The 57,671-nt window shown below is 72.8% G+C and carries 44 protein-coding genes (1 of these 44 running past the window's edge); 20 read left to right on the forward strand and 24 right to left on the reverse strand.

Going from position 1 to position 57,671, the window contains the following annotated elements; genetic code table 11:
* Positions 1-231: 231 nt before the first annotated feature.
* Entirely contained in the window at positions 232-918 is a 687-nt protein-coding gene (locus AB0C36_RS12785) for an iron-dependent transcriptional repressor DtxR (RefSeq protein ID WP_358352983.1), read from the reverse strand.
* Between the two features lie 456 nt (positions 919-1,374).
* On the opposite strand from AB0C36_RS12785, the gene AB0C36_RS12790 reads away from it, so the two are divergent.
* Positions 1,375-2,121 (forward strand): sugar isomerase domain-containing protein, encoded by a 747-nt coding sequence (locus AB0C36_RS12790; protein WP_358352985.1) that lies wholly within the window; start codon positions 1,375-1,377, stop codon positions 2,119-2,121.
* A 77-nt stretch (positions 2,122-2,198) separates the two neighbouring features.
* Here AB0C36_RS12790 and AB0C36_RS12795 read toward each other — a convergent pair whose 3' ends face one another.
* The gene (locus tag AB0C36_RS12795) at positions 2,199-2,939 is read right to left on the reverse strand and encodes a hypothetical protein (RefSeq protein WP_358352986.1); all 741 of its coding nucleotides are present in this window, start codon (positions 2,937-2,939) and stop codon (positions 2,199-2,201) included.
* Between AB0C36_RS12795 and AB0C36_RS12800 the strand changes: the two genes are divergently transcribed.
* Together AB0C36_RS12800 and AB0C36_RS12805 are read left to right on the forward strand one after the other, a co-directional pair.
* The gene (locus AB0C36_RS12800) at positions 2,932-3,888 is read left to right on the forward strand and encodes a hotdog family protein (protein WP_358352988.1); all 957 of its coding nucleotides are present in this window, start codon (positions 2,932-2,934) and stop codon (positions 3,886-3,888) included. The genes AB0C36_RS12795 and AB0C36_RS12800 overlap by 8 nt on opposite strands.
* A gap of 185 nt (positions 3,889-4,073) precedes the next feature.
* Complete coding sequence (locus AB0C36_RS12805; RefSeq protein ID WP_358352990.1) at positions 4,074-5,147, forward strand: lytic polysaccharide monooxygenase auxiliary activity family 9 protein; 1,074 nt, start codon at positions 4,074-4,076, stop codon at positions 5,145-5,147.
* A 205-nt stretch (positions 5,148-5,352) separates the two neighbouring features.
* On the opposite strand, the gene AB0C36_RS12810 is transcribed toward AB0C36_RS12805, so the two are convergent.
* On the reverse strand, positions 5,353-6,735 hold the full coding sequence (locus AB0C36_RS12810; protein WP_358352992.1) for an MFS transporter: 1,383 nt from the start codon (positions 6,733-6,735) through the stop codon (positions 5,353-5,355).
* 113 nt (positions 6,736-6,848) lie between these two features.
* Positions 6,849-7,379, reverse strand: coding sequence for a pyridoxamine 5'-phosphate oxidase family protein (locus tag AB0C36_RS12815; RefSeq protein ID WP_358352994.1), 531 nt, complete (start codon positions 7,377-7,379; stop codon positions 6,849-6,851).
* Between the two features lie 667 nt (positions 7,380-8,046).
* Here AB0C36_RS12815 and AB0C36_RS12820 point away from each other — a divergent pair.
* Positions 8,047-8,811 carry an SDR family NAD(P)-dependent oxidoreductase gene (locus AB0C36_RS12820; RefSeq protein WP_358352996.1) on the forward strand — a complete coding sequence of 255 codons (765 nt, stop codon included), beginning with the start codon at positions 8,047-8,049 and terminating at the stop codon, positions 8,809-8,811.
* Between the two features lie 9 nt (positions 8,812-8,820).
* On the opposite strand, the gene pdxH is transcribed toward AB0C36_RS12820, so the two are convergent.
* Positions 8,821-9,450, reverse strand: a complete 630-nt coding sequence (gene pdxH, locus AB0C36_RS12825) for a pyridoxamine 5'-phosphate oxidase (protein WP_358353093.1) — start codon at positions 9,448-9,450, stop codon at positions 8,821-8,823.
* 417 nt (positions 9,451-9,867) lie between these two features.
* On the opposite strand from pdxH, the gene AB0C36_RS12830 reads away from it, so the two are divergent.
* Positions 9,868-10,980 (forward strand): citrate synthase 2, encoded by a 1,113-nt coding sequence (locus AB0C36_RS12830; protein WP_358352998.1) that lies wholly within the window; start codon positions 9,868-9,870, stop codon positions 10,978-10,980.
* 214 nt (positions 10,981-11,194) lie between these two features.
* Here AB0C36_RS12830 and AB0C36_RS12835 read toward each other — a convergent pair whose 3' ends face one another.
* The 4 genes from AB0C36_RS12835 to AB0C36_RS12850 all read right to left on the reverse strand — a co-directional run bounded on the left by AB0C36_RS12835 (position 11,195) and on the right by AB0C36_RS12850 (position 17,606).
* Positions 11,195-12,331 carry a CU044_5270 family protein gene (locus AB0C36_RS12835; protein WP_358352999.1) on the reverse strand — a complete coding sequence of 379 codons (1,137 nt, stop codon included), beginning with the start codon at positions 12,329-12,331 and terminating at the stop codon, positions 11,195-11,197.
* Positions 12,328-13,131, reverse strand: coding sequence for an RNA polymerase sigma factor (locus AB0C36_RS12840; protein WP_358353001.1), 804 nt, complete (start codon positions 13,129-13,131; stop codon positions 12,328-12,330). Before AB0C36_RS12840 ends, AB0C36_RS12835 begins: the two co-directional genes overlap by 4 nt.
* A 985-nt stretch (positions 13,132-14,116) precedes the next feature.
* On the reverse strand, positions 14,117-15,778 hold the full coding sequence (locus AB0C36_RS12845) for a flavin monoamine oxidase family protein (protein ID WP_358353003.1): 1,662 nt from the start codon (positions 15,776-15,778) through the stop codon (positions 14,117-14,119).
* A 220-nt stretch (positions 15,779-15,998) separates the two neighbouring features.
* Positions 15,999-17,606, reverse strand: coding sequence for an APC family permease (locus tag AB0C36_RS12850; RefSeq protein ID WP_435839031.1), 1,608 nt, complete (start codon positions 17,604-17,606; stop codon positions 15,999-16,001).
* A 243-nt stretch (positions 17,607-17,849) separates the two neighbouring features.
* Here AB0C36_RS12850 and AB0C36_RS12855 point away from each other — a divergent pair, with 243 nt between their 5' ends.
* The 4 genes from AB0C36_RS12855 to AB0C36_RS12870 all read left to right on the forward strand — a co-directional run bounded on the left by AB0C36_RS12855 (position 17,850) and on the right by AB0C36_RS12870 (position 23,380).
* Positions 17,850-19,760 (forward strand): PucR family transcriptional regulator, encoded by a 1,911-nt coding sequence (locus AB0C36_RS12855; RefSeq protein WP_358353004.1) that lies wholly within the window; start codon positions 17,850-17,852, stop codon positions 19,758-19,760.
* 227 nt (positions 19,761-19,987) lie between these two features.
* A complete protein-coding gene (locus tag AB0C36_RS12860) occupies positions 19,988-20,449 on the forward strand; it encodes a hypothetical protein (RefSeq protein WP_358353006.1) in 462 nt (153 codons plus the stop codon).
* 215 nt (positions 20,450-20,664) lie between these two features.
* A complete protein-coding gene (locus tag AB0C36_RS12865) occupies positions 20,665-21,603 on the forward strand; it encodes a putative protein N(5)-glutamine methyltransferase (RefSeq protein ID WP_358353007.1) in 939 nt (312 codons plus the stop codon).
* 526 nt (positions 21,604-22,129) lie between these two features.
* Positions 22,130-23,380 (forward strand): hypothetical protein, encoded by a 1,251-nt coding sequence (locus AB0C36_RS12870; RefSeq protein ID WP_358353010.1) that lies wholly within the window; start codon positions 22,130-22,132, stop codon positions 23,378-23,380.
* Positions 23,381-23,471: 91 nt separating this feature from the next.
* Here the strand turns inward: AB0C36_RS12870 and AB0C36_RS12875 are convergent, their stop codons facing one another.
* Positions 23,472-26,399, reverse strand: coding sequence for an FAD-binding and (Fe-S)-binding domain-containing protein (locus AB0C36_RS12875; protein WP_358353012.1), 2,928 nt, complete (start codon positions 26,397-26,399; stop codon positions 23,472-23,474).
* Between the two features lie 716 nt (positions 26,400-27,115).
* Here AB0C36_RS12875 and serC point away from each other — a divergent pair.
* Together serC and AB0C36_RS12885 are read left to right on the forward strand one after the other, a co-directional pair.
* The gene (serC, locus tag AB0C36_RS12880; protein WP_358353014.1) at positions 27,116-28,237 is read left to right on the forward strand and encodes a phosphoserine transaminase; all 1,122 of its coding nucleotides are present in this window, start codon (positions 27,116-27,118) and stop codon (positions 28,235-28,237) included.
* 210 nt (positions 28,238-28,447) lie between these two features.
* On the forward strand, positions 28,448-29,998 hold the full coding sequence (locus AB0C36_RS12885; RefSeq protein WP_358353016.1) for an MFS transporter: 1,551 nt from the start codon (positions 28,448-28,450) through the stop codon (positions 29,996-29,998).
* On the opposite strand, the gene AB0C36_RS12890 is transcribed toward AB0C36_RS12885, so the two are convergent.
* The 8 genes from AB0C36_RS12890 to AB0C36_RS12925 all read right to left on the reverse strand — a co-directional run bounded on the left by AB0C36_RS12890 (position 29,964) and on the right by AB0C36_RS12925 (position 38,619).
* Positions 29,964-31,028 carry a TolB-like translocation protein gene (locus AB0C36_RS12890; RefSeq protein WP_358353018.1) on the reverse strand — a complete coding sequence of 355 codons (1,065 nt, stop codon included), beginning with the start codon at positions 31,026-31,028 and terminating at the stop codon, positions 29,964-29,966. The two genes, AB0C36_RS12885 and AB0C36_RS12890, sit on opposite strands and share 35 nt — an antisense overlap.
* A gap of 237 nt (positions 31,029-31,265) precedes the next feature.
* The gene (locus AB0C36_RS12895) at positions 31,266-32,312 is read right to left on the reverse strand and encodes a hypothetical protein (protein WP_358353019.1); all 1,047 of its coding nucleotides are present in this window, start codon (positions 32,310-32,312) and stop codon (positions 31,266-31,268) included.
* Between the two features lie 74 nt (positions 32,313-32,386).
* A complete protein-coding gene (locus AB0C36_RS12900) occupies positions 32,387-32,893 on the reverse strand; it encodes a SigE family RNA polymerase sigma factor (protein ID WP_358353097.1) in 507 nt (168 codons plus the stop codon).
* Between the two features lie 784 nt (positions 32,894-33,677).
* A complete protein-coding gene (locus tag AB0C36_RS12905; protein ID WP_358353020.1) occupies positions 33,678-34,400 on the reverse strand; it encodes a maleylpyruvate isomerase family mycothiol-dependent enzyme in 723 nt (240 codons plus the stop codon).
* A 134-nt stretch (positions 34,401-34,534) separates the two neighbouring features.
* Positions 34,535-35,809, reverse strand: a complete 1,275-nt coding sequence (locus AB0C36_RS12910; protein ID WP_358353099.1) for an MFS transporter — start codon at positions 35,807-35,809, stop codon at positions 34,535-34,537.
* A 128-nt stretch (positions 35,810-35,937) separates the two neighbouring features.
* Positions 35,938-36,369 (reverse strand): MarR family transcriptional regulator, encoded by a 432-nt coding sequence (locus tag AB0C36_RS12915; RefSeq protein WP_358353021.1) that lies wholly within the window; start codon positions 36,367-36,369, stop codon positions 35,938-35,940.
* Positions 36,370-36,487: 118 nt separating this feature from the next.
* Positions 36,488-37,018, reverse strand: coding sequence for a hypothetical protein (locus tag AB0C36_RS12920; protein WP_358353023.1), 531 nt, complete (start codon positions 37,016-37,018; stop codon positions 36,488-36,490).
* Between the two features lie 134 nt (positions 37,019-37,152).
* Complete coding sequence (locus tag AB0C36_RS12925; protein ID WP_358353025.1) at positions 37,153-38,619, reverse strand: NCS2 family permease; 1,467 nt, start codon at positions 38,617-38,619, stop codon at positions 37,153-37,155.
* Between the two features lie 239 nt (positions 38,620-38,858).
* Between AB0C36_RS12925 and AB0C36_RS12930 the strand changes: the two genes are divergently transcribed.
* Positions 38,859-39,371, forward strand: a complete 513-nt coding sequence (locus AB0C36_RS12930; RefSeq protein ID WP_358353027.1) for a hypothetical protein — start codon at positions 38,859-38,861, stop codon at positions 39,369-39,371.
* Between the two features lie 192 nt (positions 39,372-39,563).
* Complete coding sequence (locus AB0C36_RS12935) at positions 39,564-41,996, forward strand: cation-translocating P-type ATPase (protein ID WP_358353029.1); 2,433 nt, start codon at positions 39,564-39,566, stop codon at positions 41,994-41,996.
* Between the two features lie 81 nt (positions 41,997-42,077).
* Here AB0C36_RS12935 and AB0C36_RS12940 read toward each other — a convergent pair whose 3' ends face one another.
* Positions 42,078-45,362, reverse strand: coding sequence for a sacsin N-terminal ATP-binding-like domain-containing protein (locus tag AB0C36_RS12940; protein WP_358353031.1), 3,285 nt, complete (start codon positions 45,360-45,362; stop codon positions 42,078-42,080).
* A gap of 234 nt (positions 45,363-45,596) precedes the next feature.
* On the reverse strand, positions 45,597-46,412 hold the full coding sequence (locus AB0C36_RS12945) for a DUF3027 domain-containing protein (protein WP_358353100.1): 816 nt from the start codon (positions 46,410-46,412) through the stop codon (positions 45,597-45,599).
* A gap of 168 nt (positions 46,413-46,580) precedes the next feature.
* On the opposite strand from AB0C36_RS12945, the gene AB0C36_RS12950 reads away from it, so the two are divergent.
* From AB0C36_RS12950 to AB0C36_RS12965, 4 genes are read left to right on the forward strand one after another with little or no spacing between them, the layout of a single operon-like run.
* Positions 46,581-48,167, forward strand: a complete 1,587-nt coding sequence (locus tag AB0C36_RS12950) for an MFS transporter (protein WP_435839034.1) — start codon at positions 46,581-46,583, stop codon at positions 48,165-48,167.
* A 10-nt stretch (positions 48,168-48,177) separates the two neighbouring features.
* Positions 48,178-48,615, forward strand: coding sequence for a hypothetical protein (locus tag AB0C36_RS12955; protein ID WP_358353033.1), 438 nt, complete (start codon positions 48,178-48,180; stop codon positions 48,613-48,615).
* A gap of 10 nt (positions 48,616-48,625) precedes the next feature.
* Positions 48,626-49,324, forward strand: coding sequence for a futalosine hydrolase (locus AB0C36_RS12960; RefSeq protein ID WP_358353035.1), 699 nt, complete (start codon positions 48,626-48,628; stop codon positions 49,322-49,324).
* Positions 49,321-50,172 (forward strand): 1,4-dihydroxy-6-naphtoate synthase, encoded by an 852-nt coding sequence (locus AB0C36_RS12965; RefSeq protein WP_358353037.1) that lies wholly within the window; start codon positions 49,321-49,323, stop codon positions 50,170-50,172. The genes AB0C36_RS12960 and AB0C36_RS12965 overlap by 4 nt, the downstream gene beginning before the upstream one ends.
* 78 nt (positions 50,173-50,250) lie before the next feature.
* Here AB0C36_RS12965 and AB0C36_RS12970 read toward each other — a convergent pair whose 3' ends face one another.
* Positions 50,251-50,634 (reverse strand): cold-shock protein, encoded by a 384-nt coding sequence (locus tag AB0C36_RS12970; protein WP_281475853.1) that lies wholly within the window; start codon positions 50,632-50,634, stop codon positions 50,251-50,253.
* A 185-nt stretch (positions 50,635-50,819) separates the two neighbouring features.
* On the opposite strand from AB0C36_RS12970, the gene AB0C36_RS12975 reads away from it, so the two are divergent.
* Complete coding sequence (locus AB0C36_RS12975; protein ID WP_358353040.1) at positions 50,820-51,074, forward strand: hypothetical protein; 255 nt, start codon at positions 50,820-50,822, stop codon at positions 51,072-51,074.
* A gap of 176 nt (positions 51,075-51,250) precedes the next feature.
* Positions 51,251-52,204: a ferredoxin family protein gene (locus AB0C36_RS12980; RefSeq protein WP_358353042.1), complete on the forward strand. Its 954-nt coding sequence runs from the start codon at positions 51,251-51,253 to the stop codon at positions 52,202-52,204.
* A 36-nt stretch (positions 52,205-52,240) separates the two neighbouring features.
* Here the strand turns inward: AB0C36_RS12980 and AB0C36_RS12985 are convergent, their stop codons facing one another.
* A complete protein-coding gene (locus AB0C36_RS12985; protein WP_358353044.1) occupies positions 52,241-53,122 on the reverse strand; it encodes a hypothetical protein in 882 nt (293 codons plus the stop codon).
* A gap of 330 nt (positions 53,123-53,452) precedes the next feature.
* On the opposite strand from AB0C36_RS12985, the gene AB0C36_RS12990 reads away from it, so the two are divergent.
* Positions 53,453-55,912 (forward strand): helicase C-terminal domain-containing protein, encoded by a 2,460-nt coding sequence (locus tag AB0C36_RS12990; RefSeq protein ID WP_358353103.1) that lies wholly within the window; start codon positions 53,453-53,455, stop codon positions 55,910-55,912.
* A 158-nt stretch (positions 55,913-56,070) separates the two neighbouring features.
* On the opposite strand, the gene AB0C36_RS12995 is transcribed toward AB0C36_RS12990, so the two are convergent.
* The gene (locus tag AB0C36_RS12995) at positions 56,071-56,988 is read right to left on the reverse strand and encodes a hypothetical protein (protein ID WP_358353046.1); all 918 of its coding nucleotides are present in this window, start codon (positions 56,986-56,988) and stop codon (positions 56,071-56,073) included.
* Positions 56,985-57,671 carry the 3' portion of an ABC transporter ATP-binding protein gene (locus tag AB0C36_RS13000; protein ID WP_358353048.1) on the reverse strand. It continues 264 nt past the right edge of the window, so 687 of the gene's 951 nt are visible here — the last part of the coding sequence; the start codon falls outside the window, past its right edge; the stop codon is at positions 56,985-56,987. The genes AB0C36_RS12995 and AB0C36_RS13000 overlap by 4 nt, the downstream gene beginning before the upstream one ends.

Consider the following 57,671-nt stretch of genomic DNA (forward strand, 5'->3'; position numbering starts at 1 on the left):
GCGGCACACAGGTGTGCCGCCGCCCCGCCCGTTCCGTGACCCGGCGCACGGGGCGCCGGGTCACCGCACTTCTCGTTGTGTGCGCCGCGCCGTTCACGGCAGGGTTCGCCGTGGCGTCAGTCGCACCAGGCGCACTGCGCCTGGTGCGACTGCTACGCGTGCTTCGTCACCGCGAACGCCCGCCGCCCAAGGGCGGCACCGGCTGGTCCTCCCTACATTCGCGGCGACCGACTAGCGCACTGCGACGAAGACGTGCGCGGCGATCTCCGGGGACAGTTCGGCGGCCTCGCCACCGCTGCCCGCCATGACCCCGCCCGCCGACTCGTGCACGCTCACCACCGCGCCCGGGCGTACGCCCGCGCGCCGCAGCGTGTACATGAGTTGGGCATCGGTCTGCAGCGGCTCGCCGATGCGGCGCACCACCACGTTCTTGCCCTCGGGTCCCGCGACGTCCAGCAGGGTGCCCAGGCCTTCCATGAAGTCGTCCGCGTGCAGGTCGCGGTCGAGTTCCTCGAGGCCGGGGATGGGATTGCCGTACGGCGACTCCTTCGGGTGGCGAAGCAGTTCGAGCAGACGGCGCTCGACCTGTTCGCTCATCACGTGCTCCCAGCGGCACGCCTCTGCGTGGACCTGCTCCCAGGGCAGCCCGATGACGTCCACGAGCAGGCACTCGGCGAGCCGGTGCTTGCGCATGACACGCGTGGCCAGGGACCGGCCCTCGTCGGTCAACTCCAGATGACGGTCGCCCTCGACCGTGAGCAGCCCGTCGCGCTCCATGCGCGCGACGGTCTGGCTGACGGTCGGTCCGCTCTGCCCGAGCCGTTCGGCGATGCGGGCGCGCAGCGGGACCACGCCCTCCTCTTCCAGCTCGAAAATGGTCCGGAGGTACATCTCCGTGGTGTCGATGAGTGCACTCACGACCGCCAGCTCCGTTTCTTCGTGGTCCTGCCTCCAATTCTGTCCCACCGACGGGGCGGCCGGGACCGCCCACGCCAACGGGTTCGACGCGTCGGGCGTAACGCTGCCGGATTCACTCCCGGCGCGTACGCCGCCCGCTCCGGCGCGCCGTACAGACACAACGTCCCGACATTGTGTCGTCATCCCAGGTGTTTGTGCGCCGTTCCCCGACGGACAGACCGTCGGCCTCGACGGTAAGCGCGTCGGGAGCGCCGCGTCTGTTGGACGTATCTCCAAGCACGGGCCGGGCACGGGCCGGGCACGGTCCTCGCCGGACCCCGACCGGCCCGCCGGTGACGGCCGGCGGACGCGGGTTGACAGGCGGCCCCCCGACCACGCACCGTGCGTGGTCTGTACCAAACGACCCCGCCCGGCGCAGTGTTCCCGCACGGTGCCGACGACCCCGAAGGACTGCCCATGGGCGAGCTGGGAGCGCGCTACCTCGACGCCGCGATCGCGCTGCTCGAAAGACTGCGTGACAAGGAGCTTCCGGCCGTCGACGACGCCGCCGAGCGCATCGCGCTGTCGCTGGCCGCCGGCGGGCGCCTCTTCGTCTTCGGCGGCGGGCACTCCGCGCTCAACGCGTACGACGTGGTCTACCGCGCGGGCGGCCTCATCCTCGCCAACCCGCTCATCGCCCCCGGCAACGACCTGGGGGTGCGGCCGATCACCACCAGCAGCGCGGTGGAGAAGCTCCCCGAACTGGCCACCCCCGTCCTCGACGGCGCCGGCGTCCGCACCGGCGACGTCCTCGTCGTGATCTCCCTGTCGGGCCGCAACGGCCTGCCGGTGGAGATGGCCCGTCAGGGACGCGACCGCGGCGCCCTGGTCGTGGGCGTCACCTCGGTGGCCGCCAGCAACGCCGAGGCGCCCCGGCACCCTTCGGGCACGCGCCTCCTCGACAACTGCGACGTCGTGCTGGACGCGGGTGTGCCCGCCGGCGACGCGGCGCTCGACGTGGCGGGCGTCCCGCAGCGCGTCGGGCCCACCTCGGGGGTCGTCTGCTCGGCCGTCATGCAGACCCTGATGGTCACCGTCATCGGCCGCCTGGTCGCCCTCGGCGTCGAGCCGCCCGTCTTCATGTCCGCCAACATCGAAGGCGGCGCCGCCTGGAACGACCGCCTCCTCACGGAAAACGCCGACCGCATCTTCTACCTGCGGTAGGCCCGCCCGCACCGGCCCCGCGTCGGCGCGTTCGCACCTGACTGCACACACGCGGGGCGGACGACCGCCCCGCGTCGTCAGTCGCCGGTGTGCCGGGTCAGGCGCCACCTGAGGACCAGGACCGTGCCGACCACGGCGACCGCGCCCGCCCAGACGAGGGAGACCGTGGTCGGCGTCAGGTGCGAGGAAAAGCCGAGCGCCGCGACGGCGACCACCACGAGGACCACGATGGCGCCGTTCACCGACTCGCGGACGCGGTCGCCGTCGGGCCACAGACCGGTGGCTCCGACGCCGCATATCCGGCGTACCCCGGTGGCCAGCCACAGCGGCGCGAACAACAGCAGCATCAACAGGAAGGCGACGCCTTCGACGTCGGTCTTCCCCGGCGAGTTCGCGAGCTCCCAGGTGCGGTCGCCATGCCGCACCCGGGTGACCTCGCCGCGCCACAGTTCGAGCCGGACCCACGCGGACCTCTGGAGGCCCTGGTACGCGCTCTTGTCGATGCGCAGCCAGTCCGCGGGTACGTCGGAGCCGGCGAAGCGCGCGTGGTAGTGCCTCGACCGGCGGCCGCTGGGCTCGCTGCGCAGGTCGACGACCTGGGCGTATGCGTTTTGGCGGCAATCCGCGACGACGGTCCCCGCGCAGGGTTTCGCGTCGCGGTAGGCCCGGCCCTCCCGCAGTTCGCCCGGCAGCGCGACGCCGCCGGCGACGACCCCCGCCGAACCGAGCAGCCCGGCGATCACGAGGAACACCGCGACCGCCCACTGCTTGAACCCGGTCGGCTTTGTGCCGACCGGTCTGCCTCCCACCGTGGCCATGCCCCGCCTGCCCGCCTTCCCGTCCGGCGAGCGCACCATGATCCACGGCACCGTCCCGCGTCCGGTGCGGGGGTGCGCGTCGGGGCGGGGCGGGCTGGGTACGGTGGTCGGCATGGCCGGTGTCGACGGTGGGTCCAGCAACCCTGACGTGCTCAATGACGTGAGCAGTGGTGCGAGCGGTGGCGCGAGCAGTGGCGTGAGCGACAGCGTGCTCAGCGTGGCCGCGCGGTTCAACGGGCCGCCGGGGTCGGGGAACGGGGGGTACGTCGCGGGGCTCCTCTCGCAGCGGCTGTCCGGACGCGCTCCGGGCGTCGGCTGCGCCACCGTGACGCTGCGGCAACCGCCGCCGCTGGAGCGCTCGTTGAGGTTGGCCGGCGAGTCGGCCGGGGGCCTGGGGCTGTACGACGGCGACGCCTTGGTGGCCGAGGTCGCGGCGGCCGAAGAGGCACTGGTCGAGGCCTTCGAACCGGTCGAACCGGTGTCGTTCGAGCTGGCCGCGGAGTCGTCCGCGGCGTTCTTCCCGGGCCGCGGCGCGGAGCACCCGTACCCCACGTGCTTTGTGTGCGGCACGGAGCGGGCCGAGGGCGACGGGCTGCGGCTGTTCCCGGGGCTGCTGCCGCAGCGGCCCGGCACCACCGCGTGCGCGTGGGTGCCCGACGTGTCCCTGGCGGACGGCGAAGACACTTACGTACGGCCGGAGTTCGTGTGGGCCGCGCTCGACTGCCCCGGCGGCTGGACCGCGCTCGCCACCCGTGAGCCGGTGCTCCTGCTGGGGCGGATGACCGCGCGGATCGACGCACTGCCGTACGCCGGGGACCGATGTGTGGTCATGGGGCGCCTGCTCGGCCAGGAGGGCCGCAAGCTGCGGACCGCGACCACGCTGTACGACGGGGACGGCCGCGTCGCCGCGCACGCCGAAGCGGTCTGGATCGCGCCCCGCACCGGCTGAGTCGAGAGTTCGGGCGGGCGCGGGGGCGGCTGTGCCGGACCGCCCGCCTTAACCGCCGCCGATCCCTCCCCTAAGAGCCGCATAAGGATCGTCGTACGGCCTCTGATCAGGCATTTTCCCACTCTCCACGGCGCTAGCGTCCCTCGCGACGCAAGGTTTCCGGACAGTCGAGGATGTGCCGTCTGATGAAGATCCGCCGCTCCGCCGCCGTCGCCGCTCTCACCGCCTTCCCGCTCACACTCGGGGTGCTGGGCTCGGGCAACGCGTACGCGCACGGCACGTCGCAGAACCCGCCGAGCCGCATCCAGCTGTGCTCGACGCAGGGCGGCGAGAACCCGGAGAACTTCCGGCTCCCGGCATGCCGGGCCGCGAAGGCGGCGGTCGGCAACAACCCGGCGCCGTTCTACGACCCCAACGCGGTCAACATCGCGGCGGCGTCCGGGCGGCACCGCGAGCTCATCCCGGACGGCAAGCTGTGCAGCGCGGGCAACCCGCAGTACGCCGGGCTCGACCTGCCGCGCACGGACTGGCCGACGTCGAACCTGCCTTCGGGCGGCGCGTACACGTTCCTGTTCAAGGCCACCGCGCAGCACCGGGGCAAGTTCGAGTACTACATCACCAAGGAGGGCTTCGACGTCACGAAGCCGCTCAAGTGGTCGGACCTGGAAGCCACGCCGTTCGCCACGGCGGTCGACCCGGCGGTGGAGAACGGTGCCTACGTCATCAAGGGCAAGCTCCCCAAGCGGTCCGGCCGCCACCTCATCTACGTCGTGTGGCAGCGCTCGGACAGCCCGGAGGCCTTCTACTCCTGCTCGGACGTCGCCTTCGACGGCAGCGGCAGCGCCGCACCCCCGGCCGCGACTCCCTCGACCGGCAAGCCGAACGGCGGCGGCACCGCGGGCAACGCGGGTACCGCGACCAAGCCGGCGACCAAGCCCGCGACGGCGGGCACGGGAGGCGGCGAGGACCACAGCGGGCACGGCGCCCCGGCCGCCGGTTCCGCGGCAACCCCGACCGGACCGGCGAACTCCCCCGCCACGCCCGCAGGTTCCGCCGCCACCGCCACGTCCGCCGAAGCCGACCCGTCCGCCTCGGGCGACGGCGCGGTGGTGCCGGTGGCCGGGGAGGGCCCGGGCGAGTTGGCGCAGACCGGAGGCGGGTCGGAGGGCTCCGTACCGCTGCTGGCCGGCACCGCGGCGGCCGTGCTCGCCGTGGGCGCCGGTTCGCTCCTGTACGCCCGCCGCCGCGCCACGCGCTGACGGACTCGGTGGCACCTCGGTGCCTCCGTGCCGCGCTGCGTCGGCGCGCCGCGGCACGGAGGCGCCGTGCAGTCGGCCCTCGGGCCCACCGTGGAGAGGTGACGGCTCCTCGGCGGGTCCGCGGGTACATCGGGCGCGGCCGTCCCTCCCAGGCGGCCGCGCCCCCATGCGCTCCCGATCGATCCCCGCGTCCGGTGGAGCCAGGTCAGGGCACCGGGTTCCGCGCGTCGTAGCGCCAGAAGCCGCGCCACCGTGCGGTGAGCGCCAACACGACCACCACGCATGCCAGTCCGCCGCTCACCACGGAGATCCGCTCGGTGCCGGCCGCGGCAACGCTGCCCGACTCGAAGTCGCCGAGGCGCGGTCCGCCCGCCACCACGACGATGAAGACCCCCGCGAGCCGCCCGCGCAGTTCGTCCGGGGTGGCCACCTGGAGGATCGTGTTGCGGAAGACGCCGCTGATGGTGTCCGCACAGCCCGCGACGGCGAGGAAGAACACGCCCAGCCAGAGCCAGTTCGTCGCGCCGAACGCCGTGATCGCCAGGCCCCACGCGACGATCGACAGGATCACCGCGCGCCCCTGGTAGCGCACGCGGCCCAACCATCCCGAGAACAACGCTCCCGCGAACGCGCCGATCGCCGGCGCGGCGGTGAGCAGGCCGACGGTACGCGAACCGCCGCCGTACCAGGACGCCGCGATCGCCGGAAACAGCGCGCGCGGCATGCCGAAGACCATCGCGGCGATGTCGGCGAGGAAGGTCATGCGTACGTTGGGCCGCGTCCGCAGGAAGCGGAACCCCTCGGCCACCGAAGCCCGTTGCCGCTTGCCGCCCGTCGCGGCGCCCCGCTTCGCCGCGCCCCGCTTCGCCGCGCCCTGCGTCGCCGCATCGTCCGTCGCGGCGCCGTCGGCCGAAATACCTTCGGCAGCAGTGCCGTTCGCCCGCTCCGGCGGCATCGCGGGCAGGCGCCACATCGCGTACAGCGCGGCGCCGAAGGCGAGGGCGTCGACGACGTACACGGTCTCGGTGTCCCACAGCCCGATCACCAGCCCGCCCAGCAGCGGCCCCACCGTCATGCCGAGGGTCATGCTCAGCATCGACAACGCGTTGGCGGCGGGCAGGTGTTCGGGTGGGAGGAGTCGCGGGATCATGGCCGTACGCGTGGGGCTGTTGACCGCGAAGAACGCCGACTGTGCGGCCACCACCCCGTACAGCAGCCACACTTGGCGCAGGTCGAGGACGGCCTGCGCGGCGAGCAGCAGGCTCATCGCGGCGAGGCCGGTGGACGCGATGAGCCCGAGCTTGCGCCGGTCCATGCTGTCCGCGATGGCGCCGCCGAGCAGGCCGAAGACGATCAGCGGCGCCAGCGAGAAGAGGCCCACCAGGCCGACGGAGAAGTTCGACCCGGTGAGGTTGTAGACCTGCACGGCGACCGCGAGCGAGGTCATCTGCTGGCCGAGCATGCTCACGGTGCCGCCGAACCACAGCCGTCGGTAGTCGTGGGATATGCGCAGCGGCGTGGTGTCGGCGAAGACGGCCCGCGTGAACCGGCGGATCCGTCCCGCGGCCGGGGCGGGAGATGTGGGCACTCCGGAATCCAAGCGCCCAAACGCCCTCATGTGCCCTCGGGCACCCCGTGAGATCCCCCACGCCGCCCGCGCGGCCGCCCGCCGAGCGGGCCGTCCCCCACCGCCGGCCGCCGTCAGGCCGAGGGGCCTCCCACGAGCTTGTCGAAGTCGGGGGCGTACACGGTCATCCAGTGCGGTTGCAGCCGGTAGAACACCACGTCTTCGTCCCAGTTGAAGCCGTCCGCCCCGTAGAACTCCTTGAAGTACGCGAGCAGTTCCGGCCAGTCCGCGGCCGGCTCGCCGCCGTGCGGGTTGAGGACCTCGGCCGTGCCGTGCGTGAACACCCCCAACTCCTCACCGCGCATATGCGCGGCGCTGATCGCGGGCCGCGCGCCGAGATGCCGCGCCTTGGCCGCGTCGCGCGCCGTACCGAAATGCCATTTGCCGTGCAGGAAGTGCCCGTCCGCACCGCTGATCCGCGGCTCGCCCTTCGCCGTCACGGTGGACACGGTGAGGACGCACATTCCGCGGAGAACCCGGCTCACCTGCTCCGCGGTGAGTGTCCGCTCGTCATTGATGATCGAACGCAGGTGCGATCCGGAACGGGAGAGCGAGGCGTCCAGGAGAGCCTGCAACTCCTGGAGGTCTTGGGGCGTTTCGCGCATGAAGGTCCTTTGTCTGTACGTGGACTCGGCCCCCGGCGCCATCGACGCCGGACCGACGACCTCATGCTCCGCGCAAAACCTGACACCTGGTGTCGGACTTTCCCGACGCACCTCCAAGACCACCCGAACGCCCCCACCGAACCGCCGCCCCGCCCCGGCGCAGCTGACGCCCCGAAGTCGCAAGCCCTCAAACGCCCGCTCGGCCTGCTCCTGTTCCCGTTCCGCGCATGAGATGTGCCACCCGAAAATTGCCTTGCGGCCCGCCCGAGGGCGATCTACCTTCTGCGGTACACGGGAAAGGAGGTGGTTCGATCTTGAGTACGTATCGGACGCGTGAGGTGGCTGCCCGCTAGCCGCCACTCCGGTCTCCCGACCGAAGTCTGGCCCGTCTCGACTGCAGCGTGACGGGGTGAACCAGGCGGTCGGCGAAAACCAGGCAGACACCCGACCCGCAGGCTCGCCGAGGACGTCCCCTCGGCACCTCCCACCAAGGGAGAAGGCCTGCGGGTCGCTGCGTTTCCCGGGCAAGGGCGCGGACGCGGGACCGAGGTCGGCACCTTGGCGCCACGCCAATCCGGCATCTTCGGCGTTGGAGCGGCTGCGGTGCCGCAGCTTGACGTGCGGGTCGCGCTTGCGTCGGTTGGGGGCGTGCTGTTTGCTCCAGCGCATGAACGCCAAGGATCAGCGCGTCGCGGTCGTCACGGGTGCGAGCAGTGGCATCGGTGCCGCGAGCGCCCGCGGGTTGGCCGCCGTGGGGTATGCCGTCGTCCTGACCGCGCGCCGCGCCGAGCGGATCGAGGCCATCGCGAAGGAGCTGCGGGACGCGGGGCATGCGGCTTCGGCGCACCGGCTCGATGTCACCGACCGTGCGGCGGTGAACGCGTTCGCGGGGTCGCTGGCGCGGTGCGATGTGCTGGTGGCCAACGCGGGAGCGGCGTACGGCGCCGATCCGGTGGAGTCCGGGGATCCGGCGGACTGGCTCGCGATGTACCAGGTCAACGTGCTCGGCACGCTGCACACCACGCAGGCGCTGCTGCCCGCGCTGATCGCGTCGGGGGCGGGGACCGTCGTGGTCATGTCGTCGACGGCAGCCCATCAGGCGTACGAGGGCGGCGGCGGGTACGTCGCGGCCAAGCACGGCACCCATGCGATCGCGGCCACGCTGCGCCTGGAGCTGAACGGGCGTCCGGTCCGCGTCATCGAGCTGGCGCCCGGCATGGTCCGGACCGACGAGTTCGCGGTCAACCGCATGCGCGGCGACAGCGACCGGGCTGCGGCGGTGTACGCGGGGGTCGACGAGCCGCTGACCGCCGAGGACGTCGCCGACGCGGTGGTCTGGGCGGTCACCCGGCCCGCGCACGTCAACGTGGACCTGATGGTGCTCCGGCCGCTCGCGCAGGCCGCGCAGCACAAGGTGCACCGGAAGCACTGACTCAGGAGCTCAGGGGCTCAGGCGCTCGATCACCCAGGTGTCGGCCTCGCGGCGGTAGCGCAGGCGGTCGTGGAGGCGGTTCTCGCGGCCCTGCCAGAACTCGACGGCGTCCGGCACCACGCGGATGCCGCCCCAGAACGGCGGCACCGGAACGTCCGAGCCCTCCGGGTGGCGGGCCTCCAGCTCCGCGTACCGTTTCTCCAGGTCCTCGCGCGACGCGACGACGCTGGACTGCGCGCTCGCCCAGGCCCCGATGCGCGAGCCGTACGGCCGGGACCGGAAGTACGCCGCGGTCCGCTCCGCCGGCACCCGCTCCGCCGACCCCGTCACGATGACCTGCCGGTCCATCGCGTGCCACGGGAAGAGCAGGCTCACGTACGGGTTCGCGGTCAGTTCGCGGCCCTTGCGGGAGTCGTAGTTGGTGTAGAAGACGAAGCCGTCCTCGCCGTACTCCTTGAGCAGCACCGTCCGGGTGCTCGGTCGCCCGTCCGGCGACGCGGTCGCCACCACCATCGCGTTGGGCTCCGGCAGGTCGGCTGCCACGACCTCGGCGAGCCAGCGGGCGAACAGCGGCATGGGCGCGGGGGTCAGCGAGGCTTCGTCGATGCCTTCGTTGCGGTATTGGCGGCGCATCGCCATGAGGTCGTCGAGGTCCACGGTTCCTTGGTAGCACCCCATGCCCGGGCACACCGAAACCACGGGGGTACAGGTCCGAACGAGTGACACCCATTCGTGCGAATCGGCACGTTGACGAGCGGTTGTGTGCCGGAGTTCACGTGGTCGTCGGCTGCCTTGTCTAGGTCATCTCGACATCAAGAGATATTGTTGCCTGTCGACAACCGTCGCCCACAACTTCACAGGCGAAGCCACAACACGCGCGCTTCGCCCAACCACCGATTCGCAGCCCTACGGGGATGTCCGCCAGCCCGCGCAGTAACGATCTTGCGCCGGGGTTCCGGGCCTTTCCGGGGGAAGACAGGTTGTGGTAACGCGGGGTATGAAAGACCCGGCCACAAGTCACCACAAGTCAGTCGAGATCGCATGAGGAGCCGCCTGATGTCCGACTTCGTACCCGGGCTCGAAGGAGTCATAGCGTTCGAAACGGAGATCGCCGAACCCGACAAGGAGGGCGGCGCGCTCCGCTACCGCGGCGTGGACATCGAAGATCTCGTCGGGCGCGTCTCCTTCGGCAACGTCTGGGGGCTCCTCGTCGACGGCGCCTTCAACCCCGGCCTCCCGCCCGCGGAGTCGTTCCCGATTCCCATCCACTCCGGCGACATCCGCGTGGACGTGCAGAGCGCGCTGGCCATGCTCGCCCCGGTGTGGGGATTGAAACCGCTGCACGACATCGACGACATGCAGGCCCGCGACGACCTGGCCCGTGCCGCCGTCATGGCGCTGTCGTACGTCGCCCAGTCGGCCCGCGGCCTGGACAAGCCGATGGTCCCGCAACGCGAGGTCGACAAGGCCGACACGATCGTCGAGCGGTTCATGATCCGCTGGCGCGGTGAGCCGGACCCGAAGCACGTCAAGGCCGTCGACGCCTACTGGACGTCGGCCGCCGAGCACGGCATGAACGCCTCCACGTTCACCGCCCGCGTCATCGCCGGAACCGGTGCCGACGTCGCGGCGTGCCTGTCGGGCGCGGTCGGCGCCATGTCGGGCCCGCTGCACGGCGGCGCGCCCTCGCGCGTGCTGGGCATGATCGAGGAGATCGAGCGCAGCGGCGACGCGACCCAGTACGTCAAGGGCGTGCTGGACCGCGGCGAACGCCTGATGGGCTTCGGCCACCGCGTGTACCGCGCGGAGGACCCGCGTGCGCGCGTGCTGCGGCGTACCGCCAAGGAGCTCGGCGCGCCGCGCTACGAGGTCGCCGCGGCGCTGGAGCAGGCCGCGCTGGACGAGCTGCACGCCCGTCGTCCGGACCGCGTCCTGGCCACCAACGTGGAGTTCTGGGCCGCGGTGGTCCTGGACTTCGCCGAGGTGCCGGCCAACATGTTCACCTCGATGTTCACCTGCGCCCGCACCGCCGGGTGGAGCGCGCACATCCTGGAGCACAAGCGCACGTCGCGCCTGGTGCGCCCGTCGGCCCGCTACATCGGCCCGGGTTCGCGCCCGATCACCGATGTCGCCGGGTACGACGACACGGTGCCGAACGTCAAGCAGTAGCAGGACCCCGTACGACCGCAGGACCCGCACGACCGCAGGACCCGCAGCACCTGCCTGGTACGGATTCTCGACCCGTATCCGCGCATCGCACGGCCCGCCTCCCCACAAGGGAGGCGGGCCGTCGTCGTTGGTGCCGTTGCCGCGCCGTGTCGCGCTGTGCCGTGTCGCGTTGCGTTGCGTCGCGCTGTTTCGTGTCGCGTTGGGTTGCGTCGCGTCAGGCCGCGGGCCCTCCCGACGGCACCGCACGCGTCGGGTCACCGGGCGCGAGCGGCGGGGTGTCGCCCGCACGGTCGACGATGCCGCGGTGCACGATCGCGGTGCTGTCCAGCACCTGTCCCTTCTTCACCGCGATCTCGTCGTTGTCGCGGGCCGCGACGTCGCGCCAGCCGAGCAGTTCCGCGGTGTCCGGGTCGAAGATCCACTCCTCTCGGGAGCCCTGCGCCGCGACCATGGCCACCGCGACACCCGGCCGCCCGAGGGCGTCGGTGGCGTTCGGGACGACGGTGACGCCGGGCAGCTCGGCCGCCGCGCGGAACAGCGCCGCGGAGAACTCGGGCGGCATGACGCCGGCCCGCAGGATGTCGCCGATGAGCGTGAACACCCTTTGGTCGGGCGGGTTGTCGTTGGGTTGGGCGAGTTCGCGCAGTTGCCCCAGCAAAGTGCCGGGGTCGGTCGACAGGGATTCCAAAAAGCGGTACCCGGGGTGGCCGGAGATCTTCTCCCCGGGTGCGGGCGCGGTTACCGAATCGCGGAACTCGCTGCCGTTCCCGGAGCGCATCAGCATCTCGCCGGTGCCGGTCACCGGACGCCACACCTCGTTCTTCGAGGGAGGCATCAGGGTCGTGCGGTACTTCCCGTCGACCATCTCGATCTTCGCGCTCGCGCCCCACGTCTCGATGTACTCGTACTGGTCGTCGCGCACCGGGACTTCGGCCTTCGCCCCGGCCACCAGCGCGGCCCGGGCCAGCAGGCCGGCGGCGGCGTCGCGGTCCGCCGCGGAGACCGTCGGCCGCGAGGACGGCCCCTCGATCACCGCGGCGCCGACGACCACGGCACCCGCGACGGCCGCGGCGACCGCCGGGGCGATCAGCGTCCAGCGGAGGCGCGCGCCGCCGGGGGCCCGCGAGGGCCTCCGTGACGGGGCCGGGACGGTCTCGCGTTCGATCTCGCTCATCAGGTGCTCCCTCAGCTGCTGGTGGCGGCCGAGGGGAAGGCCCGGTACGTCCGCTCCGGGTGCCAGCCGCGCCACGTCGCGCTCATCGGCGACCGTGCCCGCGTCGCTGCCCGTGCCCGTGTCCGGTGCTGCGCCGCTCCCGAACGCCCGTACTTCGTACGGTGGTTCCGGCTTCATGGTGTCCTCCCCTGGGGCTGTGCCCCCGACCGGACCGCCGCGTGGCGGTCACCTGTCGCCTGTCCGCCGAGCCGACGGGGTTCCCGGTCCGTTCGCCGTTGCCGGAGCTCGTCCTGCGTGAGTTCGCGCAGCCGCTTGCGGGCGCGCGAAAGGCGGGACTTCACGGTGCCGACCCGCACCCCGAGGGCCTCGGCAGCCTCCGCGTACCCGAGGCCGGACCACACGACGAGCGCGACGACTTCCCGCTCGTTGCGGCCGAGGCGGTCCAACGCCGCGCGGGCCGCGGCCAGTTGCTCGGCGAGGTCGGCGCGCTCGACCACGTCGTCCGCGAAGTCGGGTACGTCGCCGCGCGGCGGCAACCGGTCGAGTGCCGCGCGGTGCCGCCGGGCCGACCGGGCGGTATTGCGCAGGACGTTGGTCGCGATGCCGAACAGCCAGGAGCGCAGCCCGTCGTACGCTTCGCCACCCGGGGCGCCGGGCGGCCCGTCCCGGGTACGGCGTGCCGCCCCGTCGGCGTGCCCGCCCCTCCCGTCCGTACTGCCGGAACCGTCGCCGTGGGCATTTGGCTCGTCGCCCTCGCGCTCGGCGTCCTCGTCGTCGCCCTCGCCCTCGTCGGGCCGCAACTTGGCACGCAGCCGCCAGGCCTCCAGGTAGGTGAGCGATACGACGTCCTCGGCAGTCGCCCAGTCGGCGGTGACGCGCAGGGCGTAGCGGTGGATCGCCCCCGCATAGCTGTCGAACAGGGTGGCGAACGCGGCTGGATCGCCCTCGCGTGCCCTGGTCCGGAGAGATCGGTTCATGCCTCGACCTGTCCGCAGCGCGTCATGGGTTCCCATGGCGCTCGTCACACTGCGCGATCCGGGTCAACTGGCCTACGCCGCCCCCGGGTTGCCCGCGCAGCAGGTTGTCGGCCACGACTGCCGCCCCCCGCGACGACCGCCGCAGCGGCCACGACCGCCAATGCCTCTTCTGCGGGTTCCCCCACGGCCGCCTCCCCTGCCGACGCCCGACCGCCACGTGATCAGTGTCGAGAACAGTACGTCGACGCTGCCGTCCCGGGCGGGCCCCGCCCTCGGACCGGCCCGCTTCCCGCCCCGGGTTCCGGCCCTCGCCCCGGTTCCTGCCCTGGTCTCGCCCTGCCCCTACGCGTCCCTGCCGCTTTGTCCCCGCCTCCCCGTCCCCGCCGGTCCCCACCCGGCGCGGATCCCGTCCCATGCCCGGATATCGTCGATGCGGACGGGAGCGGGGAGCCTGCCGATCGTCCACGTCGGTCCGGGAAAGCCGACCGCCCTCCCCTGGCAGGTGGGAGGGCGGGTGCTGGTCAGTGCGGCAGGCCACGACCGGTTGAGCTATGAGCCGCCTGACGTTTCATCAGACTGCCCTTTGTTCCGCCTGACCGACCTGCACTTCCGTCCACGTGGCTCGTGGTTCGGTGGCGTCGGGCCGGTCCAGATCTACCCGGAAGAATACTCATCTGTCATGGGATGACCGGATAACCCCGGTTTCGTCGGCGAGTTCCCTTCCGAACTGACCGACAATGCCCCTTTCTTGGGTCTTGACAGACCCAGCGGCATCCGTTAACTACCCACTCAAATATCGGACATCTAGCACTATTACTGACAGATCCTTACCTATCAGTCAAGTTCGGTTCACCAGATCGCCGTACCCGGCCATGGATGCCCATCGGCCCCGACGGCAAACCGCGCCGTCGGGGCCGAAAGGTACGTCGCACGTCGTCGGCCGCCCGCCGGGCAACAGGGGCGCACAGGACGACAAATCAGATTGTCAGCGGAGATCCGCCAGGACCTCGTTCGCGGCCCGCTCGCCCTCGACCGCCCCGCCGTTCATGAAGCCCTGGAAGTCGTACGACGTGTGCTCGCCGCCGATGTGCACGTTGCCCTGCCGCGTGCCCTCGTAGCCCGCGTACCGGTGCAGGTAGGAGACCGGCCAGTACGAGTAAGCCCCCAGTGAGTAGGGGTTCTTGTGCCACGCCGACAGCTGCGCCTTGCCCGTCCAGGCCGCACGCGTGCCGGGGAAGACCGTGTCGATCTGGGCCAGGTACGCCGCCGCCGTCGACCGCACCACCGGGTCGCTGTCGGTGTTGAACGGGCCGCCGGGGTTGAGGCCGTGGGCAAGGCTGCCGCCGCCGTACTGGATCAGCACACCCCCGGCGCCGGGCTGCGCCTTCGTCGTGTCCCAGGTCTGCTGGAACGGCAGGTCGGTGAAGCAGTCGCCCGCCGCGACGCCCGGCCAGGCGCCCGTACCGCGCCACGGGCGGCCGGTGAACTTCATGTTCAGCTTGGTGACATATCCCATGCGGGCGTCGCGCAGCAGGTTCGTCATCAGCGGGTCGAAGCCGGCACGCGACAGGTCAAGGCCCTGGAGGATCGGCAGCGGCACCGTGATGATCGTGTGATCGGCCGTGACCGTCCTGGTCGTTCCGCCGTTGTCGAAGGTCAGCGTCTGGGTGCCGTCCGCGTTCGCGCGGACCGCGACCAGCCGGTGGTCCATCCGGATCGCACCCGACGGCAGAGCAGCCGCCATGGCCTGCGTCACCTGGTCGTTGCCCCCGACGACGTGGTAGCGCTCGTTCGACCCGCCCCAGATGTTGAAGTGCCCGGGGTTGCTCTGCCAGCCGAGCATGCAGACCGCGGCGAACGCCGACTGGTCGACGGTGTCCGCGCCGTATTCGACGTTGTACGCGACATCGAGGAACTGCCCGAGCCGGGAAGCGTATCCGCCCGGCACGCGGGACTCGATCCACGCCCGCAGGTTCATGTTGGACAGCGCCACACCGGTAGGCGTCGCGTTGTTCCACATCACGTCCCCGGCTTGCTGGTAGTCGCGCCGGACCGCCTGGTACATCGCCTTGAAGTCCTCGTCGGCCTGCGAGCGCGCGTAGTAGCCGTTGTCGAACCACAGCGTCTCGACCGCCCCGGCCGGGCCGGCGGCGGCGAAGTCCACCGTGGACAGCCCGAACCGGCGGCACAGCTCCAGGATCTTCTTGTGGCCGGTGTCGATGAGTTCGCCGCCGATCTCCGACGTCTGCCCGCCGCCCCAGTAGGTCCGCTGGGTGTACATGCGCCCGCCGACCCGGGTCGGATTCGCCTCGTAGACCGTGGCCGCGACGCCGGAGTCGGCGAGCGTCAGGGCCGCCGTGAGACCGGATACGCCCGCCCCGATGATCGCGACGCGGGCATCGGTGTCGATCGGCGGCGTCGGGGTGGCGGCGGTCGCGGGACGCGCCACCGCGGCGGCCCCCAGGCCGATGCCGACCCCGACCGCGGCCGCGCGGCGTACGAGCGCGCGGCGGGTGGGGCCGCCCGGTTCGGCGGCGGCCTCGCTCCGCATGCCGCGGAACTCGTCGACCGGGATGCGGAGTCGGTCGGCCGAGGCGTGGTCGGCCATCATGCGGCGCAGGGCGTGCATCGGACCGGTGCGGGCCATGGAGGGGTCCTTTCGACGGTTCGGGTGGCGGTGCGGGAAGTGCAAAGGCCCCCGGGGCGTACGCGGTGCGGGGGTCCGCCGGATGGGATGCGGCGGTGCTGCGTACGGCCCGAGGGCCTTGGTGACCGCGTCACGCGTCGGCCTGACGTGCAGTCAAGGGCGCTGCGGACGGGGGTTGTTCGGCCAGGTCAGGGTCAGGGGGTCAGAGCCAGGATCAGGGTCAGGAGATGTCGGCTTTCGCGTTGCCGGTGGTCTGGGCGGGCACGTCGGGCCGTGCGTCGCGCTCCCCGGCGTCCTCGAGGATGATGCGGCCCATGCGTTCGTACGCCTCAGGGCGCGCGTTCTTCATGTACAGCGCCAACCCGATGCCGGCCACGAACAGGACGCCGACGATCCACGGGATGAGGTCGAACAGCAGGCTGGTCGACGCCGCGCCCGCCGCATCCTCCAGGTTCGACACCAGCAGGAACACCACGCCGATCATCGCGACGCCGGCCACGACCGGCGCGATCAGCGTCTTGACCGGGTGCTTGCTCTCGGGGTGCTTGCCCTGCACGTGGAAGTAGCCGACGGTCGCGAACGAGCACAGGGTCTGCACGATGAGGATGGCCATCGTGCCGAGCAGCGCGAGCAGTCCGTACATGTGCACGACCGGGTCCTGGTCGGCCAGCAGGAAGCCGCTGACGATCGCGATCGTCAGGCAGGTCTGCACGATCGAGGCGATGTGCGGGGAGCCGTACGACGGGTGCGTCCTGCCGAGGGCCTTGTGGATGAAGCCCTCGCGGCCGATCGCGTACAGGTAGCGCGACGCGCACTGGTGGAACGCCATGGCGCAGGCGAACGAGCCGGTGACGATGAGCCACTGGAAGACGTCCACGGCCCAGCCGCCGAAGTGGTCGCCGAGCGGGTTGTAGAACAGGCCGCTGCCGTCCTCGACGACGCCGCGTCCTTCGGCGGAGACCATCATCCAGGACACGAACACGTAGAACAGGCCGACGCCGACGACCGAGATGAGGGTCGCGCGCGGCACGACGCGCTTGGGGTCGCGGGACTCCTCGCCGTACATCGCGGTGGACTCGAAGCCGACCCATGACCAGAAGGCGAAGAACAGGCCGAAGCCGGCCGCGGCCCCGATCGTGCCGTCGGCGCCCTTGATGCCGTTGAGCGGGTTGAGCGCGTCCCCCGCGAGGAAGCCGTCCGGGCCGCCGCCGGTGAACAGCACCGCGAGCGACACCGCGCTCAGCACGGCGATCTCCAGGACCAGCGCGACGCCGAGCACCTTGGCGGTGAGGTGGATGTCGAAGTAGCCGAGACAGCCGATGGCGGCGATGCCGAGGAACGCGAAGACGCCCCAGTGGACGTCGACGCCGAACTGCTCGTCGACCAGGCCGTGCAGGGCGTTCGCGAAGAAGCCCAGGATCGACGCCTCGAAGACGATGTACGCCATGACCGCGATCAGGCCCGCCGCCATGCCCGTCACGCGCCCGAGACCGTGCGAGATGAAGCCGTAGAACGCGCCGGCCGCGGTGATGTGCTTGGCCATCGTCACGTAGCCGACCGAGAAGACGGTCAGGACCAGCGTCGCGATGATGTACGCGGCGGGCGCGCCGAGGCCGTTGCCGCCCTTGCCCGCGATCACCGGCAGGTTGCCCGTCATCGCGGTGATCGGGGCCGCCGTGGCGACGGCCATGAAGACGACGCCGACGAGGCCGACCGAGTTCGCCTTCAGCCGGTTGACCTCGCCGGGGCCTTCGGCTCCGGGGGCTTCGGCGCCGGGGCCGTCGGCGCCGGGGGTTCCGGGGCCGTCGGTGCTGCTGACCGTGGTCATGCCACCTCCTTCACAAGGGAGCGCGCCGGGGACGACGCAGGGATTGACGCGGACGGGGTGCGTGGCGGCACCGCGTACCGACGGGCCGTCAGCTTGGATGCGGAACGCGTTCTCCTACAACCGACAGCAGGTCAGGCGTTCCACGTGCCAGGGCGACGTAGTGTCGGGGCAAGGCGACGGTGTGCGGGGTCCGAAACGCTCCCGTGATCCACAAACCGCCGGCCGGCCGGTAGCGTGCCGCAAATGGACTCCAGCGGCAGGCTACTCAGCGTCGCCGGTACGACCGCCCCCGCAACAACGCCCGCGCCCGGGGCTGGTTCCGGACACGGGACCGGGCTCGGCTCCGGACATGCATCCGGGCTCGGTTCCGCACACGCGTCCGGGGCCGGGCCGGCCGCCGGATCGTCGTCCGTCGCCGGCATCACCGTGCGCCAGGCCCTCGAACTGCCGCCGCTGCGCCGGGGGCTGCCCGAGGTGGTCGCCGCGCCGGACGGCCTGGACCGGCCGATCCGCTGGGTGCACACCGGCGAGGTGCCCAACATCGCGTCGCTGCTGCGTGGGGCCGAACTACTGCTGACCACCGGCCTTGCGATCGGCCCCAAGCCCGCCGACCAGCGCCGTTTCGTCGCCCAGCTCGCCGACCGGGGCATCGCCGCGCTGGTGGTCGAACTCGGCCAGCGCTTCGACGTGCTGCCCGCGGCGATGGTCGAGGCGGCGCGTATTCGCGACCTCCCGCTGATCCAATTGCACCGTGAAGTCCCTTTTGTCGCAGTCACCGAGGCGATCCACACCGAGATCGTCAACGGCCACTACGCACTTCTGCGGCAAGGCGAGGAGGTGCACCGCCGATGCACCGAGATCCTGCTCGGCGGAGGCGGCGTACCCGAGGTGCTCGCGCTGCTCGCCGAGCGCGTCGGCAACCCCGTCTACCTGGAGGACGCCGACGGTCGGCTGCTGTACGCGCAGCGCGGCGCCGCGGCGGCGAGCGACACCGACCCCATCGACGCCTGGGCGGGACTGCGCGGCGGCCGTACGAACGGCGCCGCCGGTGCGTCGCCGGGCACCGCACTGATCGTCGACGTCCCGGCCGGCAGCCCGGCCCAGGGCGGATCCTCGGACCAGGCGGTACGCGGCCGACTCGTCGTCCTGCCCGTCCACGGCCCGCTGCCCGCGGTCGGACGCATCGTCATGGACCACGCGGCGGGACTGCTCGCCGTCGCGTTGCGGCAGGCCCGCCACGAGGAGGAGTTGGCCGCGCGCGGACGCGGCGACTTCCTGAGCGACCTGGCCGAGGGCCGGATCGCCGAGGAGGACGCGGCGCGCCAGGCGCGTGTGCTGGGCTTCGGCCACGACACCGGTCCGCTGCTGCCGGTCGTCGTGCGGCTCGGGGCCGACAGCCGCGGTGAAGGAGGCGTCGGCGGGGTCGCCGGGGTGGGCGGTGGCGGGGCCATGGGCGGCGTCCGGGCCATGAGCGGCGTCCGGGGCGGGATCGGCGTCGTGGGCGGCGCGGACTGGGCCCCGATCGCCCGGGCGGTGCAGGAGGAACTCGCCGCGCTGGGACTGCCGGTGCTGCTCGGCGTACGCCCCGTCGAATGCCGCCTGGCACTGCTGCTCGGACTGCGTACGGCGGGCGAACGCGTGGCCGTGGCGGACCGCGTCGCGTCCGCGCTCCGCACGGGGCTCGGCCGCGCGGGGCTCGCCCCCGGTCCGCAGCCGCCCGTCGTGGTGGTCGGCGCGGCCGGGCCCTGGGCGGCCGCCGGACCGGGACTCCGGCACGCCGCCGAGGCGGCCTCCGCGGCGCGCGGGCTCGCCGAACAGCCGTGGTACGACGCGCGCCGGCTCGACATCGAGCTGCTGCTGTGGCGCATGCGCGAACACGCGGACCTCGCGGCGTTCGTCCGGCGTGCGGTCGGCCCGCTGCTCGAACACGACAGGACGGCCCGGCAGCCGCTGCTGCCGACATTGGAGGCGTACCTCACGCACGCGGGCCGCAAGGCCGAGACGGCACGGGACCTGCACCTGAACCGCCAGACCCTGTACGACCGCATCGCCCGGATCGGGCAGTTGCTCGGCACGGACCTGGACGACCCGGAGACCGTGCTCAGCCTCCGCTTCGCCCTCCGGGCCCGACGCCACGTACCCGAAATGGCCTGACACGAGTCGGCCGGCTCCGCGCGGAAGCCACGCCTCTCTTGCGTGATCCGGCTGCGATGCCTCGTGATCGGGCGGCTCGACGGCCCGTGGACCGGAGCGAACCTACGATGGCGCGGGCTGCGCACGCGACGTGAGGCCCGCCCTGACTCCCGGGCCTTTCACGGGAGTTCGGGGTCTTCCTCAGCTGCGGCTCGACCTCGGTTCGCAAATGGCAGGGGAGAACGGGCATGCGGGAACCGTGGGAGCCGTACGAGGAGACCGGCGAGACCGTCGCGTTCGGGGAGCCCCGAGTGCCTGGGGAGTCCGGAAGGCCTGGGCGGTCCGTGGAGCCTGGTGAGCCTGGGGAACTCACGCTGCCCGAGGAGCCCGAGGAAACGGTGGCGGGCCCCACGCCGTCCCGGCGCGCCGGCATCCGGTTCCTCGTCTCCGGCCGCGACGTCGCCCACAGATGCCGGCTCCGGGGATCCGGCCGCGACATCCACGGGCAGCCCCGCTCCGAATGCGTCCGCGACGCTCTCGGCCACACCCACGGCGACGACGGCGGCCGGCCGGACAACGGCGCCGGCGTCGGGAACGCCGTCCACGACGCCGCCCAAGGCCACGACAGCGGCATCGACGGCCCCGCCGACGGCGCCCGGGTGAAGAAGGGCACCGTCATCGACATCACACGCGTATTCGGCTGCGGCTGAACCGCCGGCGGTCGCGCCCGGCGGCCGGGCACCGCCGGGCCCGGGTGCTGGGGTAATCTTGGCCCGTCCGGAATCGACCGGGCGACGGCTTCGACCGAGGAGGTGAGACCCATTCCCGCTTCAGCAGGCTGGGTGTCCTCACCTCACGGACGCACCATCGCCGCGTTCTGACGACGCGATCGCGAGGGCACCCTTCGGCATCCCGAAAGGCCCTCATGCCGGTTCCACCGCACGTTCGCCCCGTCCCCGCGCCGCCTCTCCCGGCCCCGCCCGCTACGCCCGCCGCGCTGTCCGCCGTCGTGACCACGCTGCGGTCGGCCGGGTGTGTGTTCGCCGAGGACGAGGCCCAACTGCTCGTCTCCGCATCCCGCTCCGCCGACGAACTCGCCGCCCTGGTCGCCCGCCGGGTCGCCGGGCATCCGCTCGAACACGTCCTCGGCTGGGCGGAGTTCTGCGGCCTGCGCATAGCCGTCGAGCCGGGCGTGTTCGTACCGCGCCGCCGGACGGAGTTCCTGGTGCACATCGCGGCGGCACTCACGCACGAGTCGGCGGACGCCGCCGAAGCGTCCGGCGAGCCCACGCGGCGCACGCGTACCGGCGGTGGCGGCACTGCGGTGCTCGCGTCCCCGCGTACGGTGGTCGTCGACCTCTGCTGCGGCTCGGGCGCGCTCGGCGCGGCGCTTGCCGCACTCGTCACCGGCGTCGACCTGCACGCGGCCGACATCGACCCGGCCGCGGTCCGCTGCGCCCGGCGCAACCTCGCGGCCGCGGGCGGCCAGGTCCACGAAGGGGACCTGTACGAGGCCCTTCCCGCCGACCTGCTGGGCCGCGTCGACATCCTGCTCGCCAACGCACCGTACGTCCCCACACACGCAATAGAGCTTCTGCCTCCCGAGGCCCGCGACCACGAGCCGCGCGCGGCACTCGACGGCGGCACGGACGGCCTCGACATCCAGCGCCGCGTGGCCGAGGCCGCGCCCGTTTGGCTGGCCCCCGGCGGACGCCTACTGGTCGAGACGAGCGAACGTCAAGCGCCTTATACGGCACGGGCGTTCGAGGCCAACGGCCTCAACGTCGAAGTACTCGCCTGCGAAGACCTGGACGCAACAGTCGTCATCGGCACCAAGCCCAGCTGCCCCCAGAACCCGGCGTGAACGCAACAGCCCCTGTAGCATCACTGCGTTCACATTGGGGGGAACCATGTTGGACTTTCCAGTCGCGGGCGCGTGCCCGCGGACTGCCGCTGCCGCACGCCTCGAACCGGCGTGCGGACACGACCTACCAGGTGCCGGGCCGCCGACGCGCGTACCCCGGCGACGCCGACGCGCGCGCTGCGCGCCGCCACCGGGCGGCCCGTGTGACTGACGTCGAGTCGGCCGCACAAATCCCTTCCTAGGGAACCCTCATCCCGCCGCAAGGCGGGTTCGTCCGGGTCGGCGCATCACAGCCTTGTGAACCGAAGTTGCGTGCGTCTGCCCGGAGTTCCGCGTGCACTCTTTGCGATCGACCGCGTTCGACGCGATCCGCCGCACACGCGCTGATTCGGCATGTCCGCGTGACCTTGGGCGGTTCCGCCCGGGGGTGGCGTCGGCAACATGACCGATCACGTCCTTCGGGGATCCACCGCGCCCCACAACCTCCTTTCGTGGCGACTCCGCCCACCGCATCCTGGAGCAAACCTTGCGCCGTTCATTCGCCGTCACCGCGACGGCTTCCCTACTCGCCACCGCGCCGGCGATCGTCGTACTCGGCGCGGGCTCCGCCTCCGCCGAGTCCGGCCTCACCGTGCAGACGACCGCCCCGGGCGTCCTCGGCATTGCCGCCGATCCCACCGCCTTCACGGTGAAGGTCACCAACTCCGGCCAAGCCGCGCACAGCACCAAGCTCGCGTTCACCCTGGCGGGGGCGAACCTCAACCCCGCGCTCGGCGGACTCGGTCCGCAGACCGTCGCGCTGCAGTGGCAGGACAACGACGGAGCCTGGCGTGACGTCGCCGTCGCCGCCGCCGGTTCGGACAGCGTGACCGCGGCCTTGCCACAACGTGAGTTCGGGTCCGGCGAGCAGGTCGTCAAGATGCGCGTACGGGTCGCGCCCAAGGCCCCGGCAGGGCCCGACGGCGAGTTGGCGACCTTCAACTCGCATGACCCGTCCGCTCCGAAGCCCGCCGATCCCGCGAACCCGTACGGCCACATCACGCTGACGACGACGGCAACCCCCGTCGGCGAGACAGCCAAGGCCGCCGCGGGCGGGGCGGCGACCGACACGGACACCGTGAAGCTCGGCGCCCCCGTGGTCTCGCTCGTCAACCACCCGACGACACACGCTCCCGGCGGCACGCCCAAGGAGTTCACGCTCAAGATCGACAACGCGACCGACTCGACGTACACCGCCCTGAGCACGATGCTCGCGTTCGACCTGACGAGCGGGAACGACAGCGCGCTGGTCAAGCTGGAGTCGTCGTCGGACGGGAAGGCCTGGAAGCCGGTGCCCGCGATGGAGGTGCCCGGCGAGATGATCAACCCGCTGCCCGGAACGGTCGGCGTCCAGCCGCGTTCGGCCGTCGAGCAGCAGTTGCGCATGTCGTTCACCGGCGCGGCGAAGCCCGGCGACGGCGTCACCTACCTGGCCGCCGACGTCCTCGACACCACCGCGGAAGAGCCGGCCCCGATCGCGGAATTCTGCGGCGAGCGCGGGAAGTTCGCCATCGTGACCACCGACTCCTCGCCCGGCCCGTCGCCGACTCCCAGCGGCTCCGCCGGCCCCCGGCCGACCGACACTCCCCAGCCCGTCCCCTCCACTCCCTCCCCTGCCCCCGTACTTGCGGACACTGGCGGGGACGACAACAGCACGACTCTGATCGGCGCCGCTGCCGCGGCGCTGATCCTTGCGGGCGGCGGCATAGCCTTCGCCGTCCACCGCCGCCGCGCCTGACCGCGCGCGGCACGACGGTCGTAGGTCGAAACACCCCCGGGGCCCGTCGCGGCGCCCCGGGGGCACGACCTTGGCGACGAACTCACGGGCATCAGCGTTGCGTTCGGTTTTCCGTGGCCCGGTCCCCGGCGGCCGGGAGTGCCTGGGCGAGGACTTCGGCGAGGTGGCGGGGCCTCAGGGCGGTGTGGCGGGCGATCTGGGTGCGGCAGCTGAAGCCGTCGGCGAGGGGCACGGCGTCGGGCGGCGCGGCGTGGAGGGCCGGGAGGAGGCGTTCCTCCGCGATGCGCGTGGCGACGGCGTCGTGGCCCGGTTCGTAGCCGAAGTTCCCGGCGAGTCCGCAGCAACCGTCCGCCAGAGCCCCGGTGAGCCCGGCCAGGTCGCGGAGGCGCCGGTCCGGGCCGTCGCCGAGGACCGCGTGCTGGTGGCAGTGGAGTTGGCCGGTGACAGGCCGGTCGATGCGAGGTGGCGACCAGTTCGGCGCCAGTTCCTCCAGGGCCTGGGCGAACGTCTTGACGGCCCCGGGCAGCGCGGTGGCCTCCGCACCGAGGAGTTCGGGGACATCGGTACGCAGCGCCGCCGTGCAGGAGGGCTCCAGGCCCACGACGGGCAGGCCCGCGTCCAGGGCGGGGCGCAGGGTGGCGAGCGTACGGCGCATGACGCCGCGTGCGACGTCGAGTTGGCCCGTCGACACCCAGGTCAGGCCGCAGCACACGGACTTGGGTGGGACGAGCACGGTCAGTCCCGCGGACTCCAGGACGCGTACCGCCGACCAGGCGATCTGCGGGGCGAACCGGTTCGTGAAGGTGTCGGGCCAGAGAACCACGCGCGTTCCCCCGGCGGCGAGTTCGTCCCGTCGGTCCTCGGCGGGACGGCGTGCGCGCCATGCGCGGGTGAAGGAAGTGGCGGCGAACTCCGGCAGCGGGCGCTCGGGTTGCAAGCCCGCGAAGCGCAAAGCGGCGCGTTTGAGCGTCTGACGTGACCCGACCGCGTTCGCGAGCGCGGCAAGACCGGGAACGGAGGTCGCCACCGCCGACCACCACGGCAGGCCGCCCAGCGCGTAGTGGGCACGGGGACGCACGCGGCCCTCGTAGTGGTGGTGCAGGAACTCCGCCTTGTACGTAGCCATGTCGACGCCCACCGGGCAGTCGCTGCGGCAGCCCTTGCAGGACAGGCACAGGTCGAGAGCGTCGCGTACCTCCTCGGAACGCCAGCCGTCCCGCACCACGTCGCCGATGAGCATCTCGTGCAGCAGCCGGGCGCGGCCGCGCGTCGAGTCCTTCTCCTCGCCCGTCGCCCGGAACGACGGGCACATCACCCCGGCCGAGGAATTCGCCGTCGTCTCACGGCACTTGCCCACACCTACGCAACGGCGTACCGCCGCCGCGAAGTCCCCGTGGTCGTGCGGGTATCCGAAGGCGACCGGCACCGGCTGCCGGGGCATACCGGTGAAGCGGAGGTCGCCGTCGAGCGGACGGGGGCGGACCAGCATGCCGGGGTTCATCCGGCCGTGCGGATCCCATACGGCCTTGAAGCGGCCGAACAGGTCGACGAGTTCCGGGCCGTACATGCGGGGCAGCAACTCGGCCCGGGCCTGGCCGTCGCCGTGCTCGCCGGACAACGACCCGCCGAACCCGGTGACGAGGTCCGCGAGTTCGATGGCGAACGAGCGGTATGCGGCGATGCCCTCGGTGCCCAGCAGGTCGAAGTCGAAGCGGATGTGCACGCACCCCTCGCCGAAGTGTCCGTACGGGAGCCCGCGCAAACCGAACTGCCCCATCAAGGCTTGTAGTTCCCGAAGGTATTCGGCGAGGCGCTCGGGCGGTACGGCGGTGTCCTCCCACCCCGGCCACGCCTCCGACCCGTCCGCCATGCGGGTCGCGGTCCCGGACGCCTCCTCGCGGATGCGCCACAGCGCGCGTTGCTCGGCAGGATCGGACACCACGCGGAACGCCTGTGGCGCCACCTCGGCGGCGACCGTACGCGCCCGTTCCACCGCCTCGTCCGCGGTGGCACCGCCGGTCTCGACGAAGAGCCAGGCGCCGCCGTCCGGAAGGCGTACGCCACGCGAGGAGCGGGCGAGCCCGGCGAGCGCGGCGCTGAGGCTCTCCACGGTGAGCGGCCCGTACGGCAGCAGCGCGGGCGCGGCCTCCGCCGCGGCGATGTCGTCGGCGAACCCCAGGACGGCGAGGGCCCGGAAGCGGGGCGCCTCGACAAGGCGTACGCCGGCCCGCAGCACGACGGCGCAGGTCCCTTCGCTGCCGACCAGCGAGCGGGCCAGGTCGCGGCCGTTCTCGGGGAGGAGGCGGTCCAGCGCGTACCCGGACACGCGGCGCGGGAGCGGGGCGAACCCCCGGCGGATCAGCGCGAGATGGTCGTCGGCGAGGGCGTGGAGATCGGCGCGGATGCGTTCCGCGCCGACCTCGGAGCCCGGTTCGGGGAGGACGGCGTCGCCCGGTCCGACGCGCATGCGGACGCCGTCCGGGGTCAACACGTCGAGCCACGCGACATTGGCGGAGGTACGCCCCCACGCGACGGAGTGCGCCCCGCAGGCATCGTTGCCGATCATGCCGCCGAGCGTGCAGCGGCTGTGCGTCGAGGGGTCCGGACCGAAAGTCAGCCCTAACGGTGCGGCCGCGGCCCTGAGGTCGTCGAGAACCACACCGGGCTGCACGACCGCGATGCGGGCGTCCACGTCGAGGGACTCGATCGCGGTGAGGTGGCGCGAGGTGTCGAGGACGACACCGGTGCCGGTGGCCTGCCCGGCGATGCTGGTGCCGCCGCCGCGCAGGGTGACCGGGGCGCCACGTTCGTGGCAGACCGCGACGGCGGCGACCAGGTCCTCGGTGTCGGCCGGGGTGACCACGCCGGGCGGCACGTGGCGGTGGTTGGACGCGTCCATCGAGTGCAGCGCCCGCGCCTGTGCGTCGAAGCGGACACCGCCGCGCACGCGCGAGCGCAACTCGCGGGCGAGCACGTCACGCAGCCGCGCCGATTCGGCGCCGTGGTCAAGTTCAGACACACCCCCAAGTCTGACAACCCGCTGGCACCCCTACGCCAATCCCCACCACCGACACGCCCCGCACCCGGGACCACATGCCACCGCTGTCGCTCCCGCCCAAACCCGACAACCCGCCGGCACCCCCACACCCACCACCGACACACCCTTACGCGGCGGAACCCCACTGTCGCTACCGCCCAAACCCGACAACCCGCCGGCACCCCCACACCCTTGCGCGGCGGAACCCCTCTGTCGCTGCCGCCCAAACCCGACAACCCGCCGGCACCCCCACACCGAACCCCACCACCGACACACCTTTGCGCGGCGGAACCCCACCCGCCGCTGTCGTTGATGAGTTACTGGGTGTGTGGGGTCAGGCGTGAGCGTGACCTCACGGCGTTCATTGGGTTGGGTGGCGTGATGCTGTCGCACGTCAGCGCTGTCGCCGTCGTCGAACGTGGCGTCGAACGCACTGCGCTCTACGTTGCTTCGGGTGGATCGGGGTCGACGTCGGCACCGTTGGTCGGCCGCGAACGTTCCCGAGATATCGAAGGGTCAGGCGGGAGGAAAGGGTGGATAGGGGGAAGAGATCGCGCCTATCTGTCTCTCCCTGGCGACTCCGCCCGGATTCGCTGTCGTCTCACCTACTGTCGTGATCACGACCGCATTGTGGTCCGGATCGTCTCACTTCGTGGATTTTGACGTTCTCGTGACCGACCCCGGGCTACGCTCGCCGGGTGGCCGAGATCCAGATTCCCGAAGAGCTCAAGCCCGTCGACGGCCGGTTCGGCGCGGGCCCGTCCAAGGTGCGCCCCGAGGCGCTGAGTGCCCTCGCGGCGACCGGCACGTCCCTGCTCGGCACCTCGCACCGGCAGGCACCCGTGAAGAACGTGGTGCGCCGGGTCCGCCAGGGTGTCCGTGACCTGTTCCGCCTGCCCGGCGACTACGAGGTGGTGCTCGGCAACGGCGGCTCCACCGCGTTCTGGGACATCGCCGCGTTCGGCCTGGTCGAACGCAAGTCGCAGCACCTGTCGTTCGGCGAGTTCTCCAGCAAGTTCGCGTCGTCCGTCAAGGCGGCGCCGTGGCTGGACGAGCCGAGCGTCGTCAAGTCCGAGCCCGGCACCCACCCGCTGCCCGTCGCCGAGGCGGGCGTGGATGTGTACGGCCTGACCCACAACGAGACCTCGACCGGCGTGGCGATGCCGATCAAGCGGGTCGAGGGCGCCGACGAGGGCTCCCTCGTGCTGGTCGACGCGACCTCGGGTGCGGGCGGCCTGCCGGTCGACGCTCGGGAGTTCGACGTCTACTACTTCGCCCCGCAGAAGTGCTTCGCGTCCGACGGCGGACTGTGGATCGCGGCCTTCTCCCCCGCCGCGCTCGACCGCGCGGCGCGGATCGCCGCGACCGACCGCTACATCCCGCCGTTCTTCAGCCTGCCGACGGCGATCGACAACTCGTCGAAGGACCAGACCTACAACACCCCCGCGCTCGCGACCCTGTTCCTGCTGGCCGACCAGCTGGAGTGGATCAACGGGCAGGGCGGCCTGGAGTGGTCGGTCGCGCGTACGGCCGACTCGTCGTCGCGCCTGTACACGTGGGCGGAGAAGTCGGCGTACGCGACGCCGTTCGTCACCGACCCCGCGCAGCGCTCGCAGGTCATCGGCACGATCGACTTCGCCGAGGGCATCGACGCCGCGGCGATCGCCAAGGTGCTGCGCGCCAACGGCATCGTCGACACCGAGCCGTACCGCAAGCTGGGCCGCAACCAGCTGCGCGTCGCGATGTTCCCGGCCATCGACCCGGCCGACGTCGAGGCGCTGACCACGTGCATCGACTACGTCGTGGAGAAGCTGGGCTGACCTGGCGACACCCGACGTCACCCAGCAACACCTGGTGACCCCCAAGGTCACCCAGCAAAACCTGGCGACACCCCGCAGCACCCAACGACAGCCGACGCAGGCCGACGCGCCAACCGACGCCATCCGCCGCGCCGGCCGACGACACGGAGCATGACGGAGCCCTCCCCGCGCGGGGAGGGCTCCGTCATCTGCGCCGAGTAACCTCATCGGGTGAATCCCCCCGAAACGGCCGCCTCGGCGACGCCGACCTCCCCTGCCGCGGGATCGGTCCGGCTCACCCGCGACCGTGCGACCTGGCTGCTCTACCTGCAGACCGCGGTCTTCGCGTACTTCCTTTACTGCTTCGGCCCTTCGGTCCCGCTGCTCGGCGACGACCTGGAGGTGAGCAAGGCGGTCGCGGGCCTGCACAGCACGGCGTACGCCGCCGGAGGCGCGATCATCGGTGCGCTCGGCAGCCGCCCGGTGCTGTGGTGGGGCCGCGGTCCCGCGCTGTGGGGCGGATTCACGCTGCTAGCCGCGGGCGTGCTCATGTACGCGCTCAGCCCCTGGCTCGCCCTCACCCTGGCCGGCGCGCTGCTGTGCGGCCTCGGCGGGTTCGCGGTGGTGAACCTGGCCGCCGCGGCGATCGTGGACCACCACGGGGCGGTGGCGGGGCCGGGGGCGTTGAGCGAGGCGCACGGCATCGGGGCCGCCGTCGGCATGATCGCCCCGCTGGCGATCGGCGGCGCCCAGGCGTCGGGGCTCGGCTGGCGCTACGGCATGCTGGCCGCGCCGGTCCTGATCGCGACGCTGTACGCGGTGTTCCGCAGCACCCGAATACCGGGCCACTACCGCGACGACCCGGCGAAGTCGACGGCCCTGCCCGCCACCGACACCCCGCCCACCGCCGACGCCCCACCCACCACCAAGACTCCGGCCACCACCGAGAGTCCGGCCAACACCAAGAGTCCGGCCACCACCGAGACGTCGCCCACCACCGAGACGCCGCCCCCGTCGGACACGCCGCGCGCCACAGACTCCCTGCCTGCCGCTGACATTGCCCACACCGCTCAGAGCGCCCACACCGCCGATACCGCCGACACCGCACCCGCGACACACACTCCGCGCACTCCGGCCACGCCGCGCATCCCGGCACAGCGGACCCGCCCAAGCCCCCGCGACGACCGCCTCCCCGCCCGTTGCTGGTGGGCCTGGCTGCTGATCGTCTGCCTCGTCTCGGTCGAGTTCTCGCTGTCCCTGTGGGCATCCGACCTGCTGGAAGACCGGGCCGGTTTGTCCGAGGGCGCCGCCGCGACCGCGATGACCGCCGTCGTCGCGGGCCTGTGCCTCGGCCGGATAGTGGGTGGGCGGCTCGTCCTGCGCTTTCCCGTCGGCCGCCTCTACGCGGTCGCGCTCGCCGTCAACGCCGCGGGCTTCGCCGCGCTGTGGCTGAGCACCACCGCTTGGCTGTCCTTCACCGGGCTGTTCGTGGCGGGCCTCGGCATGTCGGTGCAGTTCCCCCTGGCCATGGCCCGTTCGATGGAGGCCGCCGAGGGCCGCACCGACCTGGCCGCGTCGCGGTCCGCGCTGGCCACCGCGCTCGCCGCGGGCGGCGCGCCGTTCCTGCTCGGGCTGCTCGCCGACACGTTGGACACGTGGAAGGCGTTCGCGATGATCCCGGTCTTCCTGCTGCTTGCCGTGCCCGCCCTGGTGCTGAGCGGACGGCCCACCGCGCGGGCGCGCCCGGTCACGACGAATCCGACCGTCGGCCACGCAGCTTGATGTAGCCGTAGACGGTGAGGACGATGAGCAGCACGGCCAGGAAGCCCGGCCCGTACGCCTCGTTCTTCTCCTTGCCCGCGTCCCCCTCCGGGTCGCCGCCGCCGAGAGGTGCCGCGTCGCCCTGCGCGCCCTGCGGCCCGCCCGGCTTCGTGTCGGCGGCCGCCGCGACCGACTCCGGCCGGTTGCGGCCGTCCAGTTCGACCCGGCTGATGGTGCTGTCCGCCCCCTCGTGGCCGAACAGGACCGCGCGCCCGTCGGCGGTGAAACTCGCGGACTCGCCCTGCAGGCCGCCCAGTTGCACCGGCACGTACACGCTGTCGAGTTCCTTGCCCGGCGCCGAGAACATCGTCGCGACCATGTAGCTGCGCAGCACGAAGCGGGTTCCGTCGGGTGAGAAGGCACCGTCGGTGACCGTCGCAGGTGCGGACCCGACGCGCTTGAAGATGTTGACGGCGGTCGTCGACAAGGTGGCGGGCTGCTCGTACAGGCGGCCGTCGTTCTCCTTGCTGGCGATGAAGATCTTGTTGGTGCGCGGGTCGATCAGCAGTGCCTCGGCGTCGCGCGGGCCGTCCTCGTACGTCAGCCGGTACTTCACCGGCTTCACGGTGGCGTCCTTGAGCTCGGCCGGTTCGGGGATCCGATAGATCCACACCTCGGACCACTTGCCCTTGAGGTTGTCGCCGATGTCGCCGATGAACAGCGCGGGCCGGCCGGCCTCGTCCTTGCCGATCGAGACGGCCTCCCAGTCGCGCGGCGTGACGCCCTGCAGCGTCAGCACGGCCTTGGTCGTGCCGTCCGCGCCGATCGCGAACACGCGCGGCTCGTCGCCGCTGTCGTTGTGGGTCCAGTAGACGCCGGCGTGCTGCGTGCTCGCGATCAGGCCGCTGGACTCGGTGATGCGGTCGTCCCGGATCGTCACCACGTCGGGGTCCTGGGCGGCCGGCGCGGCGGACGCGGGAAGCGCGGCACCCGGCGTCAGCAGGGCAGCCGCCGCGACGAGCACGACCAGCGGTGGTACGCGGAACTTCATACCGGAAACAGTGCCAGGAGTCGGGGGTGTGCGGTGGAATTCGGTACGCCCGTGTCCGACCGCACCGGCCCGGACGACCGACCCGGACAACCGAGCCGAACGACCACAGCAGGGCGCGCAATCCGGACACCAGGCCGGACAACCAGGGCCTGGCACTCGAGCCGGATAATCAGGCCCGACACCGGGCCCGACACCGGGCCCGACAACCAGGCCGGACGACCAGACCCGACAACCGAATCAGACGGCAGGCGGGGCGCCCGACGCGCCGCCCGTCGGCTTGGGCGGCGGCGATCCCGAGGGAAAGGACGTGCTCGGTACGGCGGTCGCGGTGGGCGAGCCGGTGCCCGGCACCCCGGTCGGCTCCGTCGGCTCGCCCGGCGTTCCGGACCGGGTCGGCCGGATGGTCGTCGGCGCCGCGGTCTCGGCCCGGCCGGTGGCCGACGGGGTGGTGGCCCGCGGCTCGTTCTTGCCGCGCGCGTCGGAGTCCGTCGTGGTGACGGGGCCCTTGCCGTACACGCCGACCACTTCGATGCGGTCGCCGAACCGGACCGAGTCGTAGAACTGCTTGGCCCGTTCCTCTCCGAACAGGCCGATCAGTCCCTGCCGGTTCTGGTCCGCGGGGCACTTGGCCGCGGTCGCCATGCAGACGGGCGGCGAACCGATGTAGACCTCGGTGCCGTCCGTGGCCGACGCGGTGACCACCCACGGCACCGCGACCGCGGTGTCCTTGCCCAGCTCCGCGCCGTAGCCCGCCAGGTCCAGCGTCCGGTACAGCCCGGTGATCTGGAGCGTCAGCGGGTTCTTGGCGAACTGGTCGAACGCCGTACCGCTGATGTACACGTCGAACCAGTAGCCCTGCAAGGCGCCGTTCTCGGCGTGTGTGGTCAGGGTCATGCCGCCGATGTCGAGCGTCGCCACGGGCGGCGTGGCCGCCTTCAGCGTGGGGTCCCCGGTCGTCGTCTCAGGCGACGCGGGCGCCGTCTGCGGTGTCTGTGCCGCCGTCGGCGCCGGCGGGTCGGCGACCTGCTCCGGGGAGGCGGCCGCCGAAGTAGGGCCCCGGCCGCTGCGGTCCGGGGTCAGCGGCCCCATCACCAACGCGCCGACCAACGCCGCCGCGACCAGCCCGGAACCCGCCCACGCCGCGTGCCTGCGGGAGCGGCGGCGCGTCCCCTTGCGGCGCACCTCGTCCGCCGTCAGGGACGGTACGACGGGGCCCGGCAGGTCAAGGTCCCGCAGCGCACGTGCGAGCTGCGGATCCTGGAGGTGGTCGTCAGGCGTGGGCAAGGCGTACCACTCCTTCCGGTGCCGCGGGGGCGGGGCGGTATCGGCGGGCACCGCGGTGTCCGGCACGAAGGCCGTCACGAACGCGCACGATGCTCCTCCCCCTCGCCCTCGCGGTCACCGAGGATTTTTGCGAGTGCCGCCCGGCCGCGCGCGAGGCGGGCCTTGACGGTTCCGCTGGGCACGTCGGCCTCGGCGGCTATCTGATCGACCGTCATGTCGCACAGGTGGTGCAGCACGATGGCCTGCCGCTGCGCCTCGGGCAGCTTCCGGAGGGCGGCGACGAGAGCGGCGTGGTTGGGGTCGGGTCCGGCGACCGGCTGCTCGACGTGGTTGCGGCGCAGGAGGTCCCAGCCGCGGCGAGCGCGGCGCCAGCGGCTGACCGCGAGCCGCCAGGCGACCGTGCGGATCCACGCCTCGGGCGCCTCGGCGGCGAAGAACTGCCCCCGGCGGTCCCACGCGCGGACGAACGCCTCCTGCACGACGTCCTGGGCCTCGGAGAAGTCCCCGGTCAGCGCGTAGAGCTGATGGACCAGGCGGGAGAACGACGCATGGTAGAACGCGTCGAACTCCTCCTCGGTCATCTCGGGTCCCTCGCTGTCGGGCGACCGGCCCGGGCCGAGGACCGTCTCGACGACGGTGTCGACATCCGACGCGAGGTGGCCGGCGTCGGAAGCGTCGGCCGGGTCGGCATCACGGGTCGGCCGAGCGGTCGGCCAAAGAACCGATGATCCCACAGCCTCGTCGGCCGCCGCCGAGCCCGGTACAGCCGTACGTGCCACCACCCGTGTCCACCTCCGTGCCGAGGCCGGGGACGCGGTGTCCCGGGCCGTCGTTCATCCACCCACCCGGTCTACCGACGGGCGGGGACGCACGGTTGCATCACGAACTGGTCAAGCCGGGCACAACGGCGGGACCGAAGCGGCGGGACCCGCTCGGCCGGACACCAGGCATCGGACCCAGGCATTGAATCTCAGGCATCGAACCTCAGGCATCGAACCTCAGGCATCGAACCTCAGGCATCGAACCTCAGGCATCGGCCCCTTGGCCCCGGAGCACCGGGGCACAGGCCGTCGGGCGTCAGCTCAGCGCGGCGCCGATCGCGACGGCGATCAGGAGGATGACGAGCGCCGCCGAGACGACGCGGGTACGGGTACGCGGGTTCACCCCACCAACCTAACCCGCCCCGGCCACCCTCCGGCCGCCGGGCGGCCGACTTCCTCGCACGGCGTCGGCCAGGCACAGGCACAGGCCCATGCACAGGCCGAGGCACAGGCCGAGACACAGTCACAAGCGCAGGCCCCGACTCAGACTCAGGCCCAGACCCCGAACCCAGGCCGCCCCGACACCCGGCGCCCGCCTCCGGCGTCAGACCATCGACAGCGCGAGGCGCCGGCGGAACGCCGCAAGCACGGTGGTGTCCCCGGTGCGCGAGACAACGGTCCCCGGCCGCCGCCCCCACAGGTACAGCAGCAGGTCGCCGGGTTCCCCGCGTACCGCGGCATCGGTGAAGCCCGGCGACCGGGACACCTCCACCGCGTCGCGGTGCAGCGTGAGCCGCCAGTTGTGGTGGTGGCAGTGCACGCCGACGGTACGGCCGACCGCGGCGTCGAACCCGCCCCCGTCGTACCGCAGCGGCAGCAGCACCCGCAGCGCCTCGTCGATGCCGTCGACCGCGAGTTCGAGGTCGATCGGCCCGGGGTCACCCACCGCCATCTCGATGTCGGTGCGGTGCATCGCCGCCTCGTGGGCGAGCCGCCGGTACCAGAAGCCCACCGCCCCGTCGCCGTCGTCCTCGAAGGCCGGACGGTCGGGGTCGCGGCGGGCGAGTTCGGCACGCAGCTCGGCCAGCGCCTCGCCGTACCAGGCGAGGACGTCGCCCTTGGGCGCGCTGTTGTCGGGGGCGTCCGGACGGTGGCCGATCCGCAGCCACTCGGCCGCCGTCAGGTACACCGTTCCGGTGTGCCCCACGACGTCGGCGACCGTCCATCCCGGGCAGGACGGGACCGGGGTGTCCAGTCCCGCCGCGGCCGATTCCGCCAGGCGCAGCCCCTCCGCCTGGAAGAAATCCTGGAATCGCGCATAGTCCATGAATCAATCGTTCCAGCCGCGAACGACCGGTGTCGATGATTTCGGTCACTCGAACGGATTCCTGACGGCGAAAGATTTGCCTTTCCCTGTAACGATATTGACGACGTGTCAGTTCCTGATCGAAGGCGTCCGCATCAGGCCGCAACGGGATCGGGCCGCGGCGTGGGCGTGCGTTCGACGACGTGCACCGCCGGGTGGGGCCGGACCCGCAGGCGCAGCCGCTTGCCGGTGCGCCGCGCCAGGATCATGCCCACGGCGACCGCGGTCGACGCCGACACAAGGCCGCCGAAAAGCAGGGCGACGCGCGGTCCGTACGTTTCCGCGATCCAGCCGACGAGCGGGCCGCCGAGCGGTGTACCGCCCATGAACACCAGCATGTAGAGGCCCATGACCCGGCCGCGCAGCGCGGCGTCGACGCTGAGCTGCACGGTGGAGTTCGCGGCCGTGTTGAAGGTGATTCCGGCGATGCCGATCGGCACCAGCGCGAGGGCGAAGCTCCAGTAGCCGGGCATGACCGCGGCCACCATGCTGAGCGCGCCGAACGCGAAGGCCGCGCCGATGAGCATGCCCATGCGCGAGCGGCCGCGGCGGGCGGCGAGCAGTGCGCCGCCCAGCGAGCCGAGCGCGAAGACGGTGTTGAGCAGGCCGAAGGCACCCGGGCCGGCGTGGAAGACCTGGTTCGCGAAGCCGCCGAGGGTGACGGCGAAGTTGAAGCCGAACGTGCCGACGAATCCGACGAGGGCGAAGACGGCGAGCAGGTCCGGGCGGGCCCGGACGTACCGCAGCGCCTCGCGCAGTTGCCCCGGCTCGCGCTTGACCGGTGCGGTCGGGGTCAGGTCGCGCGCCCGCATGGCGAGGAGGCCGAGGATGACGGCGATGTACGACAGGGCGTTCACGGCGAACACCCAGCCGGTGCCGATCGCGGCGATGAGCAGGCCCGCGACGGCCGGGCCGGTGATCCGGGCGAGCTGGAAGTTGGCCGAGTTCAGGCTGATCGCGTTGGGCAGGTCGCGGCGGCCGACCATCTCGACGACGAAGGTCTGCCGGGTCGGGTTGTCGATCGCGGTGGCGAAGCCGAGGCCGAGGGCCAGCAGCCAGACGTGCCACACGTCGACGACGCCGGCGAGGTCCAGGACGGCCAGGATCGCGGCGAGCAGACCCATCGCGGCCTGAGTCGCGATGAGCAGGCGCCGCTTGCCGTAGCGGTCGGCGACGGCGCCGCCCCACAGGCCGAAGAGCAGCATCGGGAGGAACTGCAGGCCGGTCGTGATGCCCAGCGCCATGGCGCTGCCGGTGAGCTTGAGGACCAGCCAGTCCTGCGCCAGACGCTGCATCCAGGTACCGGTGTTGGACACCATCTGCCCCGCGGCGAACAGACGGTAGTTGCGGTTGTGCAGCGAGGAGAACATCGAGGTTCGGGCAGTGGCCGGTTGCGCGGTGGCCGTCAAGACGCCCCTTTCATCGAGCGGTCGGTCGGGTGTGCGGGAGCGCGAGCGTTCCCGCTTGTCCGTTGTCCGACCTCCGCCCGGGGGGCGTGTCAGAGTTGCGCGAGCCGTTCCAGTACCGGCACGGCGGCGCGCAACGCCGCCAACTCCTCCTCGGTCAGCGCCTCCAGGTGCGCGGCGAGCCACGCGTTCCCGAGCCGTCGGCTCTCGGCGACGACCTCGGCGGCCGGCTCCGTCGCGGTGACGGTGATCTGGCGCCGGTCCTCGGGGTGCGGGTCGCGGCGGACCAGCCCGCGTTCCTCGAGGCCGGCGATGACGCGGGTCATCGAGGGCGGCTGCACCTTTTCGTGCCGGGCGAGTTCACCCGGCGTCATGGCGCCACGTGCGACCAGGATGGTCAGCACCGACAGTTGCGTGGGGCTCAGGGTCTCGTCGGCACGCTGGTTGCGCAGGCGGCGGGAGAGTTTGAGCACGGACGCACGGAGCACGGCGACCGCGGCGCGGTCGGCATCGGACAAGGACACCTTCGTTAGCTTAGATCATTACTTTCGCTAACGGTAACGGTTTGCCCGGCGGCGCTTATTCCGCGCGTACCGCGGGGGTCCGCGCCGGTCCGGGCGTCGCGCCGCCGGGCCGTCCCGGCTACTCCGGGCGCAGGCGCGGCAGCAGTTTCGGCCGGGCGGGCAGCGCGGCCTGGGCACGCCAGTACTCCGGGTCGCGGGGGCACGCGAGCCACGCGGGCAGGCGGCTCGCGGCGTGCTCGAACGCCTCTCCCAGCGGGAGGCCGTTGCGTACGTCGACCACCGTCTCGACCGGGTAGTGCGTGTTGTGGTCGATGTCGCACCAGCACGCCACGCTCACCGCCGCGAGCGCGGCCAGACCGCCCGGGCGTATCCACGCGACGTCGAGTTCGAGTTCGAGCCAGTCGACGCCCGTCTCCTCGTGGACCAGGGCCACGGTCGTGGTCAGCACGAGCGGCGTGATGCCCTCCGGCAGGGGGTCGGGGCACGCCGCGTGGTCGCGGAACCACTCCCACTCGGGCGGCTCGGCCGCGAGGCGGAGCGTGTCGACGGCCGCGGCAACCCGGCGTACATGGTCCAGGTCGTGTGTCGGCGCGCCGGGGAACAGCGCCGCGAGGGGAACGTCGTCGATGGTTCCGCGCTCCATGCCCACGCGGCCGATCCTGGCGTCGGCGGCGCGACGACACAAGACCCGTGCACGATCCGACCGCACCGTTCGCTTGGGCGGCGGCCCCGCCCGCTCCCCGACCGTCCCCGGCCGCGCTTCACCCGCGCCCGCACGCCCGGCTATTCGACGCCGAGCACCTGCTCGACCGGGTCGATGCCGAAATGCACGAGGAAGAACGCGGCGACGACCCAGAGCAGCCAGGGCACTTCGCGGGCGCGGCCGGTGGCGGCCCGGATGACGACGTACGCGAGGAAACCGGCGCCGATGCCGTTGGTGATGCTGAAGGTGAACGGCATGAGCACGATCGTCAGGAACGCCGGCACGGCGAGCGGCCAGTCGGTCCAGTCGATGTCCTTGACCTGGGTCATCAGCAGGAAGCCCACGACGACGAGGGCCGGCGTCGCGGCCTGGTAGGGCACGACCGTGGCCAGCGGGGTGAGGAACAGCGCCCCGAGGAACAGCCCGCCGGTGACGAGGTTGGCGAAGCCGGTACGCGCCCCCTCGCCGACGCCCGCCGTCGACTCGACGAAGCACGTGTTGGACGAGCACGACGCCGCGCCGCCCGCGACCGCCGCGAAGCCGTCGACGAGCAGCACGCGGCCGATGCCGGGCAGCCTGCCGTCCGCGTCCAGCAGCCCGGCCTCGTTGGTGACGCCGATGATCGTGCCCATCGCGTCGAAGAAGTCCGAGAGCATCAGCGTGAAGACGAAGATCACCGCGGTGAGCACGCCGGCCTCCGCGAAGGCGCCGAGCAGGCTGACGTCCCCGACGAGGCCGAAGTCCGGGGTGCCGACCACACCGCTGGGCAGGTCCGGGCTGATCAGCCCCCACTGCTTGTCGGGTACGTCCGCCACCGCGTCGACCAGCATCGCGAGCACGGTCATCGACACGATGCCGATCAGGATCGCGCCGCGGACCCGGCGGACCAGCAGCACGAACGTCAGCAGCACCCCCGCGCAGAAGACCAGGGTGGGCCAGCCCTGCAGCTGCCCGTCGGGCCCGAGGGTCACCGGCACCGTCGACCCGGCGGAGTCCGGCGTACGGGTGACGAAGCCCGCGTCGACCAGGCCCAGGAACGCGATGAACAGGCCGATGCCGACGCCGATGGCCTGCTTGAGGGCCATCGGGATGGCGTCCATGATCATCTGGCGCAGGCCGGTCACGACCAGGACGACGATGGCGATGCCCGACCACACCACCAGGCCCATGGCGTCCGGCCAGGACATCTCGGGCGCGATCTGGAAGGCCACCACGCCGTTGAGGCCGAGCCCCGCGGCGATCGCGAGCGGGATGTTGCCGGCGACCCCCATGATCACCGTCATGACGCCGGCGACCAGGCAGGTCGCGGTGACGAGTTGGCCGTGCGACAGGTGCTGGCCGTACTTGTCGGTGGCTCCGCTCAGGACGATCGGATTCAGGACGACGATGTACGCCATCGTGAAAAAGGTGGCGACGCCGCCGCGGGTCTCCTGCACGAGCGACGACCCGCGTGCGGAGATCGCGAAGAAGCGGTCGAGCGCGCCCGCGAGTCCGCGACCGGGCGGCGTGGGCCCGCGGTGGGCGGCTGCGGGGGCGTCGGCGGTCATGGCGGCCCCTCGGGGGTACGGGCGGCGGACGTGGAACCGGGCGCGGTCCCGCTGATCACTCCCTACACCGACCGGCGGCCCGGTTCGGGCCGAAACTCCCCGTACTGCCCCGAACTCACCCGAGAGGACGGGAGGGGCACGCGAGCCACGGGGCGAGGCGCGCCACAGGCGAGGCGCGCAACGGGGTGCGCGCAGGCCCTGCGGCGACGGGACCGGACGGGCCAGTAGCCTTGCCCTTTGTGAGCAGGCACGGGAAGCGGCGGCGTACGTCGCCCGAGGAGTCGTACGACATGGACTCGTACGACACCGCGGCATTCGCTGCCGACACCGGCGGCGAGCACGACGACCACGCAGGCGACGACCGCCGCGGCACCCCGGGCCCGCCGGACTCCGACCCGGCCGCCCCGGGCTCCGCGCCGGCCGCTCCGGCCGCCGAGACGTACTCCGACGCCGCGACGGTCCACGACGCCGACGCCGCGTCCGGCGACGCACCGCCGCCCGCGTCCGGCCGGATCCGCCGCCCCGACCCCGAGCCGCTGGAAGCCGACGACGTGAAGATCGTCGGCATCGGCACGCTCGTCTGGTTCGGCCTCTTCCTCCTCTGTCTGCCGTTCCGCGACACGCTGGAGCGCGACGGCCGCGAGTGGTGGCCGTGGTGCGCGCTCGCCGGCGCCGGCCTCGGCCTGCTCGGCCTCTGGTACGTCCGGCGTCGCCGCGACGCCATCCGCCGCCGCGCGGACCAGAGCCGCTGACCCCGCCACCGCACGTCGCCACCTAACGTCGCCACACAACGTCGCCGCCTCAACTCGCCGCCCGAGGCCGACGCCGAGGCTGCCGAGGGCTGTCGACGTCGCCGCCAAGAGCCGCCGGCCCCTGTCACGCGAACGGCCGAGCCCACGCCAAAGCGCCACAGAATCTGACATCTCATGACGTAACGTCGGTTCATGATCGACGCCGAGGCCCCGCCGCCCGCCGAGACGTCCCCCGAGGGCCTCACCTCGGCCCAGGTCGCCGAACGTGTCGCGCGCGGCGAGGTGAACGACGTCCCGGCCCGCTCCAGCCGCAGCGCCCGCGACATCGTGCGGGCCAACGTCTTCACCCGCTTCAACGCGATCATCGGCACGCTGTTTGTCATCATCATGGTGTTCGGCGCGCCGCAGGACGGTCTGTTCGGCCTGGTCATCGTCGCCAACACGGCGATCGGCATCATCCAGGAGCTGCGCGCCAAGAAGACCCTGGACGCCCTCGCCGTAGTCGGCGAGGCCAAACCCCGGGTCCGCCGCGACGGCCGCACCACCGACGTCACGCCCCGCGAACTCGTGCTCGACGACGTCTGCGCCATCGGCGCGGGCGAGCAGATCGTGGTCGACGGCGTGGTCGTCGAGGCGGACGGGCTGGAACTGGACGAGTCGCTGCTGACCGGCGAGTCCGACCCCGTGCACAAGCACCCCGGCGACCCGGTGATGTCCGGCAGCTTCGTCGCGGCCGGCAACGGCGCCTTCCGCGCGACCAAGGTCGGCCGGGACGCCTACGCCGCCCGCCTCGCCGAGGAGGCCAGCCGCTTCACCCTCACCCGGTCCGAGCTGCGCTCCGGTCTCGACGTGATCCTCAAGTACGTCACCTGGCTCATGGTCCCGGTCGGGATCCTCCTGCTCGTCAGCCAACTGCGCAGCAACAAGGGCGACTTCTCCGGCGCGATGACCGGCATGGTGGCGGGCGTCGTCACCATGGTCCCCGAGGGTCTGATGCTGCTCACCTCGGTCGCGTTCGCGGTCGGCGTGGTGCGCCTGGGCCGCAAGCAGTGCCTCGTCCAGGAACTGCCCGCGATCGAGGGCCTGGCCCGGGTCGACGTCGTGTGCCTCGACAAGACGGGCACGCTGACCGAGGGCGGCATGGACGTCGGCGAGGTGCGTACGCTCGCCCCCGACCTGCCGGTCAAGGAGGCCCTGGGCGCACTCGGCACCTCCGACCCCCGGCCCAACGCGAGCCTCCAGGCGATCATCGACGCGCATCCGGCGCCCGAGGGCGACGGGTGGCGGGTCACCGGCGTCGAGCCGTTCTCGTCGGCCCGCAAGTGGAGCGGCGCGACGTTCGCGGGCGAGGGGTCGTGGCTGCTGGGCGCACCGGACGTCCTGCTGCCGCAGGGCGACCCGGTGCTGCGCGACGTCGACGAACTCGGCGCGCAGGGGCTGCGCGTACTGCTGCTCGCCAAGGCGGACGGCCCGCTGGGCGACCGGGCGGCCGAGCACGCGACGCCCGCCGCCCTGGTGGTCCTGGAGCAGCGGCTACGCCCCGACGCGGCGGACACACTCCGGTACTTCGCGAGCCAGGCGGTCGCCGCGAAGGTCATCTCCGGTGACAACGCGCTGTCCGTGGGTGCGGTCGCCGGCAAGCTCGGCCTGGCCGGCGCCGAACACCCGGTGGATGCCCGCACGCTGCCCGAGGACCGCGCCGAACTCGCCCAGGAGCTCGACGACAACACGGTCTTCGGCCGCGTGACGCCGCAGCAGAAGCGCGCGATGGTGGCGGCACTCCAGTCCAAGGAGCACACGGTCGCGATGACCGGCGACGGCGTCAACGACGTACTCGCCCTCAAGGACGCCGACATCGGCGTGGCGATGGGTTCGGGCAGTGCGGCGAGCCGCTCGGTGGCGCAAATCGTGCTGCTGGACAACAAGTTCGCGACGCTGCCCGCCGTGGTGGCGGAAGGCCGCCGGGTCATCGGCAACATCGAGCGGGTCGCGAACCTGTTCCTGTCGAAGACCGTGTACGCCCTGCTGCTGTCGCTGCTCACCGGCGTGGCGAGCCTGCCGTTCCCGTTCCTGCCCCGGCACCTCACGCTCATCGGCACGCTGACGATCGGCACGCCGGCGTTCTTCCTCGCCCTCGGACCGAACACCGAGCGGGCCCGGCCGGGCTTCGTGCCGCGCGTGCTGCGCTTCGCGGTGCCGGCCGGAGTGGTGGCGGCGGGCACCACCTTCCTGACGTACTGGCTGGCCCGGCTCAACCACGGGTCGAGCCTGGAGCAGGACCGCACCGCGGCGACGATCACGCTGTTCATGGTCGCGATGTGGATCCTCGCGATCGTCGCCCGGCCGTACGCGTGGTGGAAGCTCGTCCTCATCGCCGCGATGGGCGGCGGCTACCTGCTCGCGATGTTCGTACCGTTCCTGTCCGACTTCTTCGCGCTCTACCCGGACGACCTGCCCAACTGGGGTATCGCGGTGGGCATCGGGCTCGCCGGGATGGGCGTCCTGGAGTTCGGCTGGCACCTGTCCGGGTGGGTCCGGCGCAGGCACCCGGCGGCGGTCTCCTGGCAGGCGGGGGCCGACTCCGCAAAGACAGGGGCGAAGGAAAAGGCGGAGGAAAAGGCATAGGCGAAGGCGGCGAAGTCAGCCGGGCCGGCCACGTCGGCCGAAGCCCCGGACGACCGAGCCGGGCCGCCGACTTCGCGGCCGTCACATCGGGTTGTCGAAGTCCCTTTCCGCGTCCAGGACATGGGCGAGCGACGGGTCGGCCAGCAGTTGCGCGACCTCGAAGCGGCGGTGCCACTCCCCCGCGGCCCAGGCGAGTCCGCGGGCCAGGCCCTCGAACGTGGTCGCGTGCACCTCGCCCTCGACGAACCGCCACTCCGCCTCGAGTTCGGCGCCGTCGGGACCCGCCACCAGGAGCTCGCCGTGCTCGACGTACTCGGTCGGTGCGCCCGCGAGGGCGGCGAGGACCGCCTCGGGAACGGGGTTGCGGGTGCCCTCGGAGAGCACCGTCCCGGGCACCACTTCGGACACCAGGGGCAGTTGCAGCAGTTCGGCGAGCGCGGTCGCGCGGTCGGGGCGCACCGGGAGCAGCGCCCACGCGGGTGCCTCGGCCAGCAGCGCGGCCAGGTCCGGCGCGTCGGCGACGGCGGCCGAGCTGGCGTCCACGACGGTCAGGCGGCCGGCCACGACGGCGCGCACCTCGTGCGGGGCGTCGACCCGGTCCATGTCCACATCGGCCAACGCCGTGTAGAGAAGCCGGAGTTGATCGCGTCCGACGTCGTTGGAGCGCTTCGCGAGCCGGTCGAGCAACTCGTCCGGCCCGCCGGGCTCGGCGAGCAGCGCGGCGAGCGTGGTGCGCACGCCCAGCGCGCGCAGGAACACGTCGTCGAGGTGCGAGTCGACCTCGTCGTACAGGCCGTGCAGCGCGGGATCGGCGCCCGCGGCCAGCAGGCCGGCGGGCGGACGGCCGTCGAGCACCGGGTGCCCGCGCAGCCACCACGCCGTGTACGACGGGATCTCGGCCCGGCCGCCGTCCGGCAGCAGTACGCGCGCGGGCTCGATCACCGCGGCCCGCAGCGGCGGGACGGCGAGCAGGTCGAGCGCGTCCTCCCACGCGTCGTCGGCCACCAGGTCGAGGTCGCGGACCGCGGTGAACGCGGGCAGCACCGGCGGCACTTCGGGGTCGGGGAGGTGGTCGAGGACGTCGTCGAGCCAGTCCTCCTCCAGGTCCAGGTCGTGGTCGCAGGCGTCGTGGTCGAGGACCACGTCCTCCTCGGCCACCAGGCCGAACGTGTCGAGCACGCCGACCGCGCGCAGTACGTCGGGCCCCCAGCGCTCGACCAGCTCCCGGTCCGCGACGCCGAGCGTGCCCGGTTCGACCAGGGCGGTCAACGCGCTTCCGGGCAGCATGAGTTCGCCGGCGGCGAGCAGGTCACCCTGGTCGTCGGGCAGCGGCAACTCGGCGAGCCACGGCTCCTCGCCCGGGGCCAGGTGTGCGGCGCGTACGAGTTCGAGGACGGCGTCGGTGAACGCGTCCGGGTCGTCGTGGTCGTCCGCGGCGGCGACGCCCGCCCGGACCGCGGGGTCGGCCAGGACCGTGCGCGGCGCGGCCGGGAGCGCGCCGAGGCGCTCCAGCAGCGGGTGCACCGCGTCCGGGTGCACGATGCGCAGGTCCAGCGGCTCCAGCACGGCGGGCTTGGGGGTGTCCGGCCCGGGGAGCAGGAGATGCCGGGGGCCGCGCACGAGGCGGCCGTCCACGAGCGGTACCGGCAAGGCGCCGAGCGCGTCGCGGTCGGCGGGGTCGAGTGCCGCGTACAGGCCGTGCCACCACTCGGGTTCGCGTTCCAGTGCGGCGAGTTGGTCGACGACCTCGGCGAGCGGGAGGCGGCGTACGGTCAGCGCACGCAGCGCCGGCGACTTGTCCAGACCGGCCGGGATCAGCCCGGGCAGGACGGGGGCCAGCGCGGCGACCAGCCCCGGGGAGGCACCGTCCAGGACGACCGCGTCCCGCGGGCGTACCCGGCGCGGCGCGGCCTCCTCGCCGGAACCGGCGTCGGGACCGGGGTCGGAACCGGCGTGGAAGCCGGGGTCGGAACCGGCGTGCGAACCGAGGGCGGAACTCAGGCCGGACCCGAGGCCGGAACTCAGGTCGGAACCGGGGTCGGAACCGGCATCGGACCTGCCGGACGCGGCCGCGGCGGAGCCGTCCGCCCCCGCGAACGCGGTCGGCAGGAAAGGCGTTTCGGCGAGCCGGGCGAGGACGGACCGGCGCAGCAGCGCGTCCAGCTCACCCTCGGGCGCGGTGCCGGGCACCAGGCTCAGCAGAGCGCGCGTGAACGGCGTCGGCCAGTCGCGCACCATCTCGGCGTAGCTGTCCGCGGCCCGCGCCACGAGGAAGTCGCGGAGCGGGCCCGGCGCGACGTGCCGCCGGGTGCTGTCGAGCGGGAAGGAGGCGATGAGCAGCGCGGGCAGGCCCAGCGGCTCGTCCGAGGGAGTGGGCGCGTGCACGACGGGGCGTACCGGCACGGAACCGCGCGGCGTGCCGTCGTCGTTCGCCGCGTCGAGGCTCAACGGCGGCCCTCCGGCCCGCCATTCGGCGCCTCCGCCGTGCAGCGGCAGGGGGGCGCCCGCGGCGTCCACCGGCACGGCCCACAGCACCGACCAGGTGCCGCGCAGGCGTTCCTCGGTGGGGCGGTCCGCGAGCAGGCCCGCGTCCAGCGCACCGGCCGCGGAGCTGACGCGCCACCGCGTCTCGTGGTCCTGGTCCGCGACCACGACCGTGCCCTGGTCGTCGTGCCGCGAGAGCGTGCGGACGCCGCGGTCCGTCTCGACGACGATCTCGCCGAGTCCGGACAGGGTCAGCAGCAGCGCGTCGTCGATCTCGGCGAGCAGGCGCGCGGCCAGGTCGGTCGCGGCGCCGTCGCGCAGCGGCAGCACGACCGCCGTGTCGTAGCCGTCGGGCGGCGTGCCCTCGGCCGGCATCGGCAGGCGGAGTATCGGGACGGCGCCGTCGCGCCGTACGACCTCGTCGGCGATCGCCGGGACGCCCGCGGCCAGGTCCCGTGCCTCGCGGAGGGACCACCGGACGCCGCCGGTGCCGGAGATGACCGACGGGTCGTCGGACACCGCCAGGACGGCGGCGAAGCCGACCCCGAAGCGGCCGACGGTGCCGGGGCCTTCGTCCCGCTTCGCGGAGGCCCGCAGCGTGGACAGCGCGAGAACGCCGTCCGCGTGCAGCGGCTCGCCGGTGTTCGCCGCGGTGAGGACGCCGTCCCGCAGCGTCAGCCGCAGCCGTCCGGGCCGTCCGGTACGCGCCGCCGCGTCGGCGGCGTTCTGCGCCAGCTCCACGACCAGGCGGTCGCGGTACCCGCCGAGGGCAAGCTCTTCCTCGGCGTTGGCGTCCTCCCGGAACCGTGCCGGTTGTGCGGCCCACGCGTCCAGAACCGCCTGCCGCAGCCCAGCCGTCGCGAAGATGTCCTCGGTGCCCATGGCCACAACTCTCTCCGCAACCCCACCCCGCTTGGCAAATCCTGCCCCCCGCTTCGGCGGCGAACCCCCCTACACCCGACAAAACGCAGCCGAGTTCAAGCCGGGGCGCCGAGGTGCCCAGGCGTCGGGCCCGGGGCGTTCAGGCCTTGGTTCGGGCAGGTGCAGGCGGATGCGAACGAACGCACACGGATGCGGGCGGGGGTTCGGTGGGGTTCGGGCCCGAACCCCACCGCCTCACGAATGGCCCAGGTCCTCCCCCGGTTCCGCGTCGTCGACCGAGCCCGCGTCGTGGTGGACGCGTACCGGTTCGACGTCGTAGTCGTCGACCACGGGGTCGGCGACCTGGGGGACGGCGGGCATGACGGCGGCCTCGGAGTGGCCTCCACAGCCGAAGCCGAGGGAGACCATGTGGCCGTCGGCGGGTGCGTACTCGTTCGCGCACACGCCGAAGGCCTGGCCGAGCGGACCGCCGATCTTGACCAGGAACCCGCACGACACGCAGTGGGCGGGCGCGGCCTGGGCCATCGGCGTGCGTACGCCGAAGTGCTCCTCCCAGCGGTCCGCGGCCAGGCCGAGGCCGAGCGGCGAGAGCACACGGGCACGGCCGAGGCCGAGCTCGTACGCCACCGCCGCCGGACCGAAGCCGACCGGCTCCTCCGCGGACACCGGGTCGACGTCCGCGTATCCGGGTTCGAGGCGCTCGTCGTCCTCCTTGGTCGGCAGCAGGTCGCCGACGCCGAGGTCGCCTGGGCGCAGGCGGTCGCTCCACGGCACCCACTCGGGGGCCAGCAGGGCATCAGGGCCGGGCACGAGCACCGTCTCGTCGACGGTGACCAGCTTGGCGCGTGGGGCTCGGGCGACGGTGACAGCCCACCGCCAGCCCTGGTACGCGTCCTCTCGGCACGCGAAGAGATGGGTGACGACGCGATCGCCGTCAACCGCCACTCCAAGATGCTCGCCGACCCTGCCCGGGCCAGCGACATCCTCGGCGGCGGCAAGGGCAAGTTCGACCGCCTCCGCACACAGGCGATCGGGGATTCGACTACGGATCGGGGCACTCACGAGAGTGATTCTCTCTCAACCACCGGGCGTGATGGCGAGGGCTACCCTCAAGAGGCACGGAATCCTGTACGGAGCGCGCAACCGGCGCGCCCCTTCGGCGTGTCACCAATACACGTATCCCCGGCGAAGAAGGGCAGGATTCAAGGGGTGGGAGCCTTGCGGACACGAAGTGAAATCAGAACCGGCACGGTACGGGTACGCGGCAGCAGCGCGACCGGCACCGGCCGGCTCCGCCGCGGCGTGTCCTGGTTCGGCGGGCTGCCGAAGTCGGTCGGCGGGCGGTTCCGGCGCGCGGCGGACTCGAAGGGCGCCAAGGAGAGCGGCCTCGGCAAGCTGATCGAGCTGCACGCGATCAACAACGCGGGTGACGCCCTCGTCACCATCGCGCTGGCGACCACGGTCTTCTTCTCGGTGCCGACCGGCGAGGCGCGCGACCGGGTGGCCCTCTACCTCCTGATCACGATGGCGCCGTTCGCGCTGATGGCCCCGGTGATCGGCCCGCTGCTGGACCGGCTGCGGCGCGGTCGGCGGGTCGCGATGGCCGTGACCATGCTCGTACGCGCGGTTCTGGCGTTCATGATGGCCGGGGCGGTGGAGAACGGCGGCCTGGAGCTGTACCCGGAGGCGTTCGCGGTCCTGATGACCTCGAAGGCGTACGGCGTGTCGCGCAGCGCGGTGGTGCCCCGGCTCCAGCCGCGCTCGATGTCGCTGGTGAAGGTGAACTCGCGGATCACGATGTTCGGCCTGGCCGGCACCCTGATCGCGGCCCCGGTCGCGGGGCTCCTCAAGGTGACCGCCGGCACCCCGTGGATCATGTACGCGGCGGTCGCCGTCTTCGTCTTCGGCGCCGGGCTGTCCTTCGCGCTGCCCGCCAAGGTCGACTCCCCCGAGGGCGAGGACAAGGCGACGTTCACGCGTGAGGCGCCGGGGGCCGACCACGAGAGCCACTTCCCGCACCCGCGCCGGGCCAGGAACGCCGCCAAGGCGGCGGAGGCCGAACCCGGGTCCACATATGCCTCCACAGCCGCGGCCCGAGCGGAGGCCAAAGCCGAGGCCAAGGCGGAAGCCAAAGCCGAGGCCGATTCCAAGGCCGCCGCGAAGACGGCGGCGAAGGCCACCGCGAAGACGACCCGGCGACTGCGCAGCGTGGGCCCGTCCGTCGTCCTGGCCCTGTGGGCGAACGCGTCGCTGCGCTGGTTCTCCGGCTTCCTGGTGATGTTCCTGGGCTTCCTGCTGCGCGAGGAACCGGTCGCGGGGCTCGACAACAAGCAGGCCCTCGGCGCGGTCGTGGTCGCGGCGGCGGTCGGCAACGCGATCGGCACGGGGCTCGGCGCGTGGTTCAAGTCGAAGGCGCCCGAGGCGATCATCGTCGGCGTGGTGCTGACCGCGGCGGGTTCCGCGGTGGCGGCGGCGACGTTCTACGGGCTGACCACGGTGCTCGCGGTCGCGGCCGTCGCGGGGCTCGCGCAGGCGCTCGGCAAGCTGTCCCTCGACGCGATGATCCAGCGCGACATCCCCGAGGAAGTGCGTACGTCCGCCTTCGCGCGCAGCGAGACCGCACTGCAACTGGCGTGGGTGGTCGGCGGCGGTGTCGGCATCGTGCTGCCGCTGAACGGCACGCTCGGCATGGGCATCGCGGCGGGCGTGCTGGTCCTGGCGCTGGTGCTGACCGGACGCAGGCTCACGACGCGCCGATCACGCCCGGCACGGTCCCCCGGCTTCCGGCTGCGCGGCGCCCGGTAACCTTCGGATCATGATGATCCGCCGCCATGCCGCCGTCGCGGGCGCAGTTGTCCTCGGGGCCTTCGCCCTGACGGGCTGTGAGAAGCCGACTCCCATCGTGACCCTGGTCAACGGCAGCGACTCCGTGGCCATCGAGGAGAGCTGCTCGAAGTCCGACCTGGCCGACGAAGCGAAGACCAGGGAGTGCAGCAAGGACAGCAAGGTCCTCAAGGTGACCACGGGCACCACGCTGCGCGTCGGCGTCGACAAGGAACTCGCGGACTCCGGCTGGAAGCTGCAGATCGGCGAGCGCGAGAGCGACGTCATCAAGGACAAGACGTTCCAGAACATGTACACCGTCCCCGAGGACGCGTTCGAGGACGAGAAGCAGATCCAGGTCGCGGTCGTCAAGGTCAACAAGGCGGGCGACTCGGTCGGCGCCTGGACCTTCGTGCTCGAGAAGAAGTAAGCCCCTCCCGGTGCGGATCCTCGTGGTCACCGCCGTCCCCGCCGAGCGCGACGCCGTGCTCGGCGGCGGCGCGGTGCCCGGTGTCGACGGGGTGCCCGACGCCGGTGCCGATGCCCGCGCGGTGTCCGGTGTCGATGCCGTGGCCGCCGGGGTCGGTCCCGCCGCCGCGGCCGCGGGTACGGCTGCCGCACTCGCGCGGACCGCCTACGACCTCGTCGTCAGCGCCGGCATCGGCGGCGGCTTCGCCGGGGCCGCGCCCGTCGGGTCGCTGGTCGTCGCGGACCGGATCCTCGCGGCCGACCTCGGCGCGGAGACCGCGGACGGGTTCCTGCCGATCGACGAACTCGGTTTCGGCACCGGCGTGTTCGACGTCGACCCCGACCTGGTCGAGCGCATCGCGAAGGCCGCACGGGGCACTGTCCTCGACGTCGCCGTCGGGGCCGTCCTGACCGTCTCGACGGTCACCGGCTCGGCCGCCCGTGCCGCCGAGCTGACCCGCCGTCACCCGCGGGCCGCCGCGGAGGCGATGGAAGGCTTCGGCGTCGCCACCGCCGCGCACGCGGCCGGCGTGCCCTTCTGCGAACTGCGCGCGATCTCCAACCCGGTGGGTCCCCGCGACCGCGACGCGTGGCGCATCCCCGACGCCCTGCGCGCGCTGGGCGTCGCGGCGGCCGCGATCCTGCCCGAACTGCGCGAGGAGCGAGCATGACAGCGACAACCCTGTCCATGGCGTACTCGCCGTGCCCCAACGACACGTTCACGTTCCACGCGTGGGCGCACGGGCTGGTGCCGGACGCGCCCGAGGTCGATGTCACGTACGCGGACATCGACATCACCAACGACCTTGCCAGGCGCGGCGGTCTGGACATCCTGAAGATCTCGTACGCCGCCCTGCCCTGGGTCCTCGACGAGTACGCCCTGCTGCCCTGCGGCGGCGCGCTCGGCCGCGGCTGCGGGCCGCTGGTGCTGGCCCGCGAGGCGCACGCGCCCGCCGACCTGGCGGGCCGCGTCGTGGCGGTGCCGAGCGAACGGTCCACCGCCTACCTGCTGTTCCGCCTGTGGGCGGCGCGGGCGATCCCGGGCGGGGCCGGCGAGATCCGGGTCATGCCGTTCCACGAGATCATGCCCGCGGTGCGCGACGGGGTGGTGGACGCGGGGCTGGTGATCCACGAGGCGCGGTTCACGTACCAGCAGTACGGGCTCGCCTGCCTCGCCGACATGGGTGAGGAGTGGGAGGCCGACACGGGTCTGGCGATCCCGCTGGGGGCGATCGTCGCCCGGCGCTCGCTGGACCTGCCGGCCCTGGCGGCCGCGGCGCGGGCGTCGGTGGAGCACGCGTGGGCGGACCCGGCGGCGTCGCGCGCGTACGTCCAGGAGCACGCGCAGGAGATGAGCCCGTCCGTGCAGGAGCGCCATATCGACCTGTACGTCAACGAGTTCACCCGCGACCTCGGCGACGAGGGCTACGCGGCGGTGCACGGCCTGCTGGGGCGCGCGGCAGACGCGGGGCTGGTCCCGGCCGTCCCCGCCCATCTGCTGGCGTTCCCGGGGCACTGAGGCCCGCGCTGCGGCCCCCGGCCCGGTTCGCGGGTCCGGGCGGCCGCGGGGCGGGCCTCGGCTCTTCGTCCTCGGGTCTCAGCTCTCTATCTGGTCCGCCACGGCGCGCAGCAGTTCGGCGACCTTGTGCGCGGTCGTCTTGTCCGGGTAGCGGCCCCGGCGCAGGGTGTTGGACACGCCGTCGAGCACCTTGATGACGTCCTCGACTATGACCGTCATCTCGTCGGGCTTCTTGCGCGTCGCGGCGACCACCGACGGACGCGGGTCCAGGACGCGTACGGACAGCGCCTGTTCACCCCGGCGGCCTTCGACGATGCCGAACTCGACCCGCATGCCGGGCTTGAGCGAGTCGACACCCTGCGGCAGCGCGGAGGAGTGGACGAAGACGTCGCCGCCGTCGTCGCGGGAGAGGAAGCCGAAGCCCTTCTCGGTGTCGAACCACTTGACCTTGCCGGTGGGCACGGAGGACCTCGCCTGTGTCGGGACGTCGCCATCTGGACGGTCGGGACCGGAGCAGAACAGGGTGATGCCGCGACGGGTAAGCGCATGACGCCCCCGTTCACCCACCCAGGCTAACGGTCGCGACCGACGCGGCACACGGGGATACCCGCGCGGGAACAGCCGCACGGGCCAAGTACCGTGGGGTGGTGAGCACCATCGATTCCTCCCGCACGGCGCCCCGCGAGGCGGGCCGCGCCGACACCGCGGTCCGCGTCGGCACGATCGTGTTCGCCGTCGGCGCCGTGGCCACCCTGGCGACCCTGACACCGTTCCTGATCGGCGCCGACGCGCTGCCCCGGGCGGTCTACCTGCTGAGCGTGCTGATGCCGCTCGGGCTCGCGGTCCTGATCGGCGGTGTCGTCGCGACGGCGCGCGGGCAGCGACGCAGCGTGCCCGACTGATCCGGCACGAGCCTCCGCGCGGTGCGACCCGGCGTGCGTCCGTGTGCCGCGCGGGTGACTTGTACGCTGGGCGCGCGCCTCCGGGAAGCCGCGCACGCCTCTTGTGCCTTCCCCGATCGACCCTCGCTCGGGGCTGTGACTTTGCGTAACGAATTAGGTTACCCTAACCTAATCTCGTGGCAGCCTTGAATCCTCCGGTGAGTCCGACCGCGCCCGCACGCGGCTCCGACCGATGCGCGGTGGTCGCCCGCGCGCTGGGCGAGTCGGTGCTCGGCAGCGCCCCCGAGACCTGCGACGCCTGGCTGCTGATCGAGCACCCCGGCCCGTGGCCCGCGTACGACGCACCCCCCGGGCTGTCCCCCGAGGTCACCGAGTTCCTCGACCGTCTCCCGGCGTACCGCATCCGCCCACAGCTCATCCGACGCCCCGGCGCCCGCCGCCCGGTGCCGCCGCACCAGGTGTACGTCTCGTTCTCCGGCGGCTCGGTCGGCGGCGAGCCGTGGACCGAGCAGCGCGAAGTGGCGGACCTGCGCGAGTTGTTCACCCTCGACCTGGGTGCGGTCTCGCGCGGCGAGCGGCCCGGCTGGGGCACCCCGCACGAGGAACCGGTGCTCCTGGTGTGCACGCACGGCAAGCGCGAGCCCTGCTGCGCGCAGTTCGGGCGGCCGACCGTGCGGGCTCTGCACGCGGCGTACGGCGACCCGGTGTGGGAGACCACCCACGTCGGCGGGGACCGCTACGCGGCCAACCTCGTCGCGCTGCCGCACGGCACGTACCACGGGCTCGTCACCGAGCCGGTCGCCGCCGAGGTCGGCGCGGCCTGCCTGCGCGGCGAGATCGACCTCGCGCACTACCGGGGCCGCATGGGCGTGCCCGCCGCCGTCCAGGCCGCGGAGTGGTTCGCCCGCAGCCACACCGGCGTCGTCGCGATCGGTGCGGTACGCCCGCTCGCGCACGTCGACCACGCCGACGGCGGTGCCACCGTCGACATCGACGCCGACGGGCAACTGCTCCAGATCACGGTGCGCACCGCACGTAGCGGCTGCTCGCGGCTCACCTCGTGCTCCCAGGGCACGGTCTCCGACCCGGACGAGTTCGTACTCGCGGAGCTACGCGAACTGACCGACTGAGCCCCGCAGTCCGGCGGGGGGCGCGCCGGCCCCCGGCTACTCGCCTGACTCCGCCTGCTTCCGCAGCAGCACCACCAGCAGGTACACCGCCGCGGCGGCGCCGAAGACGCGCGGCATCGTCGGGAGCAAGTCCTCGAAACGGTCCCATGCCTGACTGCGCGTCAGGTCCGTCCCGGCGCGATCGGTCGCCCGCAGCCACATCGCCGTGGCGAACCCCGCAACGGTCACGATCGGGATCGTGAAGCCCGCCATGCGCTTCTCGCCCAGCGTCCACAGGGCGGAAGTGAACGCGACCAGCAGCCCTATCACCACGACGACGGCCGACCCGACCATCGCCCCCACCACCAGCAGCACGATCGTGACCAGTTCGCGCACCGACGCGCGCAACGGCACGCGCTGCACCGGCTCGGGCCCGATGATCTCCTCGACGCCCTCCCACTGCGAGGCGCCGCCCGGGGCGATCCCGATCGGGTACGCCGGCCACCCGATCAGCCCGTCGCCCACCGGCGTGATCGGCGTCGCGCTCATCGCCTGCTCCTCGGAGCCGTCGCGCTGCGACGGCACGGGGCTGGCGTCGGGCCGGAACCCGATCTGCGCGGCGATGGTCGCGGTCCGCGAACCGCGCACGGCGGCCCCGCCGGACGCGTCCATCCCGGCACCCGCCTGCGCGGCGTGGCCCGAATACTCCGGAACGCGGAAGACCTCGTTGGCGACCACCGCATCCGGTGTGCCGAGCCGCGTCAGGATGCCCTTGACCGCCGCCGGGGTGTTGGCGTTGCCCCGCTCGCGCTCCTGGTCGATCTCACCGCGCAGCCTTTCGACCAGGCGTGCCCGGTCGGCGGGCCGCAGCTTGCGCTGCGCGGCGTCGCCGACTTCGCCCAGGTACTGGAGGACCAGACGGTCGCACTCGAAATCCATGCCCGGCCTTTCGCCCCCACGACGTGCCTGATTCATCCTGATGGACCAGCACTCCAGCTTAGAACCGCGTCCCGGTCCGAGGGATCCTTTCCCCCGATCGGGGGAACCGGAACACCACGACGCAGGAACACCACGACTCGGGAACGCCTGTTCGCCGACGAACCGACGAGCCGACGTCGCGTCGACCCGTCGTCCCGTCCGGCCCGGAGACCCGTCAACCCGTCCGACCCGTCGACCACGCGACGGCCCCTGAGCCCCGCAGCCCGCGGCGGTGGTGCCGCTCCGCAGGTCGGTGCGGCAGGGTGAGCGGCTAACGTTGTCGGGATGACCATGTCGACCCACAGACCCCCGGACAGACCCGCCGGTACGCCCGGCGGGAGCGCGCCGCCGCGCACGCTCGCCGAGGATCTGCGCGGGCGCGGCGACGACGAGATCGCGCTGCTGCTCCGCGCGCGGCCCGATCTGACCACGCCGGTGCCGGTCGACCTGACGCAGTTGGCGACCCGGGCGACCACGCGCGCATCGGTCGCGCGCGTTCTGGAGCGGTTGGACCGGTTCACCCTCCAGGTTGTGGACGCCGCGGTCGTGCTGCCGGACGGGTTCGCGTACGAGGCGCTGTGCGAGCTGGTCGGCGACGTGCCGCAGCTCGCGGCCGCGGTCGAGACCTTGCGCGTACGCGCCCTCCTGTGGGGGCCCACGTCGTCGCTGCGCGTCGTGCGCACCGTGCGCGACCTCGCCGGCACCGCACCGGCCGGGCTCGGCCCGCCGCTGGCCGTGGCGCTCGGCGCGACCGGTCCTTCGCGGTTGCAGGAGGTGCTGGCCGACCTCGGTCTGCCGCCCACCGCCGATGCGGTGGGCGCGATCGCCGCGATGGCCGGCATGTTCGGCGACCACAAGGCGGTCGCCGCCCTGCTGACCCAGGCGCCGCCCGCCGCGCTCGAAGTGCTCGACAAACTGGTGTGGGGACCGCCCACCGGCAGCGTGCGCGGCGCCGACCGGCCGGTGCGCGCCGACGAGGCCAACAGCCCGGTCGAGTGGCTGCTCGCTCGGGGGCTGCTCGTGCCCGCGGGCCCGCAGACCGTCGTCCTGCCGCGCGAACTCGCCCTCGTGCTGCGCGGCGGGCGCGTACACCGGGCCTTGGAGCCGACGCCGCCGGACATCGCGACGACGCCACGTGATCCACAGGCTGTGGACGCCGCGGCCGCGGGCGCCGCGTTCACCGCCGTGCGGCAGGTCGAGAAGCTGCTCGAACTGTGGAGCACCGGCGGGCCCCCCGTGCTGCGCGCCGGGGGCCTGGGCGTACGCGACCTCAAGCGCGTCGCCGCGGCCCTCGACGTCCCCGAGGCCGAGGCCGCGGTGTGGCTGGAGTTGGCGTACGCGACCGGTCTGGTCGCGGGCGACGGCGAACCCGACGAGCAGTGGCTGCCGACTCCCGCCTACGACGTGTGGCGGGCCCGGCCCGTGGCGGAGCGCTGGGCGGCCCTGGCCGGCGTCTGGCTGGAGACCACGCGCGTGCCCGGCCTGGTCGGCACGCGCGACGACAAGGACAGGCCGGTCAACGCCCTGGGTCCGGGCATCGACCGCACCACCGCCCCCGAGGTGCGCCACGCGCTGCTCGGCCGTCTGGCCGACCTGCCGCCCGGCACCTCCGCACCCGCCGCCGACCTGCTCGCCGACCTGGCCTGGCACCGCCCGGTCCGTACCGCGCGGCTGCGCTCCGAACTCGCCGACCGCACGCTGGTCGAGGCCGAGTTGCTGGGGGTCACCGGGCGCGGCGCCATCGGCGGCGCGGGCCGCGCCCTGCTGAACGGCGAGCTGAACACCGCGGCCGAGGCGCTCGCGCCGCTGCTCCCGGTTCCGCTGGACCACGTGCTGCTCCAGGCCGACCTGACCGCCGTCGCGCCCGGCCCGCTCGTGGTCGAACTCGCCCAGGAACTGCACATGGCAGCCGACATCGAGTCGACCGGCGGCGCCACCGTGTACCGGTTCAGCGAGCCGTCCATCCGCCGCGCGCTCGACTCCGGGCGGACCGCCGCCGACCTGCACCGGTTGTTCGCGACGCATTCGCGTACGCCGGTACCGCAGCCGCTCACCTACCTCGTGGACGACATCGCGCGGCGGCACGGACGCCTGCGGGTGGGTGCCGCATCGGCGTACCTGCGCTGCGACGACGAGTCGGTGCTGAGCGAACTGCTCGCCGACCGCCGCGCCACCGGGCTGCGCATGCGGCGTCTCGCCCCGACCGTGCTGGCCGCCGAGGGCGCTCCCGACGCGGTCCTGTCGGCCCTGCGCACCCTCGGGTACGCGCCGATGGCCGAGTCCGCGACCGGCGACGTCGTGGTGACGCGGCCCGACGCCCGGCGTACGCCGCCCAGGTCGCTGCCGCCGCGCGTGACCGGCGAGCCGCCCGCCCCGAGTGCGAGCCTGATCTCCGCCGCGGTGAGCACGATCCGGGCCGGGGACCGCGCGGCGGTCAGCCGCCCGCGAGGCCTCGGCAACGGCGAGGCGCCCGCCGAACTGCCGCGCACCTCCGCCGCCGAGACGCTGCTCGCGCTGCAGTCGGCGCTGGCGGACCGGCGGCCGGTGTGGATCGGCTACGTCACGCGCGAGGGCCGGGCCACGCAGCGCATCATCGTGCCGCTCGGCCTTGAGGGCGGGTACGTCACGGCGCAGGAGCACACCGCCGGGGAGCTGCACACCTACCCGCTGCACCGCATCACCGGCGTCGAAGCCGTCGACGTCGCGGATGCCGCCGCCGACACGGAAACCGGCGCGGACACCGCCAAGTAGTCACCGCGACGCCGCCACCAGTGAGCGGCAATCGCGGCGCCGCCGCCGCTGAGCGTTAGTCGCCCACGCCGTCACGCCGTCACGCCGTCACCGCCGAACGACAACCGTCGACCGGCGCCCCCACAGCCACGTGCCGGGCGGTCCGCCCGGCACGCACGTCACATCTCGCGGCGGCCGACCCGCCACACCGCGAGGGACAGCATCGTCAGCGTGACCAGCACCGCCACGATCGCCGGCCGTACGAACTCGCCCGGCGAGGCGTTCTCCAGGAGTTCGACCCCCGCGCCGCCCAGCGACGACGGCTCCCAGTCGCGCATCGGCTTCCACAGCCGCGGCAGGGGCGACAGCACGAGTGCCACGAGCGCGGCGCCGAACAGCGCCACGGGCCGCCGCAGGAACGCCGAGGCGCCCGCGACCAGGCCCAGCGCCATGAGCAGGTAGAGCGTGTTGAACAACGCGCCGTACAGGATCCGGTCGGTCGGCACCGGCCCCCAGAGCCAGCGCAGTTCGGCCCACACGATGCCCGTGGCCACCGTGTTCGCGATGCAGACGGCCGCCGCGCACACCGTCCAGCGCGGCACGACCAGGTCCCACGCCTGGCGGGTCCGGGTGCGGTAGAACGCGGCGAGTCCGGGGCGGTGGTCGACGGCGAGCGCCGCCGCGGCGATGCCGAGCGCGACGAACAGGCCGATCTGCCCGGACGCCGAGACGTACGCGGCCATGCCCTCGGGCGCGCCCATGTCGTCCGGCGGGTTGGCCCCGTCCGCGCCCAGTACTTCCAGGATGCGGTCCAGGTGCCGCACCACGAGCGGCCCCGCCGCGCCGAGCAGCGGGAAGGCGATGAGCAGGAGCAGCCAGCGGCGGGTGCGCGTGACGCGGAGGACTTCGAGGCGCCACAGGCCCAGCGGCCGACGTACGCGCGGCCTCGCGGCCTCTGCCGTACGTGCGGGTCCGCGCGCCTGCCCGGGGGCCGGCCCATGGGCCTGTCCGCGCGCCTGCTCGGCGACCGCCTTGGCCGCGGCTCTGGTCCCGGCGCGTCCGGCCGCGCTCAGCCGGCTCACGCTGCGCTCGCTCATCGGGCCGCACCGGTGATCGACAGGAAGGCGCTCTCCAGGTCCGACTCCTCGGGCCCGACCGAGATGACGCGCGCGGCGCTGCGGTCCAGCACGCCGAGGATGTTGCGCTCGCCCTCGTCGACCGTGCGGGCCTGCACGCGGACCAGGCCGGGGCGTACCGACGACACCCGCACGACCCAGTCCTCGGCCGCGAACGTGCGGCACAGCGCGGCACCGTCGTCGCGCAGCCGGATCAGCCACGTCGGCCGCATGTGCTCGGCGACCAGCTCGGCCACCGGGCCCTGGTAGATGAGGCGGCCCGCGCGCAGCACGCCGACCTGGTCGCACACGCGCTGCACGTCGGCCAGGATGTGGCTGGAGAAGACGACCGTGGTCCGGCCGCGCATGCCGGCGACCAGGTCCAGGACCTCGGCACGGCCGCGCGGGTCGAGGGCCGACGTCGGCTCGTCGAGGATCATCAGGTCCGGCTCGGCGACCAGCGCGGCGGCCAGGCCGAGGCGCTGCGTCATGCCGCGCGAGAACGACCCGGCCTTGCGGTCCGCGGCCTCGACGAGCCCCGTGCGGTGCAGCGCGGTCTTGACGCACTCCGGGCGCAGGTCCGGGTTGACCAGCCGTCCGGCCAATTCGACCACTTCGGCGGCGCTCAGCCAGGGTTCGAACTCGGGGACGTCGGTGCACACCGC

Origin of the sequence: Streptodolium elevatio (assembly GCF_040649515.1) — a bacterium.
Classification (GTDB): domain Bacteria; phylum Actinomycetota; class Actinomycetes; order Streptomycetales; family Streptomycetaceae; genus Yinghuangia; species Yinghuangia elevatio.

Bases quoted from the DNA above. Each gene is read 5' to 3' on its own strand.
- AB0C36_RS12790 (WP_358352985.1), top strand. From the start codon at position 1,375: ATGGGCGAGCTGGGAGCGCGCTACCTCGACGCCGCGATCGCGCTGCTC.
- AB0C36_RS12795 (WP_358352986.1), bottom strand. From the start codon at position 2,939: ATGGCCACGGTGGGAGGCAGACCGGTCGGCACAAAGCCGACCGGGTTC.
- AB0C36_RS12805 (WP_358352990.1), top strand. From the start codon at position 4,074: ATGAAGATCCGCCGCTCCGCCGCCGTCGCCGCTCTCACCGCCTTCCCG.
- AB0C36_RS12815 (WP_358352994.1), bottom strand. From the start codon at position 7,379: ATGCGCGAAACGCCCCAAGACCTCCAGGAGTTGCAGGCTCTCCTGGAC.
- AB0C36_RS12820 (WP_358352996.1), top strand. From the start codon at position 8,047: ATGAACGCCAAGGATCAGCGCGTCGCGGTCGTCACGGGTGCGAGCAGT.
- pdxH (WP_358353093.1), bottom strand. From the start codon at position 9,450: ATGGCGATGCGCCGCCAATACCGCAACGAAGGCATCGACGAAGCCTCG.
- AB0C36_RS12830 (WP_358352998.1), top strand. From the start codon at position 9,868: ATGTCCGACTTCGTACCCGGGCTCGAAGGAGTCATAGCGTTCGAAACG.
- AB0C36_RS12835 (WP_358352999.1), bottom strand. From the start codon at position 12,331: ATGAAGCCGGAACCACCGTACGAAGTACGGGCGTTCGGGAGCGGCGCA.
- AB0C36_RS12840 (WP_358353001.1), bottom strand. From the start codon at position 13,131: ATGAACCGATCTCTCCGGACCAGGGCACGCGAGGGCGATCCAGCCGCG.
- AB0C36_RS12845 (WP_358353003.1), bottom strand. From the start codon at position 15,778: ATGGCCCGCACCGGTCCGATGCACGCCCTGCGCCGCATGATGGCCGAC.
- AB0C36_RS12850 (WP_435839031.1), bottom strand. From the start codon at position 17,606: ATGACCACGGTCAGCAGCACCGACGGCCCCGGAACCCCCGGCGCCGAC.
- AB0C36_RS12855 (WP_358353004.1), top strand. From the start codon at position 17,850: ATGGACTCCAGCGGCAGGCTACTCAGCGTCGCCGGTACGACCGCCCCC.
- AB0C36_RS12860 (WP_358353006.1), top strand. From the start codon at position 19,988: ATGCGGGAACCGTGGGAGCCGTACGAGGAGACCGGCGAGACCGTCGCG.
- AB0C36_RS12865 (WP_358353007.1), top strand. From the start codon at position 20,665: ATGCCGGTTCCACCGCACGTTCGCCCCGTCCCCGCGCCGCCTCTCCCG.
- AB0C36_RS12890 (WP_358353018.1), bottom strand. From the start codon at position 31,028: ATGAAGTTCCGCGTACCACCGCTGGTCGTGCTCGTCGCGGCGGCTGCC.
- AB0C36_RS12900 (WP_358353097.1), bottom strand. From the start codon at position 32,893: ATGACCGAGGAGGAGTTCGACGCGTTCTACCATGCGTCGTTCTCCCGC.
- AB0C36_RS12905 (WP_358353020.1), bottom strand. From the start codon at position 34,400: ATGGACTATGCGCGATTCCAGGATTTCTTCCAGGCGGAGGGGCTGCGC.
- AB0C36_RS12910 (WP_358353099.1), bottom strand. From the start codon at position 35,809: ATGTTCTCCTCGCTGCACAACCGCAACTACCGTCTGTTCGCCGCGGGG.
- AB0C36_RS12925 (WP_358353025.1), bottom strand. From the start codon at position 38,619: ATGACCGCCGACGCCCCCGCAGCCGCCCACCGCGGGCCCACGCCGCCC.
- AB0C36_RS12935 (WP_358353029.1), top strand. From the start codon at position 39,564: ATGATCGACGCCGAGGCCCCGCCGCCCGCCGAGACGTCCCCCGAGGGC.
- AB0C36_RS12940 (WP_358353031.1), bottom strand. From the start codon at position 45,362: ATGGGCACCGAGGACATCTTCGCGACGGCTGGGCTGCGGCAGGCGGTT.
- AB0C36_RS12955 (WP_358353033.1), top strand. From the start codon at position 48,178: ATGATGATCCGCCGCCATGCCGCCGTCGCGGGCGCAGTTGTCCTCGGG.
- AB0C36_RS12965 (WP_358353037.1), top strand. From the start codon at position 49,321: ATGACAGCGACAACCCTGTCCATGGCGTACTCGCCGTGCCCCAACGAC.
- AB0C36_RS12985 (WP_358353044.1), bottom strand. From the start codon at position 53,122: ATGGATTTCGAGTGCGACCGTCTGGTCCTCCAGTACCTGGGCGAAGTC.
- AB0C36_RS12990 (WP_358353103.1), top strand. From the start codon at position 53,453: ATGTCGACCCACAGACCCCCGGACAGACCCGCCGGTACGCCCGGCGGG.
- AB0C36_RS12995 (WP_358353046.1), bottom strand. From the start codon at position 56,988: ATGAGCGAGCGCAGCGTGAGCCGGCTGAGCGCGGCCGGACGCGCCGGG.